The 54,319-nt window shown below is 70.8% G+C and carries 43 protein-coding genes (1 of these 43 cut by a window edge); 14 read left to right on the top strand and 29 right to left on the bottom strand.

Going from position 1 to position 54,319, the window contains the following annotated elements; genetic code table 11:
- Positions 1 to 37: 37 nt before the first annotated feature.
- Positions 38 to 3,580, bottom strand: a complete 3,543-nt coding sequence (gene dnaE, locus ACFT4A_RS26390; RefSeq protein ID WP_382834250.1) for a DNA polymerase III subunit alpha — start codon at positions 3,578 to 3,580, stop codon at positions 38 to 40.
- 216 nt (positions 3,581 to 3,796) lie between these two features.
- Between dnaE and ACFT4A_RS26385 the strand changes: the two genes are divergently transcribed.
- From ACFT4A_RS26385 to ACFT4A_RS26370, 4 genes are all read left to right on the top strand, one after another.
- On the top strand, positions 3,797 to 5,122 hold the full coding sequence (locus ACFT4A_RS26385) for a DUF2252 domain-containing protein (protein WP_382834247.1): 1,326 nt from the start codon (positions 3,797 to 3,799) through the stop codon (positions 5,120 to 5,122).
- A gap of 60 nt (positions 5,123 to 5,182) precedes the next feature.
- Positions 5,183 to 5,899 carry a hypothetical protein gene (locus ACFT4A_RS26380; RefSeq protein ID WP_382834259.1) on the top strand — a complete coding sequence of 239 codons (717 nt, stop codon included), beginning with the start codon at positions 5,183 to 5,185 and terminating at the stop codon, positions 5,897 to 5,899.
- Positions 5,900 to 6,012: 113 nt separating this feature from the next.
- The gene (locus ACFT4A_RS26375; protein WP_382834257.1) at positions 6,013 to 6,831 is read left to right on the top strand and encodes a thioredoxin domain-containing protein; all 819 of its coding nucleotides are present in this window, start codon (positions 6,013 to 6,015) and stop codon (positions 6,829 to 6,831) included.
- A gap of 93 nt (positions 6,832 to 6,924) precedes the next feature.
- Positions 6,925 to 8,595: an alkaline phosphatase D family protein gene (locus tag ACFT4A_RS26370; RefSeq protein ID WP_382834244.1), complete on the top strand. Its 1,671-nt coding sequence runs from the start codon at positions 6,925 to 6,927 to the stop codon at positions 8,593 to 8,595.
- Between the two features lie 18 nt (positions 8,596 to 8,613).
- Here the strand turns inward: ACFT4A_RS26370 and ACFT4A_RS26365 are convergent, their stop codons facing one another.
- Complete coding sequence (locus tag ACFT4A_RS26365; RefSeq protein WP_382834241.1) at positions 8,614 to 9,183, bottom strand: dienelactone hydrolase family protein; 570 nt, start codon at positions 9,181 to 9,183, stop codon at positions 8,614 to 8,616.
- A gap of 107 nt (positions 9,184 to 9,290) precedes the next feature.
- Between ACFT4A_RS26365 and ACFT4A_RS26360 the strand changes: the two genes are divergently transcribed.
- Positions 9,291 to 10,427: a mechanosensitive ion channel family protein gene (locus ACFT4A_RS26360; protein WP_382834238.1), complete on the top strand. Its 1,137-nt coding sequence runs from the start codon at positions 9,291 to 9,293 to the stop codon at positions 10,425 to 10,427.
- Positions 10,428 to 10,490: 63 nt separating this feature from the next.
- Here the strand turns inward: ACFT4A_RS26360 and ACFT4A_RS26355 are convergent, their stop codons facing one another.
- The 6 genes from ACFT4A_RS26355 to ACFT4A_RS26330 all read right to left on the bottom strand — a co-directional run bounded on the left by ACFT4A_RS26355 (position 10,491) and on the right by ACFT4A_RS26330 (position 16,832).
- Entirely contained in the window at positions 10,491 to 11,231 is a 741-nt protein-coding gene (locus ACFT4A_RS26355) for an SDR family NAD(P)-dependent oxidoreductase (RefSeq protein ID WP_382834235.1), read from the bottom strand.
- Positions 11,232 to 11,288: 57 nt separating this feature from the next.
- Entirely contained in the window at positions 11,289 to 12,875 is a 1,587-nt protein-coding gene (locus ACFT4A_RS26350; RefSeq protein WP_382834232.1) for a Na+/H+ antiporter, read from the bottom strand.
- Between the two features lie 95 nt (positions 12,876 to 12,970).
- Positions 12,971 to 13,441 carry a GNAT family N-acetyltransferase gene (locus ACFT4A_RS26345; RefSeq protein WP_382834230.1) on the bottom strand — a complete coding sequence of 157 codons (471 nt, stop codon included), beginning with the start codon at positions 13,439 to 13,441 and terminating at the stop codon, positions 12,971 to 12,973.
- Entirely contained in the window at positions 13,438 to 14,382 is a 945-nt protein-coding gene (locus ACFT4A_RS26340) for an RluA family pseudouridine synthase (RefSeq protein WP_382834227.1), read from the bottom strand. Before ACFT4A_RS26340 ends, ACFT4A_RS26345 begins: the two co-directional genes overlap by 4 nt.
- Before the next feature lie 45 nt (positions 14,383 to 14,427).
- On the bottom strand, positions 14,428 to 15,075 hold the full coding sequence (lspA, locus tag ACFT4A_RS26335) for a signal peptidase II (protein ID WP_382834224.1): 648 nt from the start codon (positions 15,073 to 15,075) through the stop codon (positions 14,428 to 14,430).
- Positions 15,076 to 15,164: 89 nt separating this feature from the next.
- Positions 15,165 to 16,832, bottom strand: coding sequence for a TraR/DksA C4-type zinc finger protein (locus ACFT4A_RS26330; protein WP_382834221.1), 1,668 nt, complete (start codon positions 16,830 to 16,832; stop codon positions 15,165 to 15,167).
- A gap of 615 nt (positions 16,833 to 17,447) precedes the next feature.
- Between ACFT4A_RS26330 and ileS the strand changes: the two genes are divergently transcribed.
- The gene (ileS, locus tag ACFT4A_RS26325; RefSeq protein ID WP_382834218.1) at positions 17,448 to 20,591 is read left to right on the top strand and encodes an isoleucine--tRNA ligase; all 3,144 of its coding nucleotides are present in this window, start codon (positions 17,448 to 17,450) and stop codon (positions 20,589 to 20,591) included.
- Positions 20,592 to 20,774: 183 nt separating this feature from the next.
- Here ileS and ACFT4A_RS26320 read toward each other — a convergent pair whose 3' ends face one another.
- From ACFT4A_RS26320 to rsmH, 16 genes are all read right to left on the bottom strand, one after another.
- Positions 20,775 to 21,914, bottom strand: coding sequence for a DivIVA domain-containing protein (locus ACFT4A_RS26320; protein WP_382834215.1), 1,140 nt, complete (start codon positions 21,912 to 21,914; stop codon positions 20,775 to 20,777).
- A gap of 56 nt (positions 21,915 to 21,970) precedes the next feature.
- The gene (locus ACFT4A_RS26315; RefSeq protein WP_115908676.1) at positions 21,971 to 22,255 is read right to left on the bottom strand and encodes a YggT family protein; all 285 of its coding nucleotides are present in this window, start codon (positions 22,253 to 22,255) and stop codon (positions 21,971 to 21,973) included.
- 59 nt (positions 22,256 to 22,314) lie between these two features.
- The gene (locus tag ACFT4A_RS26310; RefSeq protein WP_184596554.1) at positions 22,315 to 22,956 is read right to left on the bottom strand and encodes a cell division protein SepF; all 642 of its coding nucleotides are present in this window, start codon (positions 22,954 to 22,956) and stop codon (positions 22,315 to 22,317) included.
- A 129-nt stretch (positions 22,957 to 23,085) separates the two neighbouring features.
- Complete coding sequence (locus ACFT4A_RS26305; protein WP_382834212.1) at positions 23,086 to 23,805, bottom strand: YggS family pyridoxal phosphate-dependent enzyme; 720 nt, start codon at positions 23,803 to 23,805, stop codon at positions 23,086 to 23,088.
- Between the two features lie 6 nt (positions 23,806 to 23,811).
- Positions 23,812 to 24,543, bottom strand: coding sequence for a peptidoglycan editing factor PgeF (gene pgeF / locus ACFT4A_RS26300; protein WP_382834209.1), 732 nt, complete (start codon positions 24,541 to 24,543; stop codon positions 23,812 to 23,814).
- Between the two features lie 10 nt (positions 24,544 to 24,553).
- On the bottom strand, positions 24,554 to 25,747 hold the full coding sequence (gene ftsZ, locus ACFT4A_RS26295; RefSeq protein WP_189729071.1) for a cell division protein FtsZ: 1,194 nt from the start codon (positions 25,745 to 25,747) through the stop codon (positions 24,554 to 24,556).
- Positions 25,748 to 26,035: 288 nt separating this feature from the next.
- Positions 26,036 to 26,830: a cell division protein FtsQ/DivIB gene (locus tag ACFT4A_RS26290; RefSeq protein ID WP_382834206.1), complete on the bottom strand. Its 795-nt coding sequence runs from the start codon at positions 26,828 to 26,830 to the stop codon at positions 26,036 to 26,038.
- A 26-nt stretch (positions 26,831 to 26,856) separates the two neighbouring features.
- Positions 26,857 to 27,954, bottom strand: a complete 1,098-nt coding sequence (gene murG, locus ACFT4A_RS26285) for an undecaprenyldiphospho-muramoylpentapeptide beta-N-acetylglucosaminyltransferase (RefSeq protein ID WP_189729075.1) — start codon at positions 27,952 to 27,954, stop codon at positions 26,857 to 26,859.
- Between the two features lie 6 nt (positions 27,955 to 27,960).
- The gene (ftsW, locus tag ACFT4A_RS26280) at positions 27,961 to 29,325 is read right to left on the bottom strand and encodes a putative lipid II flippase FtsW (protein ID WP_382834202.1); all 1,365 of its coding nucleotides are present in this window, start codon (positions 29,323 to 29,325) and stop codon (positions 27,961 to 27,963) included.
- Between the two features lie 145 nt (positions 29,326 to 29,470).
- Positions 29,471 to 30,910, bottom strand: a complete 1,440-nt coding sequence (gene murD, locus ACFT4A_RS26275) for a UDP-N-acetylmuramoyl-L-alanine--D-glutamate ligase (RefSeq protein ID WP_382834199.1) — start codon at positions 30,908 to 30,910, stop codon at positions 29,471 to 29,473.
- The gene (gene mraY / locus ACFT4A_RS26270; protein ID WP_215124499.1) at positions 30,892 to 31,983 is read right to left on the bottom strand and encodes a phospho-N-acetylmuramoyl-pentapeptide-transferase; all 1,092 of its coding nucleotides are present in this window, start codon (positions 31,981 to 31,983) and stop codon (positions 30,892 to 30,894) included. The genes murD and mraY overlap by 19 nt, the downstream gene beginning before the upstream one ends.
- A complete protein-coding gene (gene murF / locus ACFT4A_RS26265; protein ID WP_382834196.1) occupies positions 31,983 to 33,398 on the bottom strand; it encodes a UDP-N-acetylmuramoyl-tripeptide--D-alanyl-D-alanine ligase in 1,416 nt (471 codons plus the stop codon). The genes mraY and murF overlap by 1 nt, the downstream gene beginning before the upstream one ends.
- 28 nt (positions 33,399 to 33,426) lie before the next feature.
- Positions 33,427 to 34,947, bottom strand: a complete 1,521-nt coding sequence (locus tag ACFT4A_RS26260) for a UDP-N-acetylmuramoyl-L-alanyl-D-glutamate--2,6-diaminopimelate ligase (RefSeq protein WP_382834193.1) — start codon at positions 34,945 to 34,947, stop codon at positions 33,427 to 33,429.
- Positions 34,948 to 35,144: 197 nt separating this feature from the next.
- Positions 35,145 to 37,103: a peptidoglycan D,D-transpeptidase FtsI family protein gene (locus tag ACFT4A_RS26255; protein ID WP_382834190.1), complete on the bottom strand. Its 1,959-nt coding sequence runs from the start codon at positions 37,101 to 37,103 to the stop codon at positions 35,145 to 35,147.
- Between the two features lie 5 nt (positions 37,104 to 37,108).
- Entirely contained in the window at positions 37,109 to 37,558 is a 450-nt protein-coding gene (locus ACFT4A_RS26250; RefSeq protein ID WP_382834188.1) for a septum formation initiator family protein, read from the bottom strand.
- A gap of 46 nt (positions 37,559 to 37,604) precedes the next feature.
- Positions 37,605 to 38,561: a 16S rRNA (cytosine(1402)-N(4))-methyltransferase RsmH gene (gene rsmH / locus ACFT4A_RS26245; protein ID WP_382834185.1), complete on the bottom strand. Its 957-nt coding sequence runs from the start codon at positions 38,559 to 38,561 to the stop codon at positions 37,605 to 37,607.
- 309 nt (positions 38,562 to 38,870) lie between these two features.
- Here rsmH and ACFT4A_RS26240 point away from each other — a divergent pair, with 309 nt between their 5' ends.
- The 4 genes from ACFT4A_RS26240 (at position 38,871) to ACFT4A_RS26225 (ending at position 44,567) form a co-directional block, all read left to right on the top strand.
- Positions 38,871 to 39,485: a beta-class carbonic anhydrase gene (locus tag ACFT4A_RS26240; RefSeq protein WP_382834182.1), complete on the top strand. Its 615-nt coding sequence runs from the start codon at positions 38,871 to 38,873 to the stop codon at positions 39,483 to 39,485.
- A 290-nt stretch (positions 39,486 to 39,775) separates the two neighbouring features.
- Positions 39,776 to 40,813, top strand: a complete 1,038-nt coding sequence (locus tag ACFT4A_RS26235; RefSeq protein WP_382834180.1) for an AAA family ATPase — start codon at positions 39,776 to 39,778, stop codon at positions 40,811 to 40,813.
- Entirely contained in the window at positions 40,813 to 42,174 is a 1,362-nt protein-coding gene (locus ACFT4A_RS26230) for a DUF58 domain-containing protein (protein WP_382834177.1), read from the top strand. The genes ACFT4A_RS26235 and ACFT4A_RS26230 overlap by 1 nt, the downstream gene beginning before the upstream one ends.
- Positions 42,174 to 44,567: a DUF3488 and DUF4129 domain-containing transglutaminase family protein gene (locus ACFT4A_RS26225; RefSeq protein WP_382834174.1), complete on the top strand. Its 2,394-nt coding sequence runs from the start codon at positions 42,174 to 42,176 to the stop codon at positions 44,565 to 44,567. Before ACFT4A_RS26230 ends, ACFT4A_RS26225 begins: the two co-directional genes overlap by 1 nt.
- 123 nt (positions 44,568 to 44,690) lie before the next feature.
- Here the strand turns inward: ACFT4A_RS26225 and ACFT4A_RS26220 are convergent, their stop codons facing one another.
- The 3 genes from ACFT4A_RS26220 to ACFT4A_RS26210 form a co-directional block, all read right to left on the bottom strand.
- A complete protein-coding gene (locus ACFT4A_RS26220) occupies positions 44,691 to 45,092 on the bottom strand; it encodes a DUF3040 domain-containing protein (protein WP_189729100.1) in 402 nt (133 codons plus the stop codon).
- A gap of 279 nt (positions 45,093 to 45,371) precedes the next feature.
- The gene (locus tag ACFT4A_RS26215) at positions 45,372 to 46,235 is read right to left on the bottom strand and encodes a methyltransferase (RefSeq protein ID WP_382834172.1); all 864 of its coding nucleotides are present in this window, start codon (positions 46,233 to 46,235) and stop codon (positions 45,372 to 45,374) included.
- A 196-nt stretch (positions 46,236 to 46,431) separates the two neighbouring features.
- Positions 46,432 to 47,013 carry an SAV_6107 family HEPN domain-containing protein gene (locus tag ACFT4A_RS26210; RefSeq protein ID WP_382834169.1) on the bottom strand — a complete coding sequence of 194 codons (582 nt, stop codon included), beginning with the start codon at positions 47,011 to 47,013 and terminating at the stop codon, positions 46,432 to 46,434.
- A 179-nt stretch (positions 47,014 to 47,192) separates the two neighbouring features.
- Between ACFT4A_RS26210 and ACFT4A_RS26205 the strand changes: the two genes are divergently transcribed.
- The 4 genes from ACFT4A_RS26205 (at position 47,193) to ACFT4A_RS26190 (ending at position 52,646) form a co-directional block, all read left to right on the top strand.
- Positions 47,193 to 48,011 carry an ATP-binding cassette domain-containing protein gene (locus ACFT4A_RS26205; protein WP_382834166.1) on the top strand — a complete coding sequence of 273 codons (819 nt, stop codon included), beginning with the start codon at positions 47,193 to 47,195 and terminating at the stop codon, positions 48,009 to 48,011.
- Positions 47,983 to 50,067: a YhgE/Pip family protein gene (locus tag ACFT4A_RS26200; protein WP_382834163.1), complete on the top strand. Its 2,085-nt coding sequence runs from the start codon at positions 47,983 to 47,985 to the stop codon at positions 50,065 to 50,067. The genes ACFT4A_RS26205 and ACFT4A_RS26200 overlap by 29 nt, the downstream gene beginning before the upstream one ends.
- Before the next feature lie 47 nt (positions 50,068 to 50,114).
- Positions 50,115 to 50,744, top strand: coding sequence for a TetR/AcrR family transcriptional regulator (locus ACFT4A_RS26195; protein ID WP_215122018.1), 630 nt, complete (start codon positions 50,115 to 50,117; stop codon positions 50,742 to 50,744).
- 390 nt (positions 50,745 to 51,134) lie between these two features.
- Positions 51,135 to 52,646, top strand: coding sequence for a phytoene desaturase family protein (locus ACFT4A_RS26190; RefSeq protein WP_382834160.1), 1,512 nt, complete (start codon positions 51,135 to 51,137; stop codon positions 52,644 to 52,646).
- A 28-nt stretch (positions 52,647 to 52,674) separates the two neighbouring features.
- Here ACFT4A_RS26190 and ACFT4A_RS26185 read toward each other — a convergent pair whose 3' ends face one another.
- The gene (locus tag ACFT4A_RS26185) at positions 52,675 to 53,616 is read right to left on the bottom strand and encodes a hypothetical protein (protein WP_382834157.1); all 942 of its coding nucleotides are present in this window, start codon (positions 53,614 to 53,616) and stop codon (positions 52,675 to 52,677) included.
- 56 nt (positions 53,617 to 53,672) lie between these two features.
- Positions 53,673 to 54,319, bottom strand: the 3' portion of a protein-coding gene (gene metF, locus ACFT4A_RS26180) for a methylenetetrahydrofolate reductase [NAD(P)H] (RefSeq protein ID WP_382834153.1). The gene runs 277 nt beyond the window's last position; 647 of the gene's 924 nt are visible here — the last part of the coding sequence; its start codon lies off the right edge, out of view — the gene reads right to left on this strand; its stop codon occupies positions 53,673 to 53,675.

Genomic DNA, 54,319 nt, shown 5'->3' with positions numbered 1-54,319 from the left:
CGGTACCGGGTACGCCCCTCACGCGCATCGAGAGCCCTCAGCCGGCCAGGCAGGACGGCCCGAGCAGCACCTTCAGGTCACCGAAGAGCGCCGGGTCCGGCTTCACCCGGTGCCGGTCCAGACGCAGCACGGTGGTCTTGGTCGGTCCCTGGAGCTTGATCCGGACCTCGCTGTCGCCCTTGTGGTGGCTGAGCACCTCGCCGAGACGGCTGACCAGCGGCGGGGTGACCCGGGTGGCCGGGATGGTGAGAATCACGGGCGCGTTGGTACCCGCGTTCGACAGGTCCGGGACCATCAGCTCCATCGCGACGAGCCGCGGCACGTCCTCGCGCTTGTCGAGGCGGCCCTTGACGAACACCACGGCGTCCTCGACCAGTTGGGTCGAGACGAGCTGGTAGGTCGCGGGGAAGAACATGCACTCGATCGAGCCGGCGAGGTCCTCGACGGTGGCGATGGCCCAGGCGTTGCCCTGCTTGGTCATCTTGCGCTGGAGGCCGGAGATGATGCCGCCGATGGTCACCACGGAACCGTCGGAATAGTCACCTCCGGTCAGCTGGGAGATACCCGCGTCGGCCTTGTCGGACAGGATGTGCTCCAGGCCGAACAGCGGGTGGTCGGAGACGTACAGACCGAGCATCTCCCGCTCCTGGGCGAGCAGATAGGTCTTGTCCCACTCGTCGGGGGAGAACTCCACGTCGAGCCCGAAGCCCGGCTCGCTGGTCTCGGCCGCCTCGCCCATGCCGCCGAAGAGGTCGAACTGGCCCTCGGCCTCCTTGCGCTTGACCGCCACCACGTTGTCGATCATCGGTTCGTAGTGCGCGGTCAGGCCCTTGCGGGTGTGGTTCATGGCGTCGAAGGCGCCGGCCTTGATCAGCGATTCGGTGGTGCGCTTGTTGCAGACCACCGCCTCCACCTTGTCCAGGTAGTCCGGGAAGGAGACGTACTTCCCCTTGGCCTTGCGGCACCTGATGATCGACTCGACGACGTTCGTGCCGACGTTGCGGACGGCGGAGAGGCCGAAGAGGATCACGTCGTCGCCCTGGGCGGCGAAGTTGGACATCGACTCGTTGACGTCCGGCGGGAGCACCTTGATGCCCATGCGGCGGCACTCGTTGAGGTAGACGGCCGACTTGTCCTTGTCGTCCTTCACCGAGGTGAGCAGGGCGGCCATGTACTCGGCGGGGTGGTTCGCCTTGAGGTACGCGGTCCAGTACGAGACCAGGCCGTACGCGGCGGAGTGCGCCTTGTTGAACGCGTAGCCGGCGAAGGGGACCAGCACGTCCCACAGGGCCTGGATGGCCTCGTCGCTGAAGCCCTTCTTGCGGGCGCCCTCCTGGAAGAGGACGAAGTTCTTCGCCAGTTCCTCGGGCTTCTTCTTGCCCATGACGCGGCGGAGGATGTCGGCCTCGCCGAGCGAGTAGCCGGCGATGATCTGGGCGGCCTTCTGCACCTGCTCCTGGTACACGATCAGGCCGTGGGTGACGTCCAGGACCTCCCTGAGGGGCTCTTCGAGCTCCTTGTGGATGGGCGTGATCTCCTGCTGGCCGTTCTTTCGAAGGGCGTAGTTCGTGTGGGAGTTCATGCCCATCGGGCCCGGGCGGTACAGGGCCGACACGGCGGAGATGTCTTCGAAGTTGTCCGGCTTCATCAGCCGGAGCAGGGAGCGCATCGGGCCGCCGTCGAACTGGAAGACGCCGAGGGTGTCGCCGCGCTGGAGCAGTTCGAAGGTCGTGGGGTCGTCGAGCGGGAGGCTCAGGAGGTCGATGTCGACCCCCTTGTTGGACTTCACCATCTTGACGGCGTCGTCCATGATCGTCAGGTTGCGCAGGCCGAGGAAGTCCATCTTCAGCAGGCCGAGCGACTCACAGCTCGGGTAGTCCCACTGGGTGATGGTGACCTTGTCCGTGTGCCTGACCCAGACGGGGACGTGGTCGGTGATCGTCTCGCTGGACATGATCACGCCGGCGGCGTGCACACCCATCTGGCGGACCAGGCCCTCGACGCCCTTGGCGGTGTCGATGACCTTCTTCACGTCCGGCTCGTTCTCGTACATCCCCCGGATCTCGCCCGCCTCCGAGTAGCGGGGGTGCTCGGGGTTGGTGATGCCGTCGAGGTTGATGCCCTTGCCGAGGACGTCGGCGGGCATGGCCTTGGTGAGGCGGTCGCCCATCGCGTACGGGTAGCCCAGCACGCGCGCGGAGTCCTTGATCGCGTTCTTGGCCTTGATGGTGCCGTAGGTGCCGATCATGGCGACCTTGTCGGCGCCGTACTTCTCCGTCACGTACCGGATCACCTCGACGCGCCGGCGCTCGTCGAAGTCGATGTCGACGTCGGGCATGGAGATGCGCTCGGGGTTGAGGAACCGCTCGAAGATCAGGCCGTGCGGGATGGGGTCGAGGTCGGTGATGCCGAGCGCGTAGGCGACGATCGAGCCGGCCGCGGAGCCTCGGCCGGGGCCGACCGCGATGCCCTGCTTCTTGGCCCACATGATGAAGTCGGCGACCACGAGGAAGTAGCCCGGGAAGCCCATCGAGATGATGGTGTCCATCTCGTACTCGACCTGCTTGATGCGGTCCTCCGGGATGCCGCCCGGGAAGCGGCGCTCCATGCCGCGCAGGGTCTCCTCGCGGAACCAGCTGACCTCCGTGTACCCATCGGGGATGTCGAACTTGGGCATGAGGTCGCGCTTCTCGAACATGCCCGTGGTGTCGACCATCTCGGCGACCAGCCGGGTGTTGGCGCAGCCCTCCTGCCAGGCGTCCGAGGAGTCGATGGCGTACATCTCGTCGGTGGACTTCAGGTAGTAGCCGGTGCCGTCGAACCGGAAGCGGTCGGGGTCGGAGAGGTTCTTGCCGGTCTGGATGCACAGCAGGGCGTCGTGGGCGGACGCCTCGTGCGAGTAGGTGTAGTGCGAGTCGTTGGTGACCAGCGGGGGGATGCCGAGCTTCTTGGAGATCTCCAGCAGGCCGTCGCGGACCCGGCGCTCGATCTCGATGCCGTGGTCCATCAGCTCCAGGAAGTAGCGCTCCTTGCCGAAGATGTCCTGGTAGTCGGCTGCGGCCTTGAGGGCCTCGTCGAAGTGGCCGAGGCGCAGCCGGGTCTGGACCTCGCCGGAGGGGCAGCCGGTGGAGGCGACGATGCCCTCGGACCACTGGGAGATGGTCTCCTTGTCCATCCGGGGCCACTTCTGGAGCCAGCCCTCCGCGTACGCGTCGGAGGACAGCCGGAAGATGTTGTGCAGGCCGGTGCTGTTCACCGCCCACATCGTCTTGTGGGTGTAACCACCGGAACCGGAGACGTCGTCCCGCTTCTGGTGCGGCTGGCCCCACTGGATCTTGCGCTTGTTGCGGCGGGACTCGGGCGCGACATACGCCTCGATGCCGATGATCGGCGTGACCCCGGCGTTCTGCGCCGTGTGGAAGAAGTCGTACGCCCCGTGGAGGTTGCCGTGGTCGGACATGGCGATGTGCGACATGCCCATCTCGTTGCACGCGTTGAACATGTCCTTCAGCCGCGCGGCACCGTCCAGCAGCGAGTACTGGGTGTGGACGTGCAGGTGCGTGAACGGCGGCTTTGACACGGCTTCGGCCTCCAGGGAGAGCATCGGTCGAACGGGGGTCCGGCAGGCTGCGCACAGTCTGGGGGACAGCGTCGAAGTCTATGCCTCGGCACTGACACTCCGAGGGCTGACCCGCGTACCTTCATGCGAGGGTCGCGGGCACTCCCGCGACCCGCCGCACGTTAGTCAAGGGGCGGAACTGCCGCCCTGAACATCTGCACCAGGAGGCACCCAGCGATGTCGTTCCCGCCGCTCGACGACGAGCACCGCGGCGAGGAGATCCTCGCCGTCTTCGACACCGCCTTCGGCCAGCTGCTGGCCGCCGACCCGGCCGCGTTCCGTGTGAAGTTCCGGAAGATGGCGGCCTCCGCCTTCGCCTTCTACCGGGGCACGGCGTGCCTCTTCTACAAGGACCTCGAGGCGGAGAAGCGGGGCGGGCCGTACCTGGACGAGCGCACCTCGCGCGTGTGGATCCACGGCGACCTGCACGCGGAGAACTTCGGCACGTACATGGACGCCAACGGCCGGCTGATCTTCAACGTCAACGACTTCGACGAGGCCTACGTCGGCCCCTTCACCTGGGACCTGAAGCGCTTCGCCGCGTCCATCGCGCTGATCGGGTACGCGAAGGCGCTCAGCGACGAGCAGATCTCCGAGCTGGTGACGATCTACGCGGTCGCCTACCGCGAGCGGATCCACGCCCTGGCCACGGGTGCGAAGAGCGACGAGGTGCCGCCGTTCACGCTGGACACCGCGCAGGGCCCGCTGCTGGACGCGCTGCGTGACGCCCGCTCGCTGACCCGGTTCGGCCTGCTGGAGTCGATGACGGAGATCCGCGACTTCGAGCGCCGCTTCGCGCCGGGCGGCGGCTCCGTCGAGCTGGACGCGGCCACCCGCTACAAGGTCCTCGCCGCCTTCGACGGCTACCTGGAGACGCTGCCGGACAGCTCGCTGGCCCGCCCGGACTCCTACCGCGTGAAGGACGTCGTCGGCCGGCGCGGCATCGGCATCGGCTCGGCGGGGCTGCCGTCGTACAACATCCTCCTGGAGGGCCACAGCGACGCCCTGGAGAACGATGTCGTGATCTACATCAAGCAGGCCCAGACCCCGGCCGTCTCCCGGCACATCACGGACCAGTCGATCCGCGACTACTTCCAGCACGAGGGGCACCGCACGGTCATCTCCCAGCGCGCCCTCCAGGCCCACGCCGACCCGTGGCTGGGCTGGACGGAGCTGGACGGCTCGGGCCAGCTGGTCGCCGAGGTCTCGCCGTACGCGGTGGATCTCGACTGGGGCGACATCGACGACCCGGAGGAGATCGCCCAGGTGGTGGCCGACCTCGGCCGGGCGACGGCCACGATGCACTCGGCGGCGGACGACCAGTCCGGGGAGTCCCTGGTTCCGTTCTCCACGGAGCGGGCCATCGACGCGGCGATCGCGGCCGACGAGGACGGCTTCCCACCGCTGCTGGTCGACTTCGCGCACGGCTACGGCGCACGCGCGCGTGCCGACCACCAGACCTTCGTGGACCTGTTCCGCAACGGCCGGATCCCGGGCCTGTAGCCGGGGCTTTTGCCATCCGCACCCTCACAGGCATCCTTTAGGGGTCCCTTACAGGCCCCCATGACAGACTCTCCCTTCGCTATGGACATATCCGGGATCCAGCTCAGAGCCGTACGCGCGGCGCTGTTCACGGCCGTGGTCGTGACGCTCAGCACCGCGTCGCACGTGCTGCTGTCCCAGGTCCCGCTGCCGATGGGCACGGTGGCCGCGGTCGCCGCCGTCGTGTTCGTGATCGCGTACACCCTGGCGGGCCGCGAGCGCTCCTCCGGGCGGATCGCGGCCCTGCTGATCCCGCTGGAACTGGCCGCCGACACGGTGTTCACCACAGGTCAGCACGCCTGCTACGGCAAGGCGGGCGGCCCGGTCGCGGGTCCCCTGCGTTCGGTCGGCCTGGACGTGCTGTGCGGGGGCGGCGAGGTCGGCACCCCGCTGGCCCGGATGGCCGGGGCCACCGGCACCGACCGGCTCGCGGCCGCGGTCGCGCACGCCGACCCGGCCACCGCCTGGCTGCTGCTCGGCGCGCACATCGGCGTCGGCCTGGTCGCCGCCGTCTGGCTGCGCCGCGGCGAGCGGGCCCTGGCCCAGCTGCTGCGGGCCGTGGCGGCCACGACCTTCCGGCCGCTGCTGCTGGCCGTCGCCGCGGTCGCGGTGGAGCGGGCTCCGGCCGGGCGGTGCCTGCCGTCGCGGGCCGCCGACCGCACGCCCACCGCCCGCGACCGGATCCTCACGTACTCCCTGGGACGGCGTGGACCGCCGTGCTCGCCCGCCTTCGTCTGAGGCGCTCCCGCACTTTCAGAGCTTTCGAGCCTTCGAGGTTTTCGAGCACAGGCAGTCCCCCCTACGCATTCCGCACACCCACGTGTGCGCGTCCCCTTACGGAGAACACCACCATGAGCAAGCGGAACACCCAGGCGGCGAAGACGGCGGCCCGCGAGCGGCTGCGCGCCGAGCGCGAGCGCGACGCCAAGCGCGCGAAGGTCAAGCGGCAGATCGTCGTCGCCTGCTCCATCGTCGGCGTCCTGGCGATAGCCGGCGGCATCGGCTACGCGGTCGTCCAGGCCAACAAGCCCAGCTACTGGGAGGGCCAGAAGGACGCCAAGGTCGTCACGCCGGCCAACACCACGGGCGCCAAGGGCACCACGGTCGTCATCGGCAAGGACTCGGCCAAGAAGACCCTGAAGGTCTACGAGGACCCGCGCTGCCCCGTGTGCGCCCAGTTCGAGCAGACCGTCGGTCCGACCGTGAAGAAGGACATCGACGACGGCAAGTACAAGATGCAGTTCATCGGCGCCACGTTCATCGACAACAAGGACAACGGCGAGGGCTCCAAGAACGCGCTGAGCGCACTGGGCGCCGCGCTGAACGTGAGCGACGACGCGTTCCTCGACTACAAGGCCGCGCTGTACTCGGCGAAGTACCACCCCGAGGAGACGACCGACGAGTTCAAGGACGACAGCTACCTCATCAAGGTCGCGAACACCGTCCCCGAGCTGAAGAACAACAAGAAGTTCCAGGACGCGGTCGAGAAGGGCACCTACGACGCCTGGGCGATGGCCATGTCGAAGACCTTCGACGACAACAAGGAAGGCGTGAAGGGCACGCCGGGCTTCGCCATGGACGGCAAGCAGCTCACCGCCGACAGCCAGGGCACGCCGCTGATGACCGTGGCCGACTTCAACAGGGTGGTCGGCGAGGCCCTCAAGAAGTGACGGCTGGTCCGGTACGGGCCACCGCGTGAAGAGCGGGCGAACTTTCCGGAGTTCGCCCGCTCTGGTGCATACTGATCAGTAACCTGATTGTCCGTGACCAGTCGATACAGATCATCGAAGACATCCGAGGGCCTCAACTCCCTCAACCCCCGCCGCCGTACGGTCGTCAAGGCCGCGGCGGCGACCGCTGTCCTGGCCGGGCCGCTCGCCGCCTCCCTGCCCGCGCGCGCCGCCGGCCAGGCTCCCGCCTTCCTGCACGGCGTCGCCTCCGGTGACCCGCTGCCGGACGGCGTCCTGCTGTGGACCCGCGTGACCCCCGTCCCGGAGGCCATACCGGGCTCCGGGCTGGGCCCGGACACCGAGGTGAGCTGGGTCGTCGCCGAGGACCGGGCGTTCACCACGATCGTCGCCAAGGGCTCGACCACCGCGACGGCCGCCTCCGACCACACGGTGAAGGCAGACATCCGGGGCCTCAGGCCCGCCACCGACTACTGGTTCCGCTTCTCCTCCGGCGGCACCGACTCCCCCGCCGCGCGCACCCGCACCGCCCCGGCCCTCGACGCGGCCGTCACGAACCTCCGCTTCGGCGTGGTCTCCTGCGCCAACTGGGAAGCCGGCTACTTCTCCTCGTACCGCCATCTCGCGGCCCGCGGCGACCTGGACGCCTGGCTGCACCTCGGCGACTACATCTACGAGTACGGCACCGGCGAGTACGGCACGCGGGGCACGGTCGTCCGCCCGCACGCCCCGGCCCACGAGATCGTCACGCTCGCCGACTACCGCATACGGCACGCGCGGTACAAGACCGACCCGGACCTCCAGGCCCTGCACACCACGGCCCCGGTCGTGGCGATCTGGGACGACCACGAGTTCGCCAACGACGCCTGGCCGGGCGGTGCCGAGAACCACACCGAGGGCACGGAGGGCGCCTGGTCCGCACGCCAGGCCGCCGCCAAGCAGGCCTACTTCGAGTGGATGCCGGTGCGTCCGGCGGTCGCGGGCACCACCTACCGCAGGCTGCGTTTCGGCAAGCTGGTCGACCTCTCGCTGCTGGACCTGCGGTCGTTCCGCTCGCAGCAGGTCAAGGTGGGCAACGGCGAGGTCGACGACCCGGACCGCACGCTCACCGGCCGCGCCCAGCTCGACTGGCTCAAGGCGGGACTGAAGGCGTCCGACACGACCTGGCGGCTGATCGGCAACTCGGTGATGATCTCGCCGTTCGCCATCGGCTCGCTCTCCGCCGATCTGCTGAAGCCCCTCGCCAAGCTGCTGGGCCTGCCGCAGGAGGGCCTGGCCCTCAACACCGACCAGTGGGACGGCTACACCGACGACCGCCGCGAGATCCTGGCCCACCTGCGCGCCAACGCGATCCGCAACACGGTCTTCCTCACCGGCGACATCCACATGGCCTGGGCCAACGACGTACCGGTGGACGCCGGCACGTACCCGCTGTCCCCGTCCGCCGCCACGGAGTTCGTCGTCACCTCGGTCACCTCGGACAACCTCGACGACATCGTCAAGGTCCCGGAGGGCACGGTCTCCGCGGTCGCCTCACCCGTGATCCGCGCCGCCAACCGCCACGTCCACTGGGTCGACACCGACCGCCACGGCTACGGCGTCCTGGACATCACGCCCGAGCGCGCCCAGATGGACTACTACGTCCTCTCCGACCGCGCGAACCGCGACGCCACCACCAAGTGGACCCGCTCCTACCGCACCCGCACCGGCACACAGAAACTCGAGCGGGTCTACGACCCGGTGTAACCCCCGGGATATCGCCGCCTACAGGCTGTCGAGGAAGCCGAGCGCCACCCGCCAGGTGGACTCGGCGGCCTCCTCGTCGTAGTCCGGGAGGTCGGGGTCGGTGTAGAGGTGGCCGGCCCCGGCGTAGCGGTAGACCTCGACGTCCGCGCCGGTGCGGCCCATCTGGAGGTACCAGGCGCTGAGCCAGTCGTCCGTCTCGAAGGGATCCGGCTCCGCCACGTGTAGCTGGACCGGCAGGTCGTCCGCCGTGGCGTCCGGCGCGATGTCCGACGTACCGTGCAGGAGCAGCAGCCCGCGCGCCTTGTCGTCGCCCAGGGCGAGGGTCTGGGCGATCGAGGCGCCGAGGGAGAATCCCGCGTACACCAGCCCGCGCTCGGAGTAGGGCGCGGCGGCCAGCACGGCCCGCTTCAGCAGCTCGTCCTTGCCGATCTTCTCCTGGTGCTCCATGCCCTCCTCGACCGCCTCGAACGTGCGCCCCTCGAAGAGGTCGGGCGTCCACACCTCGTGACCGGCCGTGCGCAGCCGGTCAGCGGCCTGGAGCACCGCGGGCCGCAGCCCCTGGGTCGAGTGAAAGAGCATGATGTTCATGAAGCCCATGGTGCCAGCCGGGTGTGACACCGCGAGATCGCGGCAGTACCCAGGACCGGACGGAAGTCACATGTTCATGCCTGCCGGTGGCCGGTTAGGTTCGGGGGATGGAGAACCTGCTACGACCGCTGATCGTGGTCGGTGGCTCGGTCTTGCTCACGCTCGTGATCGGCTGGGCCACCGACTTCCTGCTGCGCAAGGCCGACGAACGGCACCACGAGACCCAGCTCTGGGGTCTGCTCCGCCGCGGCCGTATCCCCTACCAGCTCGTGCTCTTCGCGGCCCTCCTGAGAGGGTCGTACGACGAGGCGGACCTGCTGGAGGACCACCGCGAGGGCCTCGGCCAGGCGCTGACACTGCTGCTCATCGGGTCGGCCGCCTGGCTGGTGATCCGTATCGCGGGGGCGATCGTCGAGACGTCCTACAGCCGGTACGCCAGCGCCCGGGCCCACCGCGACCCGGCCAGAGTCCGCCGCGTGCGCACCCAGGTGACGCTGATCATGCGGGTGGTGTCCGCGGTCGTCGGCGTGGTGGCCACGGCGAGCATGCTGCTGACGTTCCCGGCGTTCCGGGCGGCGGGCGCCTCACTGCTGGCCTCGGCCGGAATCCTCGGCATCGTCGCCGGTGTCGCCGCCCAGTCCACGCTGAGCAACATGTTCGCGGGGTTCCAGATCGCCTTCGGCGACATGGTGCGCATCGGGGACACCGTGGTGGTGGACGGCGAGTGGGGCACGGTCGAGGAGATCACGCTGACGTTCCTGACCGTCCACACCTGGGACGAGCGCCGGATCACCATGCCGGTCTCGTACTTCACGTCCAAGCCGTTCGAGAACTGGTCGCGCGGCACCCCGCAGATGACCGGCATCGTCTTCTGGCACGTCGACCACACGGCCCCCGTGGACGCGATGCGCGAGAAGCTCCGCGACATCCTGCGCGAGTGCCCGGCCTGGGACGGCCGCGCCTACAACCTGTGCGTCACGGACACCACCCCGAGCACCCTGCAGGTGCGGGCCCTGGTGACGGCCAAGGACGCCGACGACATCTGGACGGTGCGGGTCACGGTCCGCGAGGAGATGGTCCGCTGGCTGGCCGAGGAGCACCCGTACGCCCTCCCCCGGGTCAACACGGCGGACGCGCTCCTGCCGCCGTCCTGGAACGGGAACGGGAACGGCCACCGCCCCTCGCAGGACGGCGTCCCGCCCCAGCAGCGCCGCTACCACGGCTCGGCGAGGCCGGAGCGCTGACACGAGAGCCGGCGAAGTGGAGGGGGCTGCCCGTACCGCGGGCAGCCCCCTTCCTGGTTGATCTCAGTGGCCGCGCTCGGCGCCACCGTTGACCTGGATGATCTGGGACGTGACGTGCCCGGCCCCCGAGGAGGCGAGCCAGTGCAGCGTCTCGGCGACGTCCCCGGGTGTCCCGGCCCGCCCGTTCGAGGTCTCCGCGATGAGCCGCTCCCGCCGCTCCTCGGCCATCGCGCTCCCGAAGAACTCGGTGTCCTCGATGTAGCCGGGCGCGACCACGTTCACGGTGATGCCGCGCGGTCCCAGCTCCCGGGCCAGGTCATGGGCGTAAGGATGCAGCCCCGCCTTGGCCGCCCCGTAGGCCCCGCTCCCCGATCCCCGGTAGGCGGCGATGGATCCGAGGAAGAGCACCCGCCCGCCGGGCTCGGCGAGTCGCGGCTTCAGCGCCTCGGTGAGCAGTACGGACGTCAGGAGGTTGAGCCGGAAGTTCACGCTCCAGCTGTGCGCGAGGGCTTCCAGCGGATCGTCGCTCCCGGCCTCCGGTTCCAGCAGTCCGTTGCCTCCGGCGCTGTGCACGAGCACGTCCACGGCCCCGAACTCCCGCGCCACGAACCCGGCGACGCCCCGCACGTCCCCCGGCTCGGCGAGATCCGCCGCATACGTCGACGCCCCGGGCACCCCGGCCTTCTCCAGCACGTCGGCCCGCCGCCCGAGCAGCAACACCCGATCGCCGCCCGCGGCGAACACCCGGGCCGCCGCGAGCCCGATCCCCGTTCCTCCACCACTGATCACTACATTCCGTGCCATACCCACGACCCTACGACCCGTCAGCCGCCGCCCCCAAAAGCCCCGGCCGGACCCGCCTCACCGCATCGACCGCACATCAAGATGCCGCAACACCCGGTCCACGACCTCCGGATCGGCCCCCGGCTCACTCCGCGCCGCCAGCACCTCGTGCCGCGCCGCGCTCAGCATCTCCTGCTGGATCCGCCGCACCTGCTTCAGCCGCCGCGCGCGCTCCCGGGAGGCCTCCCGCCGCTCGTCCTCCGCGACTTCGGGACTGATCCGGACCGCGATGTCGAAGGCCCGCCGCAGCATCTGCTCGGACAGCTCCTCCGGGAGGTCCTCTTCCTCCTCGATCTCGCGCAGCCGCCGCTTCGCCGCCTTGGACGCCCGGATCGCCAGGTCCTTCGCGCGTTCCTTCTCCTGGTCCCGGTCGGCCTTCACGCCCAGCCGCCGCACCAGCCACGGCAACGTGAGCCCCTGCACCACCAGCGTCGCCACGATCACCCCGAACGCGATGAAGATGAGCTCGTCCCGGTTGGGGAAGGGCGCCCCCGCGTCCGTCTCCAGCGGAATGGCCAGGACCAGCGCCACCGAGGCCACCCCGCGCATCCCCGACCACCACATCACCACGGTCTCGCGCCAGCTCACCGGGATGTCCTCGTCGTAGTCCCGCCGCGCGTGCAGCCGTTTGGTCAGCCAGGTCGCCGGCAGCAGCCACAGCAGCCGTACGAACACGACCACGACCACCACCACCGCCGCCCAGCCGAGCAGCTCGCCCCACCGGCCCGACGCGGTGCGAATGGCGTTGTGCAGCTCGAGCCCGACCAGCCCGAACGCGACGCCGGTGACGAGCGTGTCGACGATGTTCCAGAACGTGTGCCCGGCCAGCCGCGTCATGACGTCGTCGGCGTCGGACCCGTACTCCGCGAGGAACACCGCGGTGGTGAGCACGGCGAGCACTCCGGACCCGTGCAGTTCCTCGGCCATGACGTACGAGGCGTACGGCACCAGCAGGGTCAGCCCGATCTGCAGGGTCGCGTCCCCGAGCAGCTCCATCAGCTTGTTCGCGCCCCAGCCCAGCGCGATGCCCACGGCCGCCCCCACCACGGCCGACAGCACCAGGTCGAGCCCGGCCTGCCAGGGCGAGAACGTCCCGCTGACGGCGGCGGCGATCGCCACGTGGTAGAGGACGATGGCCGTCACGTCGTTGAAGAGCCCCTCGCCCTCCAGGATCGACACCAGCCGGCGCGGCAGCCCCAGCTGCCCGGCGACGGCGGTCGCCGCGACCGGGTCCGGCGGCGCCACCAGCGCGCCGAGCGCGAACGCCGCGGCGAGCGGCAGCCCCGGCACGATCGCGTCGGCCGCGGCGGCCACGCAGGCCATGGTGACGAACACCAGCGCCACGGCCAGCAGGAAGATGGGTCTCTTGTTCGCCGCGAACTGCCGCCATGACGTGCGCCGCACGGCGGCGTACAACAGGGGCGGCAGCAGCAGCGGCAGGATGAGGTCCGGCGGGATCTCGACGTTCGGTACGAAGTCGAGCAGCGCGAGGACTATGCCCAGGAGCGTCATCAGCACCGGCGCGGGCATCCCCAGCCGGTCCCCGACCGGGACGCTGATCACGGCCCCGAGCAGCAGCACGAACAACAGGGCCAACTGATCCACGGTCAGCGCTCCGGGAGGTCAGACGGTCATACGACTGAACTCAAGCCTGCCACGCAACTCCACGGACAAACCGTTTCGGCACCCGCGGCGAACGGTTAGAGCGGACGCCGCATCCCCTGGTGCGGGATGCCCGCCTCCAAGTACTCCGGCCCGTACGCCTCGTAGCCGAGCCGTGCGTAGAAGCCGAGGGCGTGCGTCTGGGCGTGCAGATCCACGGCCGCGAGTCCACGCGCGCGTGCCGCGTCCTCGATGGCCCGCACCAGGGCGACCCCGACACCGAGGCCGCGTGCCTCGCCGGACACGGCGAGCCGCCCGAGGGAGCCCACGGACGGGCCGGCTCCGGTCTGCGCCACGGCCGCCTCGCCGTACAGCAGCCGCCCGGTCCCGAGCGGCACGCCGTCCTCCCGGACGGCCAGCACATGCACGGCCTCCGCGTCGTACGCGTCGTACTCGAGGTCCTCCGGCACGCCCTGCTCGCCGACGAAGACCTCCTTGCGCACCGCGAAGCACGCCTCACGGTCGGCGGGGTCCTCCGCGACACGCACCGCATACCGCGGGGTGCTCATGCGTACGTCTCCTCCCGGACCTGGTCGAGGGCCTTCTGCAGGTCCTCCGGGTAGTCGCAGGAGAACTCCGCCCACTCACCGTCTCCGGGGTGCTCGAAGCCGAGGCGCACCGCGTGCAGCCACTGGCGGGTCAGGCCGAGGCGCTTGGCGAGGGTCGGGTCGGCGCCGTAGGTCAGGTCGCCGACGCAGGGGTGCCGGTGGGCGGCCATGTGGACGCGGATCTGGTGGGTGCGGCCCGTCTCCAGCTTCACGTCGAGGAGCGACGCCGCGCGGAAGGCCTCGATGAGGTCGTAGTGCGTGACGGACGCCTTGCCCTCGGCGGTGACCGCCCACTTGTAGTCGTGGTGGGGGTGGCGGCCGATCGGCGCGTCGATGGTGCCGCTGGTCGGGTCCGGGTGGCCCTGGACGAGCGTGTGGTACCGCTTGTCGACCGTGCGCTCCTTGAACTGGCGCTTCAGCGACGTGTACGCGTACTCCGACTTGGCGACGACCATCAGCCCGGAGGTGCCGACGTCGAGGCGGTGCACGATGCCCTGGCGCTCCGCGGCCCCGGAGGTGGAGATCCGGTACCCGGCGGCGGCCAGGCCTCCGATGACGGTCGGCCCGGTCCAGCCCGGCGACGGGTGCGCGGCGACGCCCACCGGCTTGACGATCACGACCACGTCATCGTCGTCGTGCACGATCTCCATGCCCTCGACCGGCTCGGCCACGACCTGCACCGGCGCGGGCGCCTGCGGCATCTCGACCTCCAGCCAGGCGCCGCCGTGCACGCGCTCCGACTTTCCGACCACCGACCCGTCGACCGCGACCTTTCCCGCGGCGGCGAGTTCGGCCGCCTTGGTCCGGGAGAAGCCGAACATGCGGGAGATGGCGGCGTCGACACGCTCGCCCTCCAAGCCGTCGGGCACGGGCAGGGTGCGGATCTCGGGAATCGTGCTCACCCGTCGAGTATGCCGGACGGGTCCGACACTCCCGACCGGCGCCTGTCAGTCCTTGTGGACGGTGCCGTCCGGGTCGAGCCCCTTGAACGACAGCAGCACGATCAGGATGCCGCCGCACACGATCGCCGAGTCGGCCAGGTTGAAGACGGCGAAGTGCTTGGGCGCGATGAAGTCCACGACCGCGCCCTCGAAGACACCCGGCGCACGGAAGATCCGGTCGGTGAGGTTGCCCAGCGCACCGCCGAGCAGCAGTCCGAGCGCGAGCGCCCAGGGCAGGCTGTACAGCTTGCGGGCGAGCCGGGCGATCACCACGATCACCGCCGCCGCGATCATGGTGAAGATCACCGTGAAGGCCTCGCCGAAGCCGAAGGCCGCGCCCGCGTTGCGGATCGCCTCGAACTTCAGCCAGTCCCCGATGATCTCGATGGGCGGGTGGTGCTCCAGCTTGGCCACCACGATCATCTTGGTGCTCAGGTCGAGGGCGTACGCGAACAGGGCGACGGCGAACAGGACCGCGATACGGCGCTTGCCCCGGGGCCGCGCGGCCGTGGGCTCCGGCTCACCCGAACCGGGTGCCCGGGTGCCCTCGGAGTCGGCGCGCTCGCCCGACGCCGCGTCCTCGGGCCGCTCCTGCCCGTCCCCGGCGGCATCCGGTGTGTCCGGCGTACCGATGATGCGCTCCGCCTCTGCCACGTGAGTCCCTCAACCTAGGTCCTTGACTGAGGACGAGGGTACGACACACCCCGTGCCCCCCACGTGCTCAGGAGGCATTCGGCCGCCGGTCAGTACCTGCGCTCCTGCTTCTGCTTGCACTCCACGCACAGCGTGGCCCTCGGGAAGGCCTGCATCCGGGCCTTGCCGATGGGGTTGCCGCAGTTCTCGCACAGGCCGTAGGTGCCCGAGTGCAGGCGGTCCAGGGCGCGCTCGGTCTGGATGAGCATCTCGCGCGCGTTGGCGGCCAGGGCCAGCTCGTGCTCGCGGGTGATGTTCTTGGTACCGGTGTCCGCCTGGTCGTCGCCCGCGCCGTCCCCGGAGTCACGCATCAGACCGACGAGCGAGCGCTCCGACGACGTGATCTCCTCACGCAGCCGGGTCTCCTCGGACGTCAGCTCGGCACGCGCCTCCTCGACCTCCGCCTCCGTCCAGGGGTCCTCTCCGGGGCGTACCGCGAGCTCACCGGGCTCCGCCGCGGCGACCCGTGCCTTCGGAACGGCGGTCTTGGCCGCCGTCGCCGTGCCAGGAGTCTTCTTCGCACCCACCGTGGTCGCTCCCGTCTGCGTCGCGGCCTCGGCCGCGCCCGCCTTCTCGGCCGTGCTGTTCCCGGCCTTGTCCTGTGTGACCGCGCCGGTCCGGGCAGTGCCCTTCCCGGTCGCGCTCTTCGTGGTGGTGCTCTTGCCTCCGGCGCGCGCGCCCTCGGCCCCGACGCTCTTCCCCGCGGCGACGGCCTTGGCGGCCTTCGCCCTCTTGACCGCGGCCTTCTTCTCCGCGACCTCACCGACAGCGGCCTTCCTGGCCACCGCTTTCTTCCCCACGGTCTCGCCGACAGCGGCCTTCTTGGCCACTGTCTTCTTCCCCGCCGTCTCGCCGACAGCCGCCTTCCTGACCTTTGCCTTCTTCCCCGCGGTCTCATCGGCAGCCGCGTTCTCACCGGCGGCCTTCTGCTCCGCCGCCCCACTGGCAGCGGACTTCCTACCAGCGGTCTTCTGCTCAGCCGCCCCACCGGCAGCGGCCTTGCTGCCCGCAGCCGTCTGGTCCGCCGTCTCACCGGCAGCAGCCCTATCGGCCGCCGCCTTCTTGCCTGCGGCTTTCCCGGCCGCGGCTTTCGCTCCTGCGGCCTTCCTGGCCGCAGCCTTGTCGGCTGTCGCCTTCCGAACCGCCGCTTTCCCGACCGCTGCCTTCTCAGCCTCAGCCCTCTCGGCCCCAGGCTTCCCGGCCACGGCACTCGCTCCCGCAGCTTGCCCGGCCGCGGCCTTCTTGGCCGTCGCCTTCCGAACCGCCGTCTTCTTGACCGCAGCCTTCCTGGCCGTCGCCCCCTCAGCCTCAGCCCTCTCAGCCTCGGGCTCCTCGGCCTCAGGCCTCTCGGCCGGGGTTCTCTCAACCGCAGCCTTCTCGACCTCAGCCTTCTCGACCCCGGCCTCCTCGACCCCAGCCCTCTCGGCCTCAGCCTTTTCGCCCGACCCCTTGGCCGCCGCCGTCCTCGCCGCGACCTTCCTGGCCACGGCCTTTCCCGCCGCGGTCTTCTTGGCCGTCACCTTCTTGACCGCCGCCTTGGTCCTGGTGACAGCCGCCTTCGTGCCCCCGGTCGCCTTCTCGGCCGCCCCCTTCGCCGCCCGCCCCGCCGAGCCTCCCTGGGTGGTCTTCTTGCCACCCGGGTCCTTGGGCGCACCGCCGGAGGCCTCCGCGGACCTGCCGGACGCCGGCTGCTGTACGGCGGTCTTCTTCGCCACCATGGCCGCGGCCCCTTCACATATTGTGACCTTGCTCGCGAATCGTGCTGGGACGATAAATCGACTTGAGTCCCGCGGCAACGGGGCACACCGCCCGATTCGCCCGCCTCGCGCACGCCTCGCGGCGAACCTGCATCCGTTGTGCCCAGCTCCCCGCCCGGTAATCCGCCGAGCCGGACGTCCCAGGATCCGAACACCCATACCTCGCCATTCGGGTCATCAAACCCAAACCGCACCTCCTACGTCTCCCCGTCCCCGGCGGCCCCGAAAAGCGGTCGGCCCCTGTCCGCCCGGCGCCGTACACTGGGCGGAGCGAAAAGCGTGGATGGGGACGAGTAGCGGCGTAAGCAGCCCAGAGCGACCCGGGGACGGTGGAAGCCCGGGGGCGAGCGCGACGCGAAGATCACCCCGGAGCCGCCGGAGGAAAGCCGCAGCCGAACGGCAGCGGCCGGTAGAACCGGCATCGCGACCCCAATGAGGGGGCTCACCGGCGCACACCCCGCACCGGAGAGCCAAGGAGGGTGGTACCGCGGGAGCGCGCCGCAGACGGCGCAGGCACAGTCACAGCTCTCGTCCCTCCGGACGGAAGGCAGCAAGTCCGCCGGAGGAAGCCCGCTGATGACATCGCCGACGTACCGCCAGGTGCCCGCCCAGGTCGACCTGCCCGCCCTAGAGCACACGGTGCTCGCCTTCTGGGACGAGCAGAAGATCTTCACCAAGAGCCTGGAGCAGTCCGAGGGCCGCCCCGAGTGGGTGTACTACGAGGGCCCGCCCACCGCCAACGGCATGCCCGGCGCCCACCACATCGAGGCCCGCGTCTTCAAGGACGTCTTCCCCCGCTTCCGCACCATGCGCGGCTACCACGTCGCCCGCAAGGCCGGCTGGGACTGCCACGGCCTCCCGGTGGAGCTGGCGGTGGAGAAGGAGCTCGGCTTCTCCGGCAAGCAGGACATCGAGGCGTACGGCATCGCCGAGTTCAACGCGAAGTGCCGCGAGTCGGTGACCCGGCACACCAACGCCTTCGAAGAGCTCACGACCCGCATGGGGTTCTGGACCGACCTCAACGACCCCTACCGCACCATGGACCCCGCGTACATCGAGTCGGTCTGGTGGTCGCTCAAGGAGATCTTCAACAAGGGCCTGCTGGTCCAGGACCACCGCGTCGCCCCCTGGTGCCCCCGCTGCGGCACGGGCCTGTCCGACCACGAGCTGGCGCAGGGCTACGAGACGGTCGTCGACCCGTCCGTCTTCGTCCGCTTCCCGCTCACCTCCGGCCCGCTCGCCGGCGAGGCCGCGCTCCTGGTGTGGACGACGACCCCGTGGACCCTGGTGTCCAACACGGCCGTCGCCGCGCACCCGGAGGTCACCTACGTCGTCGCCACCGACGGCAAGGAGAAGCTGGTCGTCGCCGAGCCGCTCGTCGCCAAGGCCCTCGGCGAGGGCTGGGAGACCACCGGCCAGACCTTCACGGGCGCCGAGATGGAGCGCTGGACGTACCAGCGCCCGTTCGAGCTGGTCGAGTTCCCGGAGCAGGCGCATTTCGTCGTCAACGCCGACTACGTCACCACCGAGGACGGCACGGGCCTCGTCCACCAGTCCCCCGCCTTCGGTGAGGACGACCTCAAGGTCTGCCGCTCCTACGGCCTGCCGGTCGTGAACCCGGTCCGCCCGGACGGCACCTTCGAGGAGGACCTGCCCCTCGTCGGCGGCGTCTTCTTCAAGAAGGCCGACGAGCAGCTCACCGCCGACCTCGACGAGCGCGGCCTGCTCTTCCGGCACGTCCCGTACGAGCACAGCTACCCGCACTGCTGGCGCTGCCACACCGCGCTGCTCTACTACGCGCAGCCCTCCTGGTACATCCGCACCACGGAGATCAAGGACCGCCTCCTCACGGAGAACGAGAACACCAACTGGTTCCCGGACACGGTCAAGCACGGCCGGTACGGCGACTGGCTGGACAACAACATCGACTGGGCGCTCTCCCGCAACCGCTACTGGGGCACGCCGCTGCCGATCTGGCGCTGCGAGGACGACCACCTCACCTGCGTCGGCTCCCTCACCGAGCTGACCGAGCTGACCGGCACCGACCAGTCGGGCCTGGACCCGCACCGCCCCTACATCGACGCGGTCACCTTCGCCTGCCCGCAGGACGGGTGCGGCGGCACGGCCACGCGCGTGCCCGAGGTCATCGACGCCTGGTACGACTCGGGTTCGATGCCGTTCGCGCAGTGGGGCTACCCGTACAAGAACAAGGAGACCTTCGAGGCCCGCTACCCGGCGCAGTTCATCTGCGAGGCCATCGACCAGACCCGCGGCTGGTTCTACACGCTGATGGCGGTCGGCACCCTGGTCTTCGACAAGTCGTCGTACGAGAACGTGGTCTGCCTCGGCCACATCCTCGCCGAGGACGGCCGCAAGATGTCCAAGCACCTGGGCAACACCCTGGAGCCCATCCCGCTCATGGACCGGCACGGCGCCGACGCGGTCCGCTGGTTCATGGCGGCCGGCGGCTCCCCCTGGGCGGCCCGCCGCGTCGGCCACGGCACCATCCAGGAGGTCGTCCGCAAGACGCTCCTCACCTACTGGAACACGGTCGCCTTCCAGGCCCTGTACGCCCGTACGTCGGGCTGGGCCCCGTCCGAGGCCGACCCGGCCCCGGCCGACCGCCCGGTCCTGGACCGCTGGCTGCTGTCCGAACTGCACGCGCTCACCGACCAGGTCACCCAGGCGCTCGACGCCTACGACACCCAGCGCGCCGGCAAGCTGCTGTCCGCGTTCGTCGACGACCTGTCGAACTGGTACGTGCGCCGCTCCCGTCGCCGCTTCTGGCAGGGCGACAAGGCGGCGCTGCGCACGCTGCACGAGGTCGTCGAGACGGTGACGCAGCTGATGGCCCCGCTGACCCCGTTCATCACCGAGCGGGTCTGGCAGGACCTGATCGTTCCGGTCACGCCGGGCGCCCCGGAGTCGGTCCATCTGTCCTCCTGGCCGCAGGCGGACCTCACGGCCATCGACCCGGAGCTGTCGAAGCAGATGGTGCTGGTGCGCCGGCTCGTGGAGCTGGGCCGTGCCACGCGCGCGGAGTCGGGCGTCAAGACGCGTCAGCCGCTGTCCCGCGCCCTGATCGCCGCGTCGGGCTTCGACGCGCTGGACTCCGGGCTGCGCACGCAGATCACGGAGGAGCTGAACGTCGAGTCGCTCGCGACCCTGAGCGACGTCGGCGGCAGCCTGGTCGACACCACGGCCAAGGCCAACTTCCGCGCGCTGGGCAAGCGGTTCGGCAAGCGCGTCCAGGACGTGGCCAAGGCCGTCGCGAACGCGGACGCGGCCGCCCTGTCCCTCGCCCTGCGCGAGGGCACGGCGTCGGTGGAGGTCGACGGCGAGACCATCACGCTGGCTCCCGACGAGGTGATCATCACGGAGACACCGCGCGAGGGCTGGTCGGTGGCGTCCGACTCGGGTGCCACGGTCGCCCTCGACCTGGAGATCACGGAGGAGCTCCGGCGTGCGGGCCTGGCCCGTGACGCGATCCGGCTGATCCAGGAGGCCCGCAAGAACAGCGGCCTCGACGTGGCCGACCGCATCGCGCTGCGCTGGACCGCCACGGACGCGGCGACGGTCGCGGCCCTGACCGGCCACTCCGGCCTGATCGCCGACGAGGTCCTGGCGACGGACTTCGTCCAGGGCGAGGCGGACGACACATACGGCGAGCCCTTCAGCGACGAGGGTCTGTCCCTGACGTTCCGCCTGCGCAAGGCGTAACGCTCGGACCGAAGGCCCGGCCCTGCCAAAAATCTTGGTGGGACCGGGCCTTCGGCGTTGTGTCGCACGAACGCGATTGCGTACGCGCGAACAGGCATGGCAAAGGGCGAGGCCCCGGGATCACCCCGGGGCCTCGCCCTGAACGCTGCCGATGTCTACGCCGTACTACTGGCCATCAGGCCGTCAGTTGTCATCCTCGTCGATCAGGAAGCCCCGCATGGGCGAGGGCGCCTGGCCCATCGGCGACGGGCCCTGCGGACGCACCGGCGCCATCGGCTGGGTCATCGCCGGAGACATCTGCTGCTGACCGCCGTAGGACGGACCGGACGGCGACGGGGCGCCGCCCATCGTCTGGTTGCCGCCACCGTAGGACGGGGCGCTCGCGCCGGCCGGGGCCATGGAAGGCGCCGGGGACGGCGGGAGGGACGCGGCAGCCGGAGTGCGCGGCGGAGCCAGCGAGTCGTCGGCCTGGGTCTCCAGCTGGCGCAGCTGCGACTCCAGGTACGACTTCAGGCGCGTGCGGTACTCGCGCTCGAAGCCGCGCAGGTCCTCGACCTTGCGCTCCAGCGTGGCGCGAGCGGACTCCAGGGAGCCCATCGCCACGCGGTGCTTCTCCTGCGCGTCCCGCTCCAGGGCATCGGCCTTGGCACGGGCGTCACGCTCCAGACCCTCGGCACGCGAACGCGCTTCCCCGACGATCTTGTTGGCTTCGGAACGGGCCTCGGCGATCGCCTGGTCGGCGGTCTGCTGGGCCAGCGAGAGGACACGGGCGGCGCTGTCGCCACCGGGACCTCCCTGACCGGGGCCGCCCATCGGAGGACCGCCCATGGGGCCACCCATCTGCTGCTGCATCTGCTGCTGCATCTGCTGCTGCATCGGACCCGGACCGCCCGGACCCTGGCCCATGGGGCCGGGACCCTGCGGACCACCCTGACCGCCGGGACCGGCGGGCAGCTGCGGGGCACCGCTCGGCAGCTGGGGCGGACCACCCATGGGGCCACCCATCTGCTGCTGCGGCGGGCCCGATATGCCGGCGGGTACGGGACCACCCGGACCGCGCATGCCCTGCTGCTGCTGTTGCTGCTGTTGCTGCTGCTGATCCTGCTGGGGCTCCGGAGGCTTGCGCATGTTCTGCTGGTTCTGGGCAGCAGCGCGCGTGGCAGCGGCCAGCTTGGCGCGCAGGTCCTCGTTCTCGCGGAGCAGGCGGGTCAGTTCGGCTTCGACCTCGTCGAGGAAGGCATCGACCTCGTCCTCGTCATAGCCTTCTCGGAGGCGGACGGTCGTGAACTGCTTGTTCCGCACGTCCTCGGGGGTCAACGGCATCTCTTCACCTCAACGTAGTCGTCGGCATTCGGCAAGACGGTAGGTCACATCGCTCATCACAGCCGGCTCACGATCGAGATCAGGATGTAGACGATGATCATCAGTACGAAGAAGGACAGGTCTAGCGCCACGCCCCCGAGACGCAGCGGCGGAATGACCCGCCGCAGAAGCTTGAGCGGTGGATCAGTGACAGTGTAGGTGGCCTCCAGAACGACCACCATCGCCTTGCCGGGTTGCCATGAGCGGGCGAACTGGAAGACATAGTCCATGACCAACCGGAAGATGAGCACGATGAGGAAGCACATCAGCGCGATGTAGATGACATCCAAAACCACGCTCATGACCTGCGCTTCCCTCTCCCCTGTGCCCTGCTGGGTACTGCTGTTTCCGGTGGTGCGTCTCAGCTCTGGTTGAAGAACCCGCCCTCTGCGATGCGGGCCTTGTCCTCCGCCGTGACATCGACGTTAGCAGGCGACAACAGGAACACCTTCTGCGTCACCCGCTCGATACTGCCGTGAAGACCAAACACCAGACCAGCCGCAAAGTCGACAAGTCGCTTCGCATCTGTGTCATCCATCTCAGTCAGATTCATGATCACCGGAGTGCCTTCACGGAAGTGTTCCCCGATGGTACGGGCCTCGTTGTAGGTCCGTGGGTGGAGTGTGGTGATCCGGTAAGGCTCTCGTTCGGACACGACCTTGGGCATGATCACCGGTGCGTTCTTCTCCAGACTTGCGCGTTCTTGTGTGATGGATGCCACGGGCGCGATGCGCGCCGGGCGGCCGGATTCCGCGGGGAGCGAAGCGGAACGAGGGGCCGGTTCGCGAGGCACGGACGGCTGTACGACTCGTACCTCTTCGTCCCTTTGGGGCTGATGTGAGACGTGCGGCTGATGGGACGGCTCGTGCCGTCGGTGGTCCCGCTCGGGCTCCGGGTCCAGTTCGGGTTCGAAGTCGTCGTCGGGGTCGAATCCGCGGCCGTCGTACCCATCGTCCTCCACGAGGCCGAGGTAGACCGCCATCTTGCGCATCGCGCCGGCCATGCTCTGAGTCCTCCGCTCTGTGGTGGATCTGCTGACGACTGCCAAGTGCCTGCGATCCACGAGGTCCTTGAGTCCGCCTATTGGCGGCAATGACCATATTTTCTGCTGTGGTCCGACTTCCTGGCGACGTTACCCGAGCCTGGGGCGGACTCCGAGTACCGCGCTGCCGACGCGCACATGTGTCGCTCCGGCCGCCACGGCCTGTTCGAGGTCCGCACTCATCCCTGCCGAGACCATGGTGGCAGTCGGATGACTCCGGCGCAGGTCGGTCGACAAAACCATCAACCGCTCGAACGCCGCCTGTTCGCGTCCCGCATACTCGCCGGTGAGCGGTGCGACGGTCATCAGTCCGCCGAGCCGCAACCCCGGCGCCTCGGCCACGAGACCGGCCAACTCCTCGATCCCGCCGGGGGCCACGCCGCCCCGCTCACCTCTCGCGCTCTCCCCGGCGTCGAGCGCGACCTGGAGGAGACACCCCAGTTCGCGCCCGGTCCGGACGGCTTCCTTCGACAGAGCTGTGACGAGCTTGGAACGATCGACGGACTGCACGAAGTCCGCGTAACCGGCCACCGATCGCACCTTGTTGGTCTGGAGTTGACCGACAAAATGCCATGTAAGGGGCAGATCCGCGCAGGCGGCGGCCTTGGGGGCCGCGTCCTGGTCGCGGTTCTCGGCGACATGCCGCACCCCGAGTTCCGCCAACACCCGCACATCGCTCGCGGGATAGGTCTTGGTGACCACGATCAGGGTCACTTCCTCGCGTCCCCGGCCGGCGGCCGAGCACGCGTCGGCGATGCGCTGCTCGACATTCGCCAGATTCGCGGCGAGTTCGTCCTTACGGTCCGTCATGCCCCATCAGTCCAGCCACACATAGCCCGCGAGCCGACCGGTGGTGCGGTCGCCGCGGTAAGAGAAGTGATCGTCCGACTCCAGCGTGCACACCGGAGACCGCGCCCGGTCGCGCACCCCGAGCCGTTCGAGCTGGGCGTGCACTCCGGCACTCACGTCGACCGCCGGAGTGCCCCAACTGGTTTCGGCGTACGCCGCCGGCTCGACGGCGGACACCTCGGCGCGCATCGCCTCGGGTACCTCGTAACACCGGCCGCAGACGGTGGGCCCGGTGCGGGCGACGATCCGGGCGGGCTCGGCCCCCAGTTCGGTCATCGCGCGTAGCGCGGCCGGGACGACCCCGGCGATCATGCCGGGCCGGCCCGCGTGAGCCGCCGCGACGATCCCGGCGACCGGGTCGGCGAGCAGCACCGGCACGCAGTCCGCGGTGAGCACGGCGAGGGCGAGCCCCCGCTTCACCGTGACGATCGCGTCGACCGACGGGATCTCGGACGAGGATCCCCACGGTCCGTTGACCACCGCCACGTCGGCCCCGTGCACCTGGTTCATCCAGACCACCCGGTCCGGCTCGACACCCAGGGACTTGGCGGCCAGGTCCCGGTTGGTGCGTACGGCGTCGGGGTCGTCGCCGACCGCTCCGCCGAGATTGAGCTCCTCATACGGAGCGGCGCTCACTCCGCCCCACCGGTCGGTGAAGCCGAAGTGCGCGCCGCCCACGCTTTCGCGCTGTCCTATCACGACTGAAGGATCACTTGAGGAAGTCCGGTACGTCCAGTTCCTCGGCCGCGCTGTCCGAGTAGGTCCGCGGCGCCGGCGGGACCGGCGGGGCGACCGGGATGTCGTTGACCGGCTCCGGAGCGGGCTCCGGGTCCTCCTTCGGGGTCACGCTGCCGAGCGAGCCGAAGGACGGGCGGCTCTCGGTCTGCCGTGCCGGGGCCGGCTCCTCGCGCTTGGCCGAGGACGAACCGAGGACGTTGTCCCGCTTGGAGGGCGGCTGGCCGCCGTCGAAGCCGGCCGCGATCACGGTGACCCGGACCTCGTCGCCGAGGGCGTCGTCGATCACCGCGCCGAAGATGATGTTGGCCTCGGGGTGAGCGGCCTCGCTCACCAGCTGGGCGGCCTCGTTGATCTCGAACAGACCGAGGTCGCTGCCGCCGGAGATCGAGAGCAGGACCCCGCGGGCGCCGTCGATGGACGCCTCCAGCAGCGGCGAGGAGATCGCCATCTCGGCCGCGGCCACCGCGCGGTCGTCGCCGCGCGCCGAGCCGATGCCCATCAGCGCCGAGCCCGCCTCGGACATGACCGACTTGACGTCGGCGAAGTCGAGGTTGATGAGGCCGGGGGTGGTGATGAGGTCGGTGATGCCCTGGACACCGGAGAGCAGGACCTGGTCGGCCGACTTGAAGGCGTCGAGCACCGAGACCTGGCGGTCCGAGATGGACAGCAGCCGGTCGTTCGGGATGACGATGAGGGTGTCGACCTCTTCGCGGAGTTCGGCGATGCCGTCCTCGGCCTGGTTCGCGCGGCGCCGCCCCTCGAAGGTGAACGGGCGCGTGACCACACCGATGGTGAGAGCGCCGAGCGAGCGGGCGATGTTGGCCACGACGGGCGCGCCGCCGGTGCCGGTGCCGCCGCCTTCACCGGCTGTCACGAAGACCATGTCGGCCCCCTTGAGGACCTCCTCGATCTCCTCGCGGTGGTCCTCGGCGGCCTTGCGGCCCACGGCCGGGTTGGCTCCGGCGCCGAGTCCGCGGGTGAGTTCACGGCCGACGTCCAGTTTGACGTCGGCGTCGCTCATCAACAGAGCTTGCGCGTCGGTGTTGATGGCGATGAACTCGACGCCCTTGAGACCGACCTCGATCATCCGGTTGATGGCATTGACACCACCGCCGCCGACACCGATGACTTTGATGACTGCGAGGTAGTTCTGCGGTGCTGCCACGTCGAAGGCCTCTCGCCTCGAGTTACGTGTCGCCGAATCACCGTGACGCGCTGCGCCCCGCGACCCGACGACTGATGCCGAATGGGACGGTCCGTATCGCCGACCCGAACCCTAACCCTGAAGTTTAGGGTTACCAGTGTGTCTGTTCCTTGGAGTCTTCTGAACAGGACACTAAGTCGACAAGTGGCGCACGTTCAACGAACACGCCGAACCTCCCGTTTTTCTTTTCACCCTATGTGATCAGCCGTAGCACTGCCCAACCAGGGTGCTGGCCTGCGCGGATGTGCGTCAACTTGCTGATGACGCGGGCGCGGTGGGGACGCTCACGTCGAAGTAGCGCGCGCCGGGCGAGGCTTTCATCAGGGCGCTGAGCGTACGGGCCTTGAGCGCGCCCTTCTCGCTGCTGCCCCAGACGACCGTGCGGCCGTCCCTCAACTCCAGCGAGATGTCGTCGTAGGAACGGACCTTGACGGTCTGTGTGCCGCGGGCGACGGCGGCCGGAACAGCCCGGGCGACGACGACCGCCTCGCGCACCAGCCGGGACTCGCCGAAGCGGCGCAGGCTCGCGGCGGCGGAGCCGGACCGGGACAGGGCCAATTCCAGTGCGGGCACGCCTTTCGGCGCCTCGGAGACCGTGGCGAAACGGACACCTTCATCGTCCACTTCGACGAACTTTCCGCCCTTTTGGACAATCAGAACCGGAGTCCGCTCGACCACTTTCAGCCCGATTCCATCGGGCCAGGATCGGACCACGTCAACCGAGTCAATTCGGGGCAATTTCCGGCGCAGTCGCGACTCGATCGCATCGGTGTCGACGGAAATCAGCGGCTTCCCGAGGGGAACGTCGGCGGCGGCCCGGACCTGAGCCGGTGTCAGGACCCTGGTGCCCGACACGGAGACGCGCTCGGCACGCAGCCAGTCGGAGCCGTAGAACAGCCACACCGTCGGGAAGCCGAGGAAGACCAGGACGAGGCCCAGGATGACAATCACACGAAGCCGGGCCCGCCTCGACCGCGGTCGGGGCGGCGGGCCGGACGACTTCCGCTGGCGTTCACCGCGCTCGGCGGTGGTCGATCCGGCCACGCTCCCCTGCCTTCCGTCATACGGTCCTAGCGGTGTGCACGACTGGCGGCGATCGCCTCGTACACCATGCCGACGAGCAGGTCGTCGGCGTCCCGGCGGCCGAACTCGGCGGCACTGCGGGACATCTGGTACAGCCGGTGCGGGTCGGCGAGCACGGGCAGGACATTCTGCTGGACCCACTCGGGGGTCAGCTCCGCGTCGTCGACCAGCAGACCACCGCCGGCCTTGACCACCGGCTGGGCGTTGAGCCGCTGTTCGCCGTTGCCGATGGGCAGCGGAACGTAGGCGGCCGGGAGCCCGACGGCGGAGAGTTCGGCGACGGTCATCGCGCCCGCGCGGCAGAGCATCATGTCCGCCGCGGCGTACGCGAGGTCCATCCGGTCCAGGTAACTTACCGGGATGTAGGGGGGCATTCCCGGCATCTGGTGGACCTGCGGCAGTTCGTTCTTCGGACCGACCGCGTGCAGGATCTGGATTCCGGCCTGCTGGAGCCAGGGCGCGACCTGCTGGACGACCTCGTTCAGCCGGCGGGCGCCCTGCGAGCCGCCGGTGACCAGCAGCGTGGGCAGGTTCGGGTCGAGACCGAAGGCGGCCCGGGCCTCGGGGCGTACGGCGGCCCGGTCCAGGGTGGCGATGGAGCGGCGCAGCGGGATGCCGATGTAACGGGAGTTACGCAGCTTGCTGTCCGGGGTGGAGACGGCGACCTGGCTGGCGTAGCGCGAGCCGATCTTGTTGGCCAGGCCCGGGCGGGCGTTGGCCTCGTGGATGACGATCGGCACTCCGAGGCGCTTGGCCGCGAGGTAGCCGGGCAGGGCGACGTAGCCGCCGAAGCCGACCACGGCGTCCGCCTTGGTGCGCTCCAGGATCTGCTCGGTCGCCTTGATCGTGCCGCGCAGCCGGCCCGGGACGGTGATCAGCTCGGGGGTGGGCTTGCGCGGCAGCGGAACGGCCGGGATCAGCGCGAGTTCGTACCCACGCTCGGGTACGAGACGTGTCTCGAGGCCGCGCTCCGTTCCCAGGGCCGTGATGCCCACGCTCGGATCCTGCCTGCGCAGGGCGTCCGCGAGGGCGAGCGCGGGCTCGATGTGGCCCGCGGTTCCTCCGCCGGCGAGTACGACATGCACCGAAATTCACCGCTCTCCGGACGAGCGCGCCGCCGAGGCACGCCGTCGCATCGTGTTCCATCTCCGGGGACTCCGAATGGAACCGGTGCCCCCAGTCCCCCGCTTTCTACCAAAGCGGGGTTGCCGCATCGCAAGCGCCGCTCGCGCAGCGGGCTCGTCGCGTGCGAAGGCGATCAGCAGCCCGATGGCGAACATGGTCGGCAGCAGGGCGGATCCCCCGTAGGAGAACAGCGGGAGGGGGACGCCGGCGATCGGCAGCAGACCGAGCACCGCACCGATGTTGATCACGGCCTGGGCCGTGATCCAGGTGGTCACGCCTCCCGCGGCATACCTCACGAAGGGGTCCTCCGTGCGTCCGGCCACGCGGATACCCGCATAGCCTAGAGCCGCGAAGAGGGCGAGTACCGACAGCGTCCCCGCCAGGCCCAGTTCCTCACCGGTGACGGCGAAGATGAAGTCGGTGTGGGCTTCGGGGAGTTGGCCCCATTTCTCCACACTCGCACCCAGCCCGGAGCCGAAGATTCCGCCCGAGGCCAGGGCGTAGATGCCGTGCACGGCCTGCCAGCAGTCGACGGGGCCCGACTGGGGTTCGGTGGCGCCGAGGCACTGCAGACGGGCCATGCGGTTGGCGCTGGTCTTGATGAGGATCAGGCCCAGCACGGCGGCGATCGACAGCACACCGGCGAACAGCCGCGTGGGCGCGCCGGCCAGCCAGAGCAGGCCGAACAGGATGGCTGTGAGAATGATCGCCGTGCCCATGTCGCCGCCGATCATGATCAGCCCGAGCAGCATGAAGGCGGCCGGCACCAGCGGGACGAGCATGTGCTTCCACTGGGTCAGCAGCTTCCTGTCCTGCTTGCGGGCGAGCAGGTCGGCGCCCCACAGCACGAGGGCGAGCTTGCCGAACTCGCTGGGCTGGATCTGGAAGGAGCCGCCGACCGCGATCCAGTTCTGGTTGCCGTTGACCGACACTCCTATCCCCGGGATCTGCACCAGGGTCATCAGGAAGACGGCGCCCGCGAGGATGGGGTAGGCCAGCGCCCGGTGCAGCTTCACCGGCATCCGGGAGGCGGCAAACAGCAGACCGGAGCCGATCACCGCCGCGAGCAGCTGCTTGCGGAAGAAGTACGAGCCCGGAAGGGACATCTGCAGCGCGGTGATCTGGGAGGCCGAGTAGACCATCACCAGCCCCAGCACCGTGATCAGCAGACTGCCGCCGAAGATCAGGTAGTAGGCCGTCAGGGGCCGGTCCCAGCCCCTGCGCGCCCGCAGGTAGAGGCCGAGGACACCGCTCTCGCGCGACGCCCGGGGCGCGGCGGGCCGGCGGACGGGCCGCTGCGCGGGCGGCCCTCCGGTACGGCTACCGGGCATGGACGGCTCCCGCGGAAGCGCGTGGGAGGGGTGGGGGCGTCGGCCCCCGGTCGGCGGCGGGTGTCCGCCGGTTGGTCTCGGGCCACATCCGAGTCACGCGTCCCTCCAAGGGTCCCGAAGCACCCGTCGTGGCCGAGACCGACCGTCAGGTGCCCGCGCCGAGTTCGCGAACCGCCTCCGCGAACGCGTCACCGCGCTTGTTGTAGTTGGTGAACATGTCCATCGAGGCGCAGGCCGGGGCCAGCAGCACCGTGTCGCCGGGCTGTGCGAGCCGCTGCGCCTCCTGGACGGCCTGGAGCATCGCCCCAGTGTCGGTCCGGTCGAGGTCGACGACGGGTACTTCCGGGGCGTGTCGCGCGAGGGCTTCCCGGATGAGCGCGCGGTCCGCGCCGATCAGCACGGCCCCGCGCAGCCGCCGCGCCGACTTGGTGACCAGCTCGTCGAAGACGGCGCCCTTGGCGAGTCCGCCCGCGATCCACACGATCGGCTCGTAGGCCGCCAACGAGGCTTCCGCCGCATGCGTGTTGGTGGCCTTGGAGTCGTCGACGTACGCCACGCCGTCCACGTCGGCCACGTGCGCGATGCGGTGGGCGTCCGGGGTGAAGGCCCGCAGACCGTCCCGTACGGCCTTGGCGGGCACCCCGTAGGCCCGGGCGAGGGCCGCCGCCGCGAGGGCGTTGGCGATGTTGTGCGGGGCCGGCGGGTTCACGTCGGCGACCTCGGCGAGCTCCTGGGCGTTCTTCTGCCGGTTCTCGACGAAGGCGCGGTCGACCAGGATGCCCTCCACGACACCGAGTTGGGAGGGCCCGGGCGTGCCCAGGGTGAAGCCGATGGCGCGGCAGCCCTCCTCGACGTCGGCCTCGCGGACGAGGTCCTCCGTCGCCTTGTCGGCCACGTTGTAGACGCAGGCGATCTGATTGCCCTCGTAGATCCGGCCCTTGTCGGCGGCGTACGCCTCCATGGAGCCGTGCCAGTCGAGGTGGTCGGGGGCGAGGTTCAGCACGGCGGCCGAGTGGGCGCGCAGCGACGGCGCCCAGTGCAGCTGGTAGCTGGACAGCTCCACGGCGAGCACGTCGTAGCGCTCCTCGCCGAGCACCGCGTCCAGGAGCGAGACGCCGATGTTGCCGACGGCGGCGGTGCGCAGACCCGCCGCCTCCAGGATCGAGGCGAGCATCTGGACGGTCGTGGTCTTGCCGTTGGTGCCCGTGACGGCCAGCCAGGGAGCGGCGTCGGGGCCGCGCAGGCGCCAGGCCAGTTCGACGTCGCCCCAGATCTCCAGGCCCGCGTCGCGAGCCGCGGCGAACAGCGGCTTGTCCGGCTTCCAGCCGGGCGCGGTGACGATCAGTTCGGAGCCCTCGGGCAGCGTGTCGCCGTCGCCGAGGCGCACGGTGATGCCGAGCGCCTCCAGTTCGGCCGCCTGCGCCCGGGCGCGCTCGTCGGCGCCGTCGTTGACGACCGTGACGATCGCGCCGAGGCCGTGCAGCACCTTGGCCGCCGGGACGCCGGAGACGCCGAGCCCGGCGACGGTGATGTGCTTGCCCTGGAAGGCGAAGGGCTCCGAGGAGGTCACTTGTCCGCTGCCCATCCTGCATAGAAGAGGCCTAGTCCGACGATCACACAAATGCCCTGAATGATCCAGAAGCGGACCACGACAAGCACTTCGGACCAGCCCTTGAGTTCGAAGTGGTGCTGGAGTGGCGCCATCCGGAAGACGCGCTTTCCGGTGAGGCGGAAGGAGCCGACCTGGATCACCACGGACATGGTGATCAGGACGAAGAGGCCGCCGAGGATGGCGATCAGCAGCTCGGTGCGGGAGCAGATCGCGAGGCCCGCGAGCACACCGCCGAGCGCGAGCGAACCGGTGTCACCCATGAAGATCTTGGCCGGCGAGGTGTTCCACCACAGGAAGCCGAGGCAGGCGCCCATCAGCGCCGAGGCGACCACCGCCAGGTCGAGGGGATCCCGTACCTCGTAGCACGCGCCCGGGTTGGTCAGCGTCTGCGCGTTGGCGCAGGACTCCTGGAACTGCCAGACGCCGATGAAGGTGTAGGCGCCGAAGACCAGCACCGAGGCGCCGGTGGCCAGACCGTCCAGACCGTCGGTCAGGTTCACGCCGTTCGACATCGCGAGAATCATGAACAGCGCCCAGACCACGAACAGCACGGGTCCGATCGTCCAGCCGAAGTCCGTGATGAACGAGAGCTTGGTGGAGGCGGGGGTGTTGCCGCGGTTGTCGGCGAACTGGAGCGACAGCACCGCGAACCCGATGCCGACGATCAGCTGGCCGGCCATCTTCGCCTTGGCCCTCAGGCCCAGCGAACGCCGCTTGACGATCTTGATGTAGTCGTCGAGGAAGCCGACCAGGCCCATGCCGACCATCAGGCCGAGCACCAGCAGACCCGAGAAGGTCGGCGCCGCGTCGGCCTCCGGGTCCAGATAGCCCGTGATCACCTTGGCCAGGAAGTACGCGGCGACCGTCGCCAGGATGAAGGCGATGCCGCCCATGGTCGGCGTACCGCGCTTGCTGGCGTGCTCGCGCGGGCCGTCGTCGCGGATGTACTGGCCGTAGCCCTTGCGGGCGAGCAGCTTGATCAGCAGCGGGGTGCCGACCAGGGTCAGGAAGAGGCCAATGACTCCTGCGAACAGGATCTGCTTCATCATCGGGCGGAAACCTCACCCTCGGCACCGGACTCGATGAGCGCCTGCGCCACGCTCTCGAGGCCGACCGAACGGGACGCCTTCACGAGCACGACGTCCCCCGGGCGCAACTCGCTGCGCAACAGGTCGACCGCCGCCTGTGCGTCGGACACGTGCACCGACTCCTCACCCCACGAACCCTCGTTATATGCGCCCAGTTGCAGCCAGGCGGCTTCCCTGCCACCGACCGCGACGAGCTTGCTGACGTTGAGCCGGACGGCGAGCCGCCCGACCGCGTCGTGCTCGGCGAGAGCCTCGTCCCCGAGCTCGGCCATCTTGCCGAGCACCGCCCAGGTCCGCCGCCCCTTGCCCATCGCCGCGAGCGCGCGCAGAGCGGCTCGCATGGACTCGGGGTTCGCGTTGTAGGCGTCGTTGACGATCGTCACGCCGTCCGGGCGCTCGGTGACCTCCATCCGCCAGCGGGAGAGGGAGCCCGCCTCGGAGAGCGCCACGGCGATCTCGTCTGCGGACATGCCCAGTTCGTGGGCGACGGCGGCCGCGGCGAGCGCGTTCGACACGTGGTGCTCACCGTACAGGCGCATGGTCACGTCACTTGCACCGGAGGGTGTGTGAAGCCTGAACGAGGGCTGTCCGGTGTCCGTGAGTCGCACGTTCTCGGCGCGAACGTCCGCTTCGCCGGACTCTCCGAAAAAGATCACCTTCGCCTTCGTACGGGCGGCCATGGCCCGTACGAAGGGGTCGTCCGCGTTGAGGACGGCGGTTCCGCCCTCGGCCTCGGACGGGAGTGCCTCGACGAGTTCGCCCTTCGCCTGGGCGATCTGCTCACGGCCGCCGAACTCGCCGATGTGGGCGCTGCCGACGTTGAGGACGAGGCCGATCTTCGGGGGCGTCAGACCGGCGAGGTAGCTGATGTGCCCGATACCCCGGGCGCCCATCTCCAGGACGAGGAACCTGGTCTCCTCGGTGGCGCTGAGCGCGGTCAGCGGCAGTCCGATCTCGTTGTTGAGGGAGCCGGGCGTGAACACCGTGGGGGCCTTGCGCTGGAGCACCTGCGCGATGAGGTCCTTGGTGCTGGTCTTGCCCGCCGAGCCGGTGAGGGCGACGAGGGTGGCACCGAGACGTCGTACGACGTGCCGCGCGAGTGCGCCGAGGGCGCTCTGGACGTCGTCCACGACGATCGCGGGCACGCCGACGGGCCGGGTGCCGAGCACGGCCACCGCTCCCGCCTCGACGACCGCCGCCGCGTAGTCGTGTCCGTCCACGCGCTCGCCGGCGAAGGCGGCGAACAGGCTGCCCGGCACCGCCTCGCGGGAGTCACGGACGACCGGGCCGGTGACCTGGACGGACGGATCCGGTATGTCGTGCGTCTGCCCGCCGACGACTTCTGCGATCTCGGCGAGGGAGAGGGCGATCACAAGTTCATCCCCTGGGTCTTCTGGATTTTCATCCCTGGGTCTTCTGGACGGCTTCGCGAAGTACCTGGCGGTCGTCGAAGGGACGGACCACCCCGGCGATGTCCTGGCCCTGCTCGTGGCCCTTGCCCGCGACCAGCACGGTGTCGCCGGGCTCGGCACGGGCGACGGCGGCGGCGATCGCGGCGGCCCGGTCCTCGAAGACCTGCACCTCGCCGCGCTCGAACGCGGGCACGGAGGCCGCGCCCTGGAGCATCGTGGCGAGGATCGCGAGGGGGTCCTCGGAGCGGGGGTTGTCGGAGGTCAGTACGGCGGTGTCGGCGAGCCGGGCCGCCGCGGCCCCCATGGGCTCGCGCTTGGACTTGTCCCGGTCGCCGCCGCAGCCGAGGACGATGTGCAGCCTGCCCTCGGTGACCTTGCGGAGCGCCCTGAGGACCGACTCGACCGCGTCCGTCTTGTGGGCGTAGTCGACGACCGCGAGGTAGGGCTGCCCGGCGTCCACGCGCTCCAGACGGCCCGGCACGCCGGGTACGGCGGCGACACCGTCGGCGGCGGCCTGCGGGTCGAGGCCGGCGACGGCCAGGGCGACGATCGCGGCGAGGGTGTTGGCCACGTTGAAGGGGCCCGGCAGCGGCGACTTGGCACTGATCCGCTCGCCCTTGGGGCCGATGACGGTGAACGTCGAGTCCAGCTGGCCGACCTCGACGTCCTCGGCGCGCCAGTCGGCGTCGGGGTGGCCTTCCGCGGAGTAGGTGACGACCGGGACGGTGGCTTCGTTCGCCAGCCTGCGGCCGTACTCGTCGTCGATGTTGACCACGCCGAGTTTGCCGCGTTTCGGCGTGAACAGCTGCGCCTTGGCCTCGAAGTAGTCCTCCATCCCGGAGTGGAACTCCATGTGCTCCGGGCTGAGGTTGGTGAAGACGCCGATGTCGAAGACGCAGCCGTCGACCCGGCCGAGGACCAGGGCGTGGCTGGAGACCTCCATGGCGACCGCGTCGACGCCGCGCTCGCGCATGACGGCGAACAGGGCCTGGAGGTCGGTGGCCTCGGGGGTGGTGCGCTCGGACTTGATGCGCTCGTCGCCGATGCGCATCTCGACCGTGCCGATCAGGCCGGTGGACCTGACGGTCTTCAGGCCGCCCTCGACGAGGTAGGCGGTGGTGGTCTTGCCGGAGGTACCGGTGATGCCGATCTGGAGCAGGTCCCGGCCGGGGTGGCCGTAGATCGTGGCGGCCAGCTCGCCCATCTGCGCGCGGGGGTCGTCCACGACGAGGACCGGCAGCCCGGACTCCGCGGCGCGCTCCGCGCCGGTGGGGTCGGTCAGCACGGCGGCCGCGCCGAGGCCGGCGGCCTGCGTGACGAAGTCGGCGCCGTGCAGCCGGGCGCCCGGGAGGGCGGCGTACAGGTCGCCGGGGCGTACGGCGCGGGAGTCGTGGGTGATGCCCGTGACCTCGGCGGCGCTGTCCGGCGTTGGAGCACCCAGCTGATCGGCGAGTTCCGCGAGGGGTGTGGCGGAGACCTGCACCGGCCGGGGCGGCCCGGGATATGTCACGGGGTGGCCCTTCTGGGTGGTTTGGGACTGATCAGCGTGTGGCACGGCGGTGAGCGTACCGGGCGTACCCGCCTCCGGGCGAAGTGAGGGGGCGGGGGTGCTCTGGTTCCCGGGGTCGGGGGTGATCGTTGTCACGGGGGCGGTCCTGGTGGCTCGGTGGTGCTCGGTGCTGAGCAGGGCTCGTGGTTCGGTTCCGGTCAGTTCTGGAAGGAGACGGGCAGCTTCGCGGCCTTGGCTCCGGTCGGCGGGACCTGGAGGGACTTCAGTGCGAACTCCATGACCCGCTTGTAGACGGGGCCGCAGATCTGGCCGCCGAAGTAGCTGCCCTGGGTGGCGTTCTGGATGGCGCAGTAGACGGTGACGCGGGGCTTGTCGGCGGGGGCGAAACCGGCGAACGACGAGGTATAGCCGTGGTACTTGCCGGTGGCCGGATCCACGCGGTTGGCCGTGCCCGTCTTGCCCGCGACGCGGTAGCCGGGGATGCGCGCCTTGGTGCCGGTGCCCTCCTCGTCGTCCACGACGGACTCCAGCATCTGGGCGAGGGTCTTCGCCGTCTTGGCGCTGACGACCCTGGTCTTCTTGGGCTCGGGGGCCGGGGTGAAGCGGCCCTCGGGGCCCTTGGTGCCGCGGACGAGCGTGGGGTCGACGCGGACGCCGCCGTTGGCGATGGTCGAGTACACGGACGCCGCCTGCATGGCGTTGATGGAGACGCCTTGGCCGAAAGGAATCGTGTACTGCTGCGAGGTCGACCACTTGTCGGGCGGGGCGAGGATGCCCTTGGTCTCGCCGGGGAAGCCGAGGCCGGTGTAGCTGCCGAGGCCGAACTTGCGCAGGTAGTCGTAGAGGACCTTGTTCGACTGGGCCTGGGTCTTGCGGAGCTGGCCGGTGGCGAGGATGGTGCCGATGTTGCTCGACTTGGCGAGGACGCCGTTGAGCGTCAGGTACCAGGTCGGGTGGTCGATGTCGTCCTTGAAGAGCCGGTCGCCGCGGTGCAGCCGGTTGGGCACGACGACGTGGGTCATCGGGGTGGCGGTGTTCTCCTGGAGGACGGCGGCCATCGACATGACCTTGGCGGTGGAGCCGGGCTCGAAGGCGTCCTGGACGGCCGCGTTGCCGAGCGCGGCCGAGTCGGCGTCCGACAGGTCGTTGGGGTCAAAGCCGGGTGAGTTGGCCATGGCCAGGATCTGGCCGGTGCGGGTGTCCTGGACGATGACGTAGCCGCGGTCGGCCGCGGACTCCTTCACCTGGTCGGTGATGGCCTTCTGGGCGGCCCACTGGATGTCGCGGTCGATGGTGAGCTCGACGTCGCTGCCGGGCACGGCGGGTGTCTCGGTGGAACCCACGGTGGGGACGAGACGGCCGCCGGACTGGGCGTAGCGGATCTTGCCGTCCTTGCCGGCCAGCTGCTTGTCCAGCTGGAGTTCGATGCCGCCGCCGGGCTTGCCCTCGCCGTTGACCCAGCCCAGTATCCCGGCGGCGAGGTCGCCGTTGGGGTACACGCGCTTGCTGGTGGCGACGGAGAAGACACCCGCGAGGACGTTGTGCGCGGACTTGTCCGTCTGCTCCTTCTTGGCGAGCGCGGACTTCAGGTCCTTGATCTGCTTCCAGACCTGCGGGGTCTGGCGGGAGGCCAGTTTCGCGTAGCGCAGGTTCTTGTTCTTCGGCCGCAGCTTCTCGACCAGGGCGTCCTGGTCCTGGCCGAGGATCGGCGCGAGGAGCGCGGCGGCCTGCTCGGGCCCGTCACCGATCTTCAGGTGGTCCGGGGCGAACATCGTGGGGTCGGCCGTGATGTCGTAGGCGTCCTCGCTGGTCGCCAGTGCCACACCGGACCGGTCGGTGATCTCGCCCCGGTCGGCGGCCAGCACCTGCCCGACGTAGCGGTTCTGCTCGGCCTTGGCCGCGTACGTACTCGCGTCGACGGCCTGCACCTGGAACAGCCGTACGACGAAGGCGATCATCACCAGCGTCAGCGCGAGCCCGACCAGTCGCAGCCGGGGCCGGGGGCTGCCCAGCCGCAGCGGCCGGGGCGCCCCCGGCCGGGCCTGGCCAGGCCGCCGGGCCGGACGGGCACCGGGGCCGGGACGCCGCCGTGCATCGGGCCGAGCGGGCCTGGCGGGGCCGGGCACGCGGCGGCGCGGGGGTTCCCTGTCGGACACTTCCGTCACCTGCCGGGGGTCGGGGCGGGGCCGTTGGGCATGGCCTCGGGGGCGAGGACCAGAGGGGTGTACGCGGCGCTCTGCCAGGTGCCGGGGGCGGCGCTGGGGACGCCCTTGACGGTGCCGTCGCGCTCGAGGAAGGCGGGGTCGCCGCCGGGCACCATGCCGAGTTCGCGGGCGCGGCGCTGGAGGGCCTCGGGGGCGGAGTAGGCGTCGATGTCCCGCTGGAGGGCCTGTTCCTCGTCGGTGAGGCTCTTGGTCTCGCGCTGGAGGTCGTCGAGTTTGAACGCGCCTTCGCTGAGGGCCGAGTTCAGCACCAGGAGGCCGATGAGGCCGCCGCCGAGAAGGAGGACCACGAGGAGCACGAACGGCATGCGGGCCGCCTGTGCCCTACCGGTCGGGAAGAGCCGCGCGAGACGGGCCGCCCTCCCCTTCAGTTCGGGTTTGCCGCTCACGCACGCTCCCTCGGGTCCGGAACACACCGGCCGCCCTGCACGTGGCTCACTCGACGTCCTCTCTGATGCGCTGCGCCCCGCGCAACCGCGCCGGTGCCGCGCGCCGGTTCTCGGCGATCTCCTCTTCCGTGGGGAGTTCGGCACCGCGCGTGAGCAGCTTGAGCCGCGGCTGGTAACGCTCGGGCACGACGGGCAGTCCGGGCGGCGCGGTGGTGGCGGCGCCCGCCGCGAACACCTGCTTGACCAGCCGGTCCTCCAGCGAGTGGTACGACAGCACCGCGATCCGCCCGCCCACGTCGAGCGCCTTCACCGCGGCCGGGATCGCCCGCTCCAGCACGGACAGCTCGCCGTTGACCTCGATGCGCAGCGCCTGGAAGGTGCGCTTGGCCGGGTTGCCGCCGGTGCGCTTGGCGGCCTGCGGCAGGGCGTCCCGGATCAGCTCGACCAGCCGCGCGCTGTTGCTGAACGGCTCCTTCTCGCGCTCGCGCACGACCGCGGCCACGATCCGCTTGGCCTGCTTCTCCTCGCCGTACGCCCGCAGGATCCGGACGAGTTCGCCCGGCGGGTACGTGTTGAGGACCTCGGCGGCACTGGCGCCGGTCGTCTGGTCCATCCGCATGTCGAGCGGGGCGTCCTGGGCGTAGGCGAAGCCGCGGTCGGCCTCGTCGAGCTGCATGGAGGAGACGCCGAGGTCGAAGAGAACGCCCTGCACGCGCGCGATGCCGAGCTTGTCCAGCACCTCGGGCAGTTCGTCGTACACCGCGTGGACGAGGGTGGCGCGCTCCCCGTAGGGCGCGAGGCGCTCGCCGGACAGGCGCAGGGCCTCCTTGTCGCGGTCGAGGGCGACGAGCCGCGCCCCGGGGAACCGCTCGAGGAGTGCCTCGCTGTGGCCGCCGAGGCCGAGGGTGCAGTCGACGACCACCGGGTCCGGGCCCTCCAGGGCGGGTGCCAGCAGGTCCAGGCACCGCTGGAGCATCACCGGGACGTGTCGACTCTGGCTCAAAGGGGCCTCTCAGATCCGGCACGGGCCCACGCACCGCCGGGTCCCCGCCCGCCGCTGAAGGGGAGGCCTGCCGGCGCCGGAAGCGTCAACCGACCGGGAGCGGGAGGAGGCCGAGCCGTACGTACGCGCCGCGCACGTGGGGAGATCGCCGGGCGTCGCCGGGTCTCCGGGGAAATCAGTCCAGCGGGGAGAGTCTCGCCTCCCGCTTCGCGTCACTTTAGTCCACCGTGTCGCCCGGTCAATCAACCGGCCTGCGCGTCGCGACCAGCAGGCATACCACCCTTGTGGGTTACCTCACTCCAAGGCCCGATGGCGTTCTTTGTCCTCTCTCACAGCGGGCCCGAAACAGTCGTGACCAGTACCGTCATGGATATGACGACTTCTGCATCAGTTCCCACGGGTTCGGAGAGCGCCATAGCCGGAAACGGCACGGTCACCGACCGCATCGTCGACGCCAACACCCGGTACGCCGCCGACTTCGGCCACGCCGGGATGGACGCCAAGCCCGCCCTGCACGTGGCCGTCGTGGCCTGCATGGACGCCCGTCTCGACCCGCTCGCCACGCTCGGCCTCGAGCTCGGCGACTGCCACACGATCCGCAACGCCGGCGGCGTGGTCACCGACGACGTGATCCGCTCCCTCGCCATCAGCCAGCGCAAGCTGGGGACGCGCAGCGTCGTCCTCGTCCACCACACCGGCTGCGGCATGGAGACCCTCACCGAGGACTTCCGGGGCGAGCTGGAGGCCGAGGTCGGCCAGCGCCCGGCCTGGGCGGTGGAGTCCTTCCAGGACGTCGACCAGGACGTACGGCAGTCGATGCGGCGCGTGCGCACCTCGCCGTTCCTGCCGCACACCGACGACGTCCGCGGATTCGTCTACGACGTCGGGACCGGCCTGCTGCGGGAGGTCGACCCCGCCTCCTGACCTGGTCACCCGCCCCGTCACCACCCCGGAGCCGGCCTGCCGCAGCTGTCGAAATCCTGTCAGTCACGCGTTCGAAAGGGTCGCAAGGCCGACATATCGCGGCCAGTTATCCACAGTCGAGTGACACGAATCGGTAACGGCAGCAAGAATGCGGGAGTGACGTCACGCTGAGCGTTTCACGCGTGGTGTCCGTGGTTCGGGGTGGGCCGGCGCGCGTCATGCGGCGTCGGCCCGGGAAAATGGGGTATCCCGTGCTCCCTGGGAGCACGGGAAAGGCCGAGGAGGGCCGGGTGACGACCTATGACGATCGAGCGAGCCTCACTGATCTGACCGCCGTGGTGGAGCGGGTGCGGGAGTCGGTGGAAGGCGTGATCGAGGGCAAGCCCGAGGTCGTACGGCTCTCGCTGACCGTACTGCTGGCCGAGGGACATCTGCTGATCGAGGACGTCCCGGGGGTCGGCAAGACGATGCTCGCCAAGGCACTGGCGCGGTCCATCGACTGCTCGGTGCGGCGCATCCAGTTCACGCCCGACCTGCTGCCGTCGGACATCACCGGTGTGTCCATCTGGGACCAGCAGCGCCGTGACTTCGAGTTCAAGCCGGGCGCGATCTTCGCGCAGGTCGTGATCGGCGACGAGATCAACCGCGCCTCGCCCAAGACCCAGTCCGCGCTCCTGGAGTCGATGGAGGAGCGCCAGGTCACCATCGACGGCAGCAGCTACGAGCTGCCCAGCCCCTTCATGGTGGTGGCGACGCAGAACCCGGTCGAGATGGAGGGCACCTACCCGCTGCCGGAGGCCCAGCGCGACCGTTTCATGGCCCGGGTCTCGGTCGGCTATCCCAGCGCCGAGGCCGAGTTGCAGATGCTGGACGTGCACGGCGGCGTCTCGCCGCTGGAGGACCTCCAGCCCGTGGCCCACGCGCACGAGATCCTCAAGCTGATCGAGGCGGTGCGCGGCGTGCACGTCGCCGACCCGGTCCGGCGCTACGTGGTGGACCTGGTCGGCGCCACGCGCACGCACCCCGACCTCAGACTGGGCGCCTCCCCGCGCGCGACGCTGCACCTGCTGCGCGCGGCGAAGGCGTCCGCGGCCCTCAGCGGCCGGGAGTACGCGCTGCCGGACGACGTGCAGGCGCTGGCCGTCGCCGTCCTGGCCCACCGCCTGCTGCCGACCGCCCAGGCCCAGCTCAACCGTCGCACCTCCGAGCAGGTCGTCGAGGAGATCCTGCAGCGCACCCCGGTGCCGGCGGCGCCGCAGCAGAGCGGCCTCGGCGGCCTGGGCCGCGGTGTGCCGGCGTATCCCCAGCAGCCGCCGCGGAGGCTGTGATGACCACCGCGGGGACGGGGCACGCGGAGGCCGACCGGGACGAGAAAGGCGGCATCCGCACCGCCCTGGCCGGTCTGACCACCCGCGGACGCTCCTTCCTGGCCGCCGGCGTCGCGGCCGCCGTCTGCAGCTATGTGCTCGGGCAGAGCGACCTGCTGCGCGTGGGTCTGCTGCTGGCGGTGCTGCCGCTGGTGTGCGCGACGGTCCTGTACCGCACGCGCTACCGGGTCGCGGGCAGCCGCAGGCTCTCCCCCGCGCGCGTGCCCGCCGGCAGCGAGGCCCGGGTCCATCTGCGGATGGACAACGTCTCGCGGCTGCCCACGGGCCTGCTGATGCTCCAGGACCGGGTGCCGTACGTGCTCGGCCCCCGGCCGCGCTTCGTGCTGGACCGGGTGGAGGCGGGCGGCCGGCGCGAGGTGTCCTACCGGGTGCGCTCCGACCTGCGCGGCCGCTACCCGCTGGGCCCGCTCCAGCTGCGCCTGACCGACCCGTTCGGCATGTGCGAGCTGACCCGGTCCTTCTCGACGTACGACAACCTGACGGTGATCCCGCGCGTGGAGCCGCTGGCGCCGGTGCGCTTCAGCGGTGAGGCGAAGGGGTACGGCGACGGGCGGCAGCGTTCGCTCGCGCTGGCCGGCGAGGACGACGTGATCCCGCGCGGGTACCGCTACGGCGACGATCTGCGCCGTGTGCACTGGCGCTCCACGGCCCGCTACGGCGAGTTGATGGTGCGCCGCGAGGAGCAGCCGCAGCGCGCCCGCTGCACGGTGCTGCTCGACACCCGGGGCATCGCCTTCCAGGGCGCGGGCCCGGACGCGGCCTTCGAGTGGGCCGTGGCGGGCGCCGCGTCCGTCCTGGTGCACATGCTGGAACGCGGCTTCTCGGTACGGCTGTTGACCGACACCGGCAGCGCCGTGCCCGGCGAGGGCGGCGACGGCTTCGCGGGCGCGAGCCAGGGGTCGGCGGACGCGGCCGGGCTGATGATGGACACCCTCGCGGTGATCGACCACTCCGACGGCGCGGGCCTGTCCCGGGCCTACGACGTGCTGCGCGGCGGGAACGAGGGGCTGCTGGTGGCCTTCCTCGGCGACCTGGACGAGGAACAGGCGGCCGTGGTGGCCAGGATGCGGCAACGCGGCGGAGGCGCGGTCGCCTTCGTGCTGGACAGCGAGACCTGGGTGCGGGAACCGAGTGATGTGCCCGGTCCGTCGGACGGGAGCGAGGAGCGGCTGCGCATGCTGCGCGAGGCGGGCTGGACGACTGTGGGCGTGCCGCGGGGGGCCTCCCTGGACGACCTGTGGCGACAGGCGGACCGGGAGCGCAGGGGCGTGGCCGCGGCCGGCGGCGGGGAGGGACCGTGATGAGCGGGCGGATACGACTGACGGTGGGCGCGTGGGCGGCCACGCTGATGGCCGCCTGCGCCCTGCTGCCCCTCGTCAGACCGGCCACATGGATCGTGCAGGCGGCCTTCCTGCTGGGCGTGCAGGCGGGCGTGGGTGCCGCGACCCGCAGGGTGCCGCTGGCCCGGCCGCTGACGGTCGCGGCGCAGGCCGTGGTCACGGTGTTCCTGCTGACGTTCGTGTTCGCCCGTGAACAGGCCCTCGCGGGTCTGGTCCCGGGGCCGGACGCCCTCGACCGCTTCGCGATCCTGCTCCGGCAGGGCGGGGACGACATCGCGCGGTACGCGATCCCGGCCCCGCTGGAGTCCGACGGCATACGGCTGATGCTCATCGGCGGGGTCCTGATCATCGGGCTGCTGGTGGACACCCTCGCGGTGACCTTCCGCAGCGCCGCCCCGGCCGGGCTGCCCCTGCTCGCCCTGTACTCGGTGGCCGCTGGGCTGTCCGACGGGGGCACGGACTGGCTGTGGTTCCTGGTCGCGGCGGCCGGCTATCTGATGCTGCTCCTGGCCGAGGGGCGGGACCGCCTCTCCCAGTGGGGCCGGGTCTTCGGCGGGGCCTCGCGTACCGCCGGAGGGGAGCAGAGCGGCCCGGTCGCCCCGGTCCGCACCGGCCGGCGCATCGGCGTGGTCGCGCTGGGCATCGCCCTGGTGGTTCCGCTCGGCCTGCCCGCGATGAACGGCGGCCTGCTGGACTCGGTGGGGGCCGGCGCCGGCTCCGGCGCGGGCGGCGGGGGCACGATCTCCGCCGTGAACCCGCTGGTGTCGCTGCGCGACAGCCTGAACGCGGACGAGGACCAGCAGGTCCTGTCCGTGAAGACCAAGATGCCGGACGTCTCGGACCTGTATCTGCGGATCGTGTCCCTGGACGACTTCGACGGCACCACCTGGAAGCCGTCCCGGCGGTCCATCACCGCCCTCCCCGACGGCACGTTCCCGACCCCGGTCGGCCTCGGCCCGGATGTGAAGCGCACGGAGGTCGACACCACGATCACCGCGGCCGACTGGTACGCCCAGGACTGGCTGCCCATGCCGTACCCGCCGAGCGGGGTGAACATCCGGGGCAACTGGCGCTACGAGCCCCTGGGCATGACGCTGGTCGGCGACCACGGCCAGAACACCCGAGGCCTGACCTACCAGGTCAAGAGCCTGGACGTGGAGCCGACGGCGGAGCAGCTGGCCTCGGCGCCGAAGCCGCCGGCGTCCATCGAGCGCGATTTCACCAAGCTGCCCGACTCGCTGCCGTCGGTGGTGGCGAGCACGGCCCGCAAGGTCACCGAGGGCGCGGGCGACCCGTACGACCGGGCGGTCAAGCTCCAGGACTGGTTCGCCGTGACGGGCGGCTTCGAGTACGACACCCAGGTGCAGGTCGGCAGCGGCTCGCAGGCGATCGCCCGCTTCCTGAAGGACAAGCAGGGCTTCTGCGTGCACTTCTCCTTCGCGATGGCGGCGATGGCCCGCTCCCTGGGCATACCGGCCCGGGTCGCGGTGGGCTTCGCACCCGGTTCCCCGCAGGCGGACGGCTCGGTGTCGGTGGGGCTTCGGGACGCGCACGCCTGGCCCGAGCTGTACTTCGAGGGCGTGGGCTGGACCCGCTTCGAGCCGACTCCGAACCGCGGCTCGATGCCGTCGTACACCCTGCCGGACGACACGGGCAGCTCGGTTCCGGACGCGGCGCGCCCGTCCGAGACGTCGTCCGCCGCGCCTTCGGCTAGGCCCTCGGCGAGCGAGAGCTGCACGCCGGAGCAGAAGAAGCTGGACGGCGGGTGCGCGAGCGAGTCCCCGCAGGCGGCCCTGCCCACGGACGACGACGGCCCGAAGTGGTACGCGCTCCTGGGCTGGGCCCTGGCAGGCCTCGCCGCCCTGGTACTCCCCCTGGCCCCGATGCTGTGGCGCCTGCGGACACGCACGGTCCGGCTGGGGGCACACGGCCGGGGCGAGGCGGACGCGGCGCCGTACACGCTGGCCGTCTGGCAGGAGCTGACCGACACCGCGTGGGACTTCGGCATCACGCCGGACGAGTCACAGACCCCGCGCAAGGCGGCCGCCCGCATCGTCGGACTGGGCGGGCTCGACGCGACGGCCGCGGCGTCGGTGCACCGGGTGGCGAACGCGGTGGAGCAGGTCCTGTACGCGCCCCTGCCCCGCCCGACGGCGGGCATCGCGGACGACGTCCGCCGTGCGTCGGCGGGTCTGAGCGCCGCGGTCGGCAGGGGCGCCAGGCTCCGTGCGGTTCTGGCGCCACGCTCCACCGTGCGCGTGGTGTGGACGGCGTCGGCCTGGTGGTCGGGGGTGCGGGAACGCGTCCTGGCCATGCGGCCGACGTGGCGGAAGGCGTCGGGGCAGCAGGGCTGAGCCCGCAGAACCCACGGCAGGCGTCAACGGCACGCGTCAGGGGGTGACCACCCGGTCGGTGGTCACCCCCTGACTCACGTCTTCGCGAGGTCCCGGAGAGCTGTGCTCCGGGACCGGTGGGGACTAGTGGCCGCCCTGTTCGTCGCGGCGCTTCTGCCAGCGCTGCTCGATGCGGTCCATCATGGAGCGGCGTTGCCGGCCGCCCTGGCGGCGGGCTTGCGGTCCGGCGGCGCCTGCCGCCTGTTCGCCCGGCTTGGGGGCCTTGCGCCAGCCGGTCACGGCGAGCACCGCACAGCCCAGCATGACGAGGAAGCCCACGACGCTGAGCCAGACCTGCTTGGCGACCATACCGGCCATGAGGAGCGCAATACCTACGAGGAAGCCCGCGACCGCCTGGTAGACCCGTCGCCGGGTGTACGTACGCAGCCCGCTTCCCTCGAGCGCCGTCGCGAACTTGGGATCTTCGGCGTACAGCGCTCGCTCCATCTGCTCGAGCATGCGCTGCTCGTGCTCCGAGAGCGGCACGGAGTCCTCCTCATCGTGCAGTCGCCGGGGCGACCCGGGGGGTCTCTTCAGGATAGGCAGGGAATCGCCCCCGTGAAACCCGCCCCTCTGCGCCAACTGACCAACCGGAACCCGCCATGGACGTCCCGGCTCGCTGAGGCTTCCATTCCCCGGCGGCCGACCCGTCATGCCGGAACGGTCTCCCTCGATCATACGGCGCCTAGCCCCCATTCGGGGGGCCTGTGGCGTACTCCATGCACAGTCAAGGTGCTGATCAGGGGTGGTACCTCACGAAGCGGCTCAGTCCTCGGCTGCCCCACCGGTCTCGCCGGTCCCACTGGCACCAGCGGCCCCGCCGGTCTCACCCAGCACATGCAGCTGCGTGGCCACCGAGTGGAAGGCCGACAGTTCGGCCGCGGCCTCCTCCAGCTTCAGCAGCGCTTCCAGGGCTCCGGGCTCGGTGTCCACGAGGACGCCGGGCACGAGGTCGGCGAAGACCCGCACGCCGTGCACGGCGCCGACCCGCAGGCCCGCGCCCTCGACGAGTCCCGTGAGCTGCTCGGCGGTGAAGCGGCGCGGGACGGGGTCACCCGTGCCCCATCGGCCGTTCGGGTCGTCGAGCGCCTGCTTGGCCTCCTTGAAGTGACCGGCGAGGGCGCGCGCGAGCACGGCACCCCCGAGACCGGCGGCAAGCAGGCTCAGGACGCCCTCCGGGCGCAGGGCGGCCACCGCGTTGCGGACGCCCTCGGCGGGGTCGTCCACGTACTCCAGGACGCCGTGGCACAGCACCACGTCGTAGCCGCCGCGCTCGGCCACGTCGAAGAGGCCGTGGGCGTCGCCCTGCACGCCCTTCACCCGGTCGGCGACGTCGGCCTCGGCGGCACGGCGCTCCAGGGCGAACAGCGCGTTGGGGCTGGGGTCGACGACGGTGACCCGGTGCCCGAGCCGGGCGGCGGGCACCGCGAAGTTGCCGCTGCCGCCTCCGGTGTCGAGGACGTCCAGCGACTCCCGGCCCGTGGCCTTGACCCGGCGTTCCAGGGCGTCCTGGACGACCTCCCAGACCACGGCCGTACGCAGTGAGGCACGCGACCGGGAAGGGCCGGAGCGCGACGACGCCGGTTCAGCGTGGTGAGGGGAGACGGGTGGGCGCATCGGGTCCGACACGGCAGTTGACTCCTCGGCGCGGCACCGCCTCTTGCGCGGCGGAGCGAACGGGGTGCCTCCCCCGGCCCCGGCTGCGGGGAGGGAAGACTTCAGGCGTCTCCCACCCTATTGCCTCGGACACGGCGGCCCGCATGAGCGGTCCCGCCCTGGACCGGAGGCGGTGCCGGCCGGGCGGATCCGGGGCGCCGCCGGCCGGTCAGCCGACGTCCGGCATGCCCCTCTCCGCGCCGGGATCCTCCGGCCGGCCCCGGTCCCGGTCCCGATCCTGGTCCGGGCGCGGCTGCGGGAGGACCGGCTGGAGGACCAGCATGCGCTCGACGAGGCGAAGGAACATCGACACGTCCCGTATCAGGTCGTCGGCGTCACGGACGCTCGCCGCGCCCTGGATGCCCGCCTCGGCGCGGGCCCGGCGCCGGGCGCCCGCGGCGAACAGCGCGCTCCACTCGGTCAGTTCGGGTGCTATCTCGGGGAGCACTTCCCAGGCGCTCCGGATCTTGGTCCGGGCCCGGGTCGAGGTCTCGGGCCTCCCCCGGGCGGCGAGGACGGCGGCGGCGGTGCGGAGGGCGGCGAGATGGGCCGTCGCGTAGCGCTCGTTCGGGGTGTCCAGGGCGGTGGCCTCCTCGAGGCCGGAGCGGGCCTGGGCGAGCAGGTCGAGGGCGGCGGGCGGGGCCGTGGCCCGGCGGAGCACGGGGTGTACGTCGCTCGCGGGGCCGGTCAGTGAGGGGGCAGGGCCGGTGGCGCGGCGCCGGCGGGCGGCTGCTGCGTGATAGCTGGCCATGACGAACCTCCTGTCGTCGTGTGACGGCGGCTCCTCCCACGGAGTGCCGTATGTGACCCATCGTGAGGTATGGCACTGACAATCCGTTCTGACCTGCGGTTTTGCTTCGATCGTGGGTTCGGAGTAGTTTTTGCACTGACCAGTCAGTTCAAATTCATGCTCACATTCAGGGGAGCCCCGTGGGGGAACAAACGGGAGGGGTGCGGGTCGCCGCCGAGGGCCTTGGGATCAAGGGGCCGCGCGGGTGGGCGTTCCGCGGGATGTCCTTCGACGCCGAGCCGGGATCACTCATCGCGGTCGAGGGCCCGTCCGGGTCCGGCCGTACGTGTCTGCTGCTCGGGCTGACGGGACGGATGAAGATCACGGAGGGCACCGCGGCCGTCGGCGACGCCGGACTTCCGAAGCAGCTGTCGGCGGTGCGCCGTGTCAGCGCCCTGGCCCACGTGCCCGGGGTCACCGACCTCGAACCGGCGCTCACCGTCGGCGAGCACCTGCGCGAACGGGCCCTGCTCCACCGGCGGTTCGGCGACTCCCTGCGCGGGCTGCTGCGGCCCCGCGGCGAGCGGGCGGCCGAGGCGAGGCTGCGTGTCGACGCCGCGCTGACCGCGGCCGGACTGGACCTGGAGGCGCTGCCCAAGGGTCCCCGGACCGCCGTACGCGATCTGGAGCGGCTTGAGGCGCTGCGGCTGTCGGTCGCCCTGGCCCTCGTGGCCCGGCCGCGGCTGCTCGGGGTCGACGACACCGACCTCAAGCTCTCTGACGGCGAGCGGGACGAGGTCTGGGCCCTGCTCAGGTCCCTTGCCGAGGCCGGGACGACGGTCGTCGCGGTGTGCAGCGAGGCCCCCGAGGGCGCCGTCAAGGTGTCCACCCGGCAGAGCACCCCTGAGGAAACCTCGCAGGACACCCCGCAGGACACCTCTCAGGACACCCCGCAGGACATCCATCAGAGCGAGGACAAGGAGAAGGCCGATGCGCTCGCCGAGACTGGCCGCGCTTGAGCTCCGCCGCTTCGGCCGGGGGAAGCTGCCGCGCGCGGCGCTGGTCGCGCTGCTCGTGCTGCCGTTGCTGTACGGCGCGCTGTACCTGTGGTCGTTCTGGGACCCGTACGGCCGGCTGGACCGTATCCCCGTGGCGCTCGTGAACGACGACAAGGGGGCGACCGCCGACGGGAAGAAGGTCACGGCGGGCGACGACATCACGGAGAAGCTGCGCGACAGCAAGACCTTCGACTGGCGCGAGGTGAGCGCCGCCGAGGCCCGCGAGGGCGTCGAGGACGGCACCTACTACCTGTCGCTCACCATGCCCGGCGACTTCAGCGAGCGGATCGCCTCCAGCTCAGGGAAGTCCCCGGAGACCGGTGCCCTCCAGGTGCGCACCAACGACGCGAACAACTACATCGTCGGGCAGATCTCCCGGTCGGTGTTCAGCGAGGTGCGCCAGGCCGCGTCCACCAAGACGTCGCGGTCCTTCCTGGACAAGATCTTCGTGTCGTTCTCCGACATCCACGGCGAGACCGTGAAGGCCGCGAAGGGCGCCGACAAGCTCAAGGGCGGCATCGGGAGGGCCGAGAAGGGCTCCAAGGATCTCGCCGACGGCCTGAAGGACGCCAAGGACGGCAGCGGGAAGCTGTCCGCGGGCCTGAAGAAGCTCGACAAGGGCGGGGGCGACGTGGCGTACGGCACGAAGCAGGTCGCGGAAGGCACCCAGCGCCTCGCCGACAAGGTCAACACGAACGCCGGCAAGGTGGGCCCCTTCCTCAAGGGCAACGAGAAGACCATCGGCGACACGGCCCAGTTCGTGGCCGACACCTCCGGCGCGGTCCGCAAGCACCTGGACACCCTGGCGGAGCGGGCCCCTGCCGCCGCCAAGGAGGCCCGTTCGGCGTCGGACACGCTGAACGGCACCTACGCCAGGCGCTGCGACGACCCCGTGCTGCCCGACGCCGCCTGCGCCGACCTGAAGAAGGCCAAGGACGCGGCCGCCGACGTGGCCGGCATCGCCGGTGACCTCGACACGCTGATCGCGGACCAGAAGGGCGATCTGACCAAGCTCGACAAGCACCTCGCCACCCTGCAGAAGCAGTCCCAGGCCCTCGCCGACCGCGCGCCGCATCTCTCGGAGGACCTCGCCGACGCCGTCAAGAAGATCAACAAGCTGAACGACGGGGCGGGCGAGGTCGCCAAGGGCGCGAAGAAGCTGCACCAGGGGATCCGCTCGGCCAAGACCGGCGCGACCGACCTGGACAAGGGCGTCGGCGATCTGAAGACCGGCGCGGTCGACCTCAACGGCGGCATCTACAAGCTCGTCGGCGGCTCCGGGAAGCTCGCCGGCGGACTGCACGACGGGGCCGAGCAGATCCCCGACTACGACAAGCAGGACCGCGAACAGCGCACCGAGGTCATGGCCGACCCCGTGCGGCTCGCCTCCCAGGACCTGCACAAGGCGCCCAACTACGGCACCGGCTTCGCCCCGTACTTCATCCCGCTGTCGCTGTGGGTGGGCGCGATGGTGGCGTACATGCTGATCGCGCCGATGAACCGGCGCGCGCTCGCCGCGGGCGCCTCGGCGTGGCGGATCGCGCTGTCCGGCTGGCTGCCGGTGGTGGCGATCGGGGTGCTCCAGACGGTCGCCCTGATGTCGGTGCTGCACTGGGCGGTCGGGCTGGAGATGGCGCGGGCGGCCGGGACGGTGGGCTTCCTGTTCCTGGTGACGGCGTGCTTCGCGTCGATCGTGCAGTGGCTGAACGCGCGCTTCGGGGCGGCGGGCCGGATCCTCGTCCTCGCCGTGCTGATGCTCCAGCTGACCTCGGCGGGGGGCACGTACCCCGTGCAGACCAGCCCCGGCTTCTTCAACGCGCTCCACCCCTTCCTGCCGATGAGCTACGTCGTGGAGGCCCTCAGGAGGCTCATCACGGGCGGCGGTATGGAACCGGTGTGGCACGCGTGCGTGGTGCTGACGGCGTTCACCGCCGGCGCCCTCGCGCTGACCGCCGTGGCGGCCCGGCGCCGCCAGGTGTGGACGCTGGACCGGCTGCACCCGGAGCTGAGCCTGTGAGCCCTACCGGCACCTCTCACTCAAAGGTTCCTGTGACAATCAGGGCCATGGAAAGCAGCAGTGCAACGTCGGGCGGCAGCACACGCCGCGAGGCCACCCGGCAGAAGCTCTACGAGGCGGCCGTCACGCTCATCGCCGAGCAGGGCTTCTCCGCCACGACCGTGGACGAGATCGCCGAGCGTGCCGGTGTCGCGAAGGGCACGGTCTACTACAACTTCGCGAGCAAGTCCGTCCTCTTCGAGGAACTGCTGCGGCACGGAGTGGGCCTCCTCACCGCCTCGCTCAAGGAGGCGGCCGAGCGCACCGCCCGGGAGGGCGGCAGCAAGGTCGACGCGCTGGACGCGATGATCCGCGCGGGCCTGGTCTTCATCGACCGCTACCCGGCCTTCACCCAGCTCTACGTGGCCGAGCTGTGGCGCACCAACCGGACCTGGCAGTCCACGCTGATGGTGGTCAGGCAGCAGGCCGTCGCGGTCGTGGAGGACGTCCTGCGCGAGGGCGTGGCGGGCGGCGAGTTCAGCGAGGAGATCGACGTCCCGCTGACGGCGTCCGCGCTGGTCGGAATGGTCCTGGTGGCCGCGCTCGACTGGAAGTCCTTCCAGGCGGAGCGCTCCCTGGACGATGTGCACGCGGCCCTGTCCCGGCTGCTCCAGGGGAGGGTGAGCGGCTGCCGCTGAGGAGACGGCCGGCGCACACGTGAAAGCGCCGGTCCGCTGTGGCCGCGTCCCCCGCGGGCCACCTCGAACCGGCGCCTTCCCTGCTCCCCCGTTTTCCTGCTCCCCCGTGCGTCCCCCGCAGGACCCCCGTTCGGTCGTCCCCCGGTTCTCCCCCGTGCCTCGCTCCCGCCGACTCGGTCGGCGGAAGGAGCGGATCGCGGGCCGGCCCCGTTCCGGCGCCCCGTGTCGCCGGTGCCGGAGCCGTGCCCCTTTCCGTGCCTCCACTCTCTCGTCCCCGCCGGCCCTCCCCCATCCGCGCGCGTACTCAACTCCCCCACTAGGTACGGGTACTCAGCCCTGCGCACGCGGCACCAGAAGGCGCTGTCAGTGGGGGCGGATAGAGTCCTCGGCATGGCACGGATTGCGGTGATCGGCGCCGGGACGGGCGCGCTGGCGGCTGCCGCCCGGCTGGCCGTCGCGGGCCACCGGGTGGTGGTGTACGAGCGGACGGACACGTACGGCGGAGCGCTGCGCCGCTTCGAGCGCGACGGGTTCTCCTTCGACACGGGCCCCGGCCTGCTCCCGCTGCCGGCCGTCTATCGCGATCTGTTCGTCAAGACCGGCAAGGAGCCGCTGGAGGCGTGCGTCGACCTGGTCCAGGTCGACCCCTCGTCCCGGCACGTGTTCGCGGACGGCACCCGGGTGTCGCTGCCGAACGCCTCGCGCGCGGGTGTCGTCACCGCCCTGGACGAGGGCCTCGGCCCGGGCACCGGGAACCGGTGGGGCGACTTCCTGGTCCGGGCCCGCGAGGCCTGGGACCGGACCCGCCGCCCGCTCCTGGAGGAGCCGCTGTGGCCGAACTGGCAGGTGCTGGCCGAGCGCGAGCCCTACCCGGCGGTGCCCCACAAGCGGCTGCTGCGCACCCGCCGGGCCGGCACCCTCGCCGAGATCGGCGCCTGGGAGCTGCGCGACCCCCGGCTCGCCGCCCTCCTGGAGGGCCACGCCCTCACCCAGGGCCTGGACCCCCGGACCACCCCGGCGAGCGCGGCCGTACTGCCGTACATGGAGCACGCCTTCGGCGTCTGGTACGTGCGCGGAGGCCTGCGCGAGCTGGCGCGGGCGGTGTACGAGCGATGCGTGGCCAGAAAGGTCGAGTTCCGCTTCGGCGCCGACGTGACCGGCGTGCTGGAGAAGGACGGGCGGGCGTCGGGGGTGGAACTCGCCGACGGGACGGTCGCGGAGGCGGACTTCGTGGTCGCCGGGGTCACGCCCGGCACCCTGGACCGGCTGACGGCCGGGACCGCGCCGCGGGGCGACGGCGAGGTGCCGCCGCAGCCCGCGTCGGCCAGTCGGCTCACGGTGCTGCTGGGCCTGCGCGGCGCCCGCCCCGAGGGCACGGCGCACCGCACGGTGGTGCACGCGGCGGACCGGGAGGCCGAGTTGGACGCCCTGTTCGGCACGGCTGCGGCGAACACGCAGCCCACGGTCACGGTCCTGCGGCCCGACGACCCCGCGCTGGTTCCGGACCGGGATCACGAGGCGGTCACCCTCACGACGGTGGTGCCCGCCCGGCCCGACGAACCCCACAAGCCCCACGAGGTCTACGACGACCTCGCCGACACCATGATCAGTGTCGCCGAACGTGCCATACCGGACCTGCGCGACCGGCTCCTCTGGCACGAGGTGCGTACCCCGGCCGACATCGCCGAGGAGACCGGCGCGGAGGGCGGGGCGGTGCCGGTGCAGGCACTGGCGGCGGCCGACGGGCGACTGCTGCACCCGTCCAACAGCACGCGCGTGCCCGGCCTGTTCACCGTCGGCGGCTGGGCGCACCCCGGCGGCGGACTGCCGCACGCGGGCATGTCGGGCGCGCTGGTCGCGGGACTGATCGTGGAGGGGCCGGGGTTCCGGGGCTCCCAGTGAGCCCGCCGCCCCCGGCGGGATTCAGGCTTCAGAAACGGTACTGCTCGTCGAAGCCGTTGCCCTGCGGCTGCTGCCCGTTGCCCTGGTAGGGGTACGGCTGCTCCGGCGGCAGTTCCTGCCCGTACTCGTCGGTGCGCTGCTGCGGGACCCACACACCGCCGGGCGGGGTCTCGCCGCCGTAGGTGCCGGCGTACTGGTCCTGGCCGTAGCCCTGCTGCTGGCCGTAGTACTGCTGGTCGCCGTAGCCGGTGTCGTACGAGGTCCCGCCGCCGTAGGTCCCGTTGCCGATGTACGGGTCGGAGTAGGCGGCGTACTGCTGCTGGCCGGTGGCGTCGTAGCCCTGCTGCTGGCCGTAGCCCGAGTAGTCGTAGGCGTAGGACTGGTCGGTGCCCTGGGCCGTGGCGGCGTACTGGTCGTGGGGTGAGCCCTGCTGGTAGCCGGTGTCGCCGTAGACGCCGTAGGAGCCGGTGTCGTCCGGGATGGGCTGCGGCTCGTAGACCGCGGTGGTCTCGGCGGCCGTCGGCTGGACCGGGCGCGCGGGGGTGAAGACGTCGTCGCGGTCGTAGTCGTCGCCCTGGCCGTAGGAGGCGGAGTCGCGGCGGTAGTCGCCGCCCTCGTCGCCGTAGCCGCTGCCCGCCGCCTCCATGCCGGAGACCTCGAGGGTCGGCTCCTGGCGGCCGCGCTCACCGCGGCGGCGCTTGCTGCCGCCCAGCATCGGGGCGTTCATCGCCCAGCCGGCCGCGAAGCCGCTGCGGAACGACAGGGTGACGTAGGTCTGCCCGACCGCGAAGGCCGCCGCGCCCAGTCCGATCACGACGACCGACGGGATCAGGACACCGACGACGACGCCGAGGAAGCCGCCGAAGGCGAGCAGCCGCCAGCGCAGCCGCGCCTTGTACTGCAGCAGCACCTCGCCCAGCAGCCACAGCGCGACGACGCCGAACGCGATGTAGAGGACCGCCCAGCCCATGTACGCCCCTCTCCCAGTGGCCGCTACGCAGTGTGTCGTATACCGGTGCGAACGGTCTAGGCCTGCGGTGAGTGGTGCAGGCCCAGGTTCTCGTAGATTTCCAGGGTCGCCGTGGAGTTGTTGAGCGTGATGAAGTGCAAGCCGGGCACGCCCTCGGCGAGCAGCCGCGCACAGAACTCCGTGGCGAATTCGATCCCAATGGAGCGTACAGCGGCCGGATCGTCTTTTGCTGTGAGGATCCGCTCTTTCAGGGCGTCCGGGAACGCGGCGTTGGTGAGGGACGGGATCCGCGCCAGCGACTTCACGCTGGTGATCGGCATGATCTCGGGGATGACCGGGGTGTCGCAGCCGGCGGCCGCGACCCGGTCACGCAGCTGCAGATAGTCCTCCGGCTGGAAGAACATCTGCGTGATCGCGTAGTCCGCGCCCGCGCGGCACTTGTCGACGAAGTGGCGGACGTCGGTGTCCCAGTCGCTGGAGCGCGGGTGCATCGCCGGGAAGGCGGCGACGCCCACGCAGAAGTCGCCGGACGCCTTGATCAGCTCGACGAGCTCGGCGGCGTAGGCCAGGCCGCGGGGGTGCGGCACCCAGTCGCCCATCGGGTCGCCGGGCGGGTCGCCGCGCAGGGCGAGCATGTTGCGGATCCCGGCGTCGGCGTACTGGCCGATGATGTTGCGCAGGTCGGCGACGGAGTGGTCGACGG

The organism is Streptomyces sp. NPDC057099 (genome assembly GCF_042671245.1).
Lineage (GTDB): Bacteria > Actinomycetota > Actinomycetes > Streptomycetales > Streptomycetaceae > Streptomyces > Streptomyces purpurascens.
This window is presented reverse-complemented; position numbering and strand designations above follow the sequence as displayed.

What these genes read in the sequence shown, in the direction of transcription:
- ACFT4A_RS26385 (WP_382834247.1), top strand. Translation starts at nt 3,797, where the DNA reads ATGTCGTTCCCGCCGCTCGACGACGAGCACCGCGGCGAGGAGATCCTC.
- ACFT4A_RS26380 (WP_382834259.1), top strand. Translation starts at nt 5,183, where the DNA reads ATGACAGACTCTCCCTTCGCTATGGACATATCCGGGATCCAGCTCAGA.
- ACFT4A_RS26375 (WP_382834257.1), top strand. Translation starts at nt 6,013, where the DNA reads ATGAGCAAGCGGAACACCCAGGCGGCGAAGACGGCGGCCCGCGAGCGG.
- ACFT4A_RS26365 (WP_382834241.1), bottom strand. Translation starts at nt 9,183, where the DNA reads ATGAACATCATGCTCTTTCACTCGACCCAGGGGCTGCGGCCCGCGGTG.
- ACFT4A_RS26360 (WP_382834238.1), top strand. Translation starts at nt 9,291, where the DNA reads ATGGAGAACCTGCTACGACCGCTGATCGTGGTCGGTGGCTCGGTCTTG.
- ACFT4A_RS26355 (WP_382834235.1), bottom strand. Translation starts at nt 11,231, where the DNA reads ATGGCACGGAATGTAGTGATCAGTGGTGGAGGAACGGGGATCGGGCTC.
- ACFT4A_RS26345 (WP_382834230.1), bottom strand. Translation starts at nt 13,441, where the DNA reads ATGAGCACCCCGCGGTATGCGGTGCGTGTCGCGGAGGACCCCGCCGAC.
- ACFT4A_RS26330 (WP_382834221.1), bottom strand. Translation starts at nt 16,832, where the DNA reads ATGGTGGCGAAGAAGACCGCCGTACAGCAGCCGGCGTCCGGCAGGTCC.
- ileS (WP_382834218.1), top strand. Translation starts at nt 17,448, where the DNA reads ATGACATCGCCGACGTACCGCCAGGTGCCCGCCCAGGTCGACCTGCCC.
- ACFT4A_RS26320 (WP_382834215.1), bottom strand. Translation starts at nt 21,914, where the DNA reads ATGCCGTTGACCCCCGAGGACGTGCGGAACAAGCAGTTCACGACCGTC.
- ACFT4A_RS26315 (WP_115908676.1), bottom strand. Translation starts at nt 22,255, where the DNA reads ATGAGCGTGGTTTTGGATGTCATCTACATCGCGCTGATGTGCTTCCTC.
- ACFT4A_RS26310 (WP_184596554.1), bottom strand. Translation starts at nt 22,956, where the DNA reads ATGGCCGGCGCGATGCGCAAGATGGCGGTCTACCTCGGCCTCGTGGAG.
- ACFT4A_RS26305 (WP_382834212.1), bottom strand. Translation starts at nt 23,805, where the DNA reads ATGACGGACCGTAAGGACGAACTCGCCGCGAATCTGGCGAATGTCGAG.
- ftsW (WP_382834202.1), bottom strand. Translation starts at nt 29,325, where the DNA reads ATGCCCGGTAGCCGTACCGGAGGGCCGCCCGCGCAGCGGCCCGTCCGC.
- murD (WP_382834199.1), bottom strand. Translation starts at nt 30,910, where the DNA reads ATGGGCAGCGGACAAGTGACCTCCTCGGAGCCCTTCGCCTTCCAGGGC.
- mraY (WP_215124499.1), bottom strand. Translation starts at nt 31,983, where the DNA reads ATGAAGCAGATCCTGTTCGCAGGAGTCATTGGCCTCTTCCTGACCCTG.
- ACFT4A_RS26240 (WP_382834182.1), top strand. Translation starts at nt 38,871, where the DNA reads ATGGCGTTCTTTGTCCTCTCTCACAGCGGGCCCGAAACAGTCGTGACC.
- ACFT4A_RS26230 (WP_382834177.1), top strand. Translation starts at nt 40,813, where the DNA reads ATGACCACCGCGGGGACGGGGCACGCGGAGGCCGACCGGGACGAGAAA.
- ACFT4A_RS26225 (WP_382834174.1), top strand. Translation starts at nt 42,174, where the DNA reads ATGAGCGGGCGGATACGACTGACGGTGGGCGCGTGGGCGGCCACGCTG.
- ACFT4A_RS26210 (WP_382834169.1), bottom strand. Translation starts at nt 47,013, where the DNA reads ATGGCCAGCTATCACGCAGCAGCCGCCCGCCGGCGCCGCGCCACCGGC.
- ACFT4A_RS26200 (WP_382834163.1), top strand. Translation starts at nt 47,983, where the DNA reads ATGCGCTCGCCGAGACTGGCCGCGCTTGAGCTCCGCCGCTTCGGCCGG.
- ACFT4A_RS26195 (WP_215122018.1), top strand. Translation starts at nt 50,115, where the DNA reads ATGGAAAGCAGCAGTGCAACGTCGGGCGGCAGCACACGCCGCGAGGCC.
- ACFT4A_RS26190 (WP_382834160.1), top strand. Translation starts at nt 51,135, where the DNA reads ATGGCACGGATTGCGGTGATCGGCGCCGGGACGGGCGCGCTGGCGGCT.
- ACFT4A_RS26185 (WP_382834157.1), bottom strand. Translation starts at nt 53,616, where the DNA reads ATGGGCTGGGCGGTCCTCTACATCGCGTTCGGCGTCGTCGCGCTGTGG.